This window comes from uncultured Algibacter sp., from assembly GCF_947495925.1.
Lineage (GTDB): Bacteria > Bacteroidota > Bacteroidia > Flavobacteriales > Flavobacteriaceae > Algibacter_E.
The window spans coordinates 1-42,799 of record NZ_CANMAU010000008.1; the positions used below are offsets into that span (position 1 = coordinate 1).

A 42,799-nucleotide genomic window follows, 5' to 3' on the forward strand; every position below is an offset into this window, starting at 1 on the left:
CTTGTTTGCTTGCATCTGATTTTCCTTCGGAAAATCCTCGCACTCAAACTACGCACTATTCTTATACGTAACCGTTGTATGCCATTAAAAAAACGAAAAACACTTAATCAAAATAAAATTATGAAAAAAAACAAACCTTTTTTAAGTACACTAGCAATGATGATTCTAATATCAGTTTCATCAAATGCACAAGATTTAAATCGGGAAATTCTCCCAATAGTTGAACCAGAGGCTAAAAGATACACCGAACTTGATGCTCGGAACACCACACCACCCGAGCGGTTTCAAGTGAACGCTCCTAAAGATGCTCCTAATGTTGTAATCGTTTTAATAGATGATTTAGGTATGGGAGCAACTTCTGCATTTGGTGGCCCAATTAAAACTCCAACTATGGATAAGTTATCTAATAGTGGGTTACGTTACAATAATTTTAACACCACTTCTTTATGTTCACCTACAAGAATGTCAATTAAAACGGGTAGAAATCACCACACTTGTAATACAGGTTCAATTATGGAAACTTCTACAGCATATCCGGGTAACACTGGGGCTTTGCCTGCTAGTGTTGCTCCTTTGGCCGAAACGATGAGATTAAACGGATATAGTACCGCTGCATTTGGTAAGTGGCACGAAACTGCAGCTTGGGAAACAAGTGTTTCTGGACCATTCGACCGATGGCCAACACGTCAAGGATTTGATAAATTTTATGGATTTATTGGAGGCGAGACTGACCAATGGGCACCACTTATTTTTGATGGTGTAAAAAAAGTGAATCCTCCAAAAGATGAAAATTATCACTTTACAACAGATATGACCAATCAGGCAATCAACTGGGTAAAAGCACAACAGTCTATGACACCTGATAAACCATTTTTTGTTTACTTCTCAACAGGTGCTGTTCACGCCCCTCACCATGTATCTAAAGAATGGTCAGACAAATACAAAGGTCAATTTGACAAAGGTTGGGATGCCGTTAGAGAAGAAACGGTTAAAAAAATGAAGGCGAATGGTATCATTCCTCAAAACACGAACCTTGGACCAAAACCAGATGCTATTAAAGATTGGGACAAATTATCAGATGATGAAAGAAAATTATTCGCTCGCCAAGCAGAAGTGTTTTCAGGATTTGTAGAAATGACGGATTATGAAATTGGTAGACTAGTAGATGCCATTGATGAAATTGGAGAATTAGATAATACGATGATTGTTTTTGTTGCTGGTGATAACGGTACCAGTGCAGAAGGTGGAATGGTAGGAATGTATAACGAGATGACCTATTTCAATTTTGTAGAAGAAAAAGTAGAAGACCTTATTCCATTGATGGATGACTGGGGTTTACCAAACACATTCCCACACATGGCAGCAGGTTGGGCAGTTGCATTTGATGCACCATTTACTTGGACTAAACAAATTGCTTCAGATTTTGGCGGAACACGTACGGGTATGATTGTTCACTATCCTGATCAAGTAAAAAAAGGAAAAGGAATTAGAGGCCAGTTTACGCATGCTATTGATATTGCGCCAACTATTTTAGAAGTGGCAGGATTGCCAGAACCAAAAGTTGTAAATGGTGTGCCGCAAACCCCTATTGAAGGAACCAGTTTTGCTTATTCTTTTAATGATGCAGATGCCGCAGAAAGACATACAATACAATATTTTGAGTTGTTTGGAAACAGAGCTCTTTATTACGATGGTTGGTTTGCAAGAACGCTTCACAGGGCTCCTTGGGAAATGGGGGATTTCTCTCCATTAGAAGATGATGTCTGGGATTTATACAATGTTAGAGAAGATTTTAGTTTGACTAAAAATTTAGCATCCAAGTACCCTGAAAGATTAAAAATGATGCAAGACTTGTTTATGGCCGAAGCTGAAAAGTACCATGTTCTACCTATTGACGATCGTGTGGTAGAGCGTACAAACCCTGCTATTGCGGGAAGACCTGACATTATGAATGGAAGAACATCTTTAAGTCTTTACGAAGGCATGGAAGGCATGATGGAAAATACTTTTATCAATATCAAAAACCGTTCATTTACCATAGAAGCAGAGATAGAATTATCTAAGGAGAATACTACCGGAGTAATTCTATCTCAAGGAGGCCGATTTGGCGGATGGAGCTTATATATGAAAGAAGGTGTTCCTATGTTTACTTACAACTTCTTAGGATTAGAACGTTATGTAATTACCACAGAATCCAATCTTACACCTGGAAAATACACTTTGAATTTCACTTTTGATTACGATGGTGGTGGAAATGGAAAAGGTGGAGATGCCCAACTTAAAGTTTCAAACGGCACATCAGGAAAGGGAAGAATTGAAAAAACGCAACCCAATATGTTTTCAGCAGATGAAACAGCAGATGTTGGCTTAGACAATCAAACACCTGTAGCCGAAGGAATTGGTTACGGACCTGAAGAAACTAAGTTTACAGGAAAAATTAATTTGGTTGTTGTCGAAATAAAATAACGACATACAACACGGTATATAGTGCATAGCCACCCTTCGGGATGGCTACGCACCATATACTAACCGTTGCCCACAATATGAAAAAACTGCTTCAAATAGTATTAATCGGACTTTTAACGTTGAGTTGTAACTCAAAAAAGAAAACTGAACCGAAAACTTTTGAGGAAGCGGAATTGGAATTAGCAAATTATAGTGAAGAAGACCGAATGAAAGAATTGGAATATTTAAAAGCTAATGTGTTCAAGGGACTTGAAAATCTTAATGATGGATTCGACTCTGAATCGATTTATTATTTCTCGGAATCTGACTTTGAAATTGTACTTGACCGAGTAGAAAAAAATGGACTTGGAATTTACGGAATTGAACCTTGGATTGATGGAGATTTTTATGGCGTTCTGATTGTTGAAGACTTTGATACTATTGCAACTGACCCAAAATGGTACAGAAAAGCATTTACGGAATTTAAAGCAAGTGGAAAGGAATTGTTATATGCAGCGAGTTATGAAGTTCCAAAAAAACTTTTAAAATAATGCGAGAATATTTTCCGATAATATTGACAATTATAGTAATCGGAATTCTAGCTTATCGATATAGAAATAGTGGCGGAGGAGAATCAGATTTTGACGATTATGATTTCGATTAAAAAAATACTGTGGGCAACAATGTATACCGCAATTACGGCGGATTCGACTACGTCCGAATCCACTCGGAATTGCTAAGGCTTGTGCCAAACCGAAAATTAACGCATATTAACCCGTAACTGACGGTTATACGAGACCGTTGGCCTTAATTAACAAATGACCCCAAGAAGTCTAAAAATATTTGAAAAGAAAAAAGGAATCTATATTTCTCCAGAAAACATTATTGCCATTTCTTGGACAATTCTAATTTTTATAATCCATTATTTAAAGCATTCTTTTGATTTTTATTTTGATGGTTGGGAGACTATCATATTATTTTTTTGGCCTGTTTATATAATTGGATTACTAATAAGCACCTTTTTTCGATACCAAAGAGAAATTGGCAAGTATAATGGTAAATTAATATTCCAACAAGATCAAATACAATTGAATGATGTAGTTTATAATGTTTCCGAAATTGCTAAATTGGATTTTATACACGCCTATGACATTCGAGGAATGTTTGTTAATTATCTCATCGAATTTGCACCACACCTATCGAATGGACTTGACAATGAATTATTTTTAGTTCTTAAAAATGGAAAAAAAATAAAATGCAATTTTTTACAAACTGAATCGGAAAGGCTTAAACATTTTAAAGAAGTATTAACGCACTACCACAGACAAGGTATTATTGATTGGTTACAGCTTTTGAACCTGTTAGAAATAGAGGATTATGACAAAATACAGGAGTTTAAAAAAGAAATAACTAAGGCCAACACCGTGTAAAAAACATTGCCTATTTTAGTTCAACCGTTTGGTCATTGCTTTGTTTGCTAGCTTCTGATTTTCCTTCGGAAAATCAGAAGCTAGCAAACACGCAACGTTCCTTACACATAAACGTTGTGTGCAATTTGACGAAAATTTTGCTATAATACCAATTTTTGGTATATTTGAGTAAAATTATGTCAAATGAACAAAAACACATCAATATCACTCGGAAATTATTTTGACCAATTCGTTCAAAGCCGAATAAGTGAAGGAAGGTTTAAGAACGTTAGTGAAGTCATACGTGCAGGACTAAGACTTTTAGAGGAAGAGGAAAGTAAAGTTATTGCTCTAAAAAATGCAATTCAAGAAGGAATCGACAGCGGAATTGCTCACGATTTTGACCCAAAAAAACATTTGAAATCCTTGAAAGCGAAAAAGCACTCGAATGGCTGAATATAAACTGACCAATAAAGCTGTCGAGGATTTATCGAAGATTTGGGATTATACATTTGAGGTTTGGTCTGAAAAACAAGCTGACAAATATTACGATGGACTGATTTCTAACTGTGAGGAAATTGCGGAAAACCCAGATTTAGGAAAAAACTACGAAGGAATATCTAAGCAACTTCTCGGAATAAAAGCAAATCGACACATAATATTCTACAGAACATTGGATAATAATTATGTAGAAATTACAAGAATATTGCACGAAAGAATGGATTTAAAGAAAAGAATAACCGAATAAAAACTGCACACAACAATGGCTATAAGTAATTGCTTGTTCTCGCCTACTTCTGAAAATCCTCGCGGATTTTCAGCTTGGTGTGTACTTGCAAAGTTATATGCTAAACCACGCAACTACTCATAGCCTAGACCGTTGTAAAACATTTTGACCCGTCCTGAATAAAGGCTACATAATTTCAAACATTATGTACAGAAATGACAAAGTAATCAGACGGTATTCAGAACCTTTTAAACTGAAAATTTTAGACGAACTTACAACCGGAAAACACACAAAGAGCGAACTTTGTAAACTCTACTCTATTGCACCTACAACCGTTAATGAGTGGATTAAAAAGTATAATCGTAAAGACTTAATGAACACCAGAGTAAAAGTGGAAACAAAAGACGAAATATCCAGAATCAAAGCCCTTCAAAAAGAAATTGAACAGCTTAAAAAACTACTTCTTAAAAAGGATCTTGATGCATTGGTATTAGATTCCTATCTAGAAGTAGCTGCCGAAGATCTTGGCTATAAATCTGTGGCGGAACTAAAAAAAAAGCTAAGTATAAAGCCTTAATCAAAGCTAAAGTAAACGCTAAGGGATTTGCTTCTTTACAAACTATAACCCATTGTTTTGGGCTTAAACGCGATGCGTATTATAAATACAAATCTAGAGCTGATATGCGTTTAAAACTTGAACAACAGATTATAAACATAGTCAGTGAAAAACGTAAATCCCTTCCTAGAGAAGGCGTACGGAAACTTGTTAAGTCTCTCGATAATGAGTTCAACAAAGCAAACCTTAAAATTGGTAGAGATACCCTATTTAAAGTCCTTAGAAAACATAATATGCTTACACTGAGAAAGAAAACCAGTGCCAGAACAACCAATTCGTATCATCGCTTTTATAAGTATAATAATATGATAAAAGATATGGAAGTCAATAGATCAAACCAAGTTTGGGTATCTGACATAACCTACATCAGAACCGTTAAAAGCTTTTGTTACCTGGCTTTAATAACTGATATGCATTCCAGAAAAATCGTTGGTTATGATCTTAGTGATAGCTTAGAACTTAAAGGATGCGTAAGAGCCCTTAATAAGGCCATTTACCAAGCTAAAAACATTAAGGGACTCGTACATCATTCGGACAGAGGTATACAGTATTGTAGCAATGTATACACACAAATTCTTAAAAGGAATAAGATTAACATTAGTATGACTGAAGAAAATCATTGCTATGAAAATGCAATGGCTGAACGCGTAAACGGCATCTTAAAAGATGAATTTTATCTCGACCAAACCTTTGATAGTGTGGAAGAGGCCAAAAGAGCAACCAAAAATGCTATTAAATTATATAACTCTAAAAGATTACATTTATCTTTAGACTATAAAATACCTAATAACGTGCACCTAAATGCAGCCTAGTTTTAATCAATAACCTGTAGACGTATTTTAGGACGAGACATTAAAAATATAAAGATGAGAAAAATAACATTTATACTATTGCTACCTGTTTTGTTCCTATCCTGTAATAGTAAAAATGAAATCTCAGATTTAAGGCCAAACATAGTGTTAATTATGGCAGATGACTTGGGCTATGGAGACATCGCATGCTATGGTAATACTACAGTCAAAACACGGAATATAGATTTGTTAGCAGCTGAAGGGGTTAAATTCATGGATTTTCATTCAAATGGTGCCGTCTGTAGTCCAACAAGGGCAGCCTTAATGACGGGTAAATATCAGCAGCGAACTGGTGTAGGAGGAGTTATCACTGCTAAAAACCATAGAGAAGTTGGTTTAAGCCTTAATGAAATTACCATCGCAGAGGAGTTGAAAAAACATGAATATAATACTGGCATTTTTGGGAAGTGGCATTTGGGATATTCAAAAGAATTCAACCCTACAATACAAGGATTCGATGAGTATACTGGGTTTGTTTCTGGAATGATTGATTATCATGCTCATATAGATCCTATGGGCTATCTTGATTGGTGGAAAGGCACTAAAATTGAAAATGAAGAGGGCTACTCAACTGATTTGATAACTAAATATGGAGTAAAATTCATAGAAGAAAACAATCCCAAAAAAACAGGCAAACCGTTCTTTCTTTATATTCCACATGAAGCCCCACATAGCCCTTATCAAAGACGTATAGATAAAGCACTTAGAAAGGTTGGGGTCGCGGGCACAGAACCTGTCCACAGTGATAGTATTTCGTCAATCTACAAAGAAATGGTCGAAGTAATGGATGAAGGCATAGGAAAAATAATGCAAGTGCTTAAAGAAACAGGACAGTATAAAAATACAATCGTTATTTTTCTATCAGATAACGGAGCTAATCGTAATGGTAATAATGGAGACCTAAGAGGATACAAAGCTGGTGTTTATGAGGGAGGAACACGAGTACCTGCTATTATACGCTATCCTAATAAAATTAAAAAAGGGACACTTAATAACCAAACTGTTCTTACGATGGATGTCTTGCCAACATTATTGGATTTTATAGGTCAAAAACCCAGTTCAGAATCCATAGATGGAATAAGTATAAAAGACAATTTAATACACAGGACAAATTTACCCAGCAGAGATGTGTTTTTTGCTTTTGGCAATAAAAGTTTCATAAGAAGTGGAGACTGGAAGTTGGTTCGAATAAAAAGTAAGAGCGGAGATAAAATCGAACTTTATAATTTGTCTAATGATTTACAAGAAAGTAATAACCTTAGTTCATATAATCCTGATTTGATATATAAACTGATTGGTAAACTTAAAATATGGGAAAAAGAGGTTCAAGAAGGAGTTGAACTGATATCTAAATAGTTAAGTTTTTATAAAAACAATTGCTAACAAAGAACTGAGTTAAAAAATAGCAGTTAAGAGCTAAATCTAAAGTTTGGTTCTTTTCTGCTATCTTTGCTTCTAACTGAAAAATAGTGCTTAAAAATCTGCTACTTTTCATATACAAAACCGTTGTGTAGAATTGAAATTCGTGTGCTAAATCAAAATAATTATGAAAATTTTAAAAAGGGTAATCTTATTTGGAGTGATTAGTATTTCTTCTCTTTCATTTTCACAAGAATCAACTCATCAATTTGATTATGCTCCTAAAACAGAATTCAACGATGCAATTGTGGATAGTAAAATTCTTGATTACAATGGCTGTACATTCGAAAAAATAGTCATAGATGGATTTGATTCTAAAGTTCCGTTCTATCTAATAACACCTAAAAAGCAAAAGAATAACAAATATATTTTTATTCTTCATGGTGGTACAAGCAGTAAGGAGGATTTGATTTATCCTACAAATAACTTGTCCATTTTAAAGGACTCGTTGCTTCTCAAGGGGTACTCTATTATTATACCCGATGCAAAATATCACGGAGAAAGAAGTTATCAAGGTAATTTTAGGTCACCGTTAAAATTCTTTTCATCACAAGATTATGAAACAGTAAATGACTTTTTATTTTCTACAGTGAAGGATTTAAGAATTCTAATGGACTACTTACAATCTAAACCCGAACATTCTTTAGCAATTTTTGAAGTATTAGGTTATAGTATGGGTGGACATATAGCCATCCTATTAAATTCAGTTGACGACAGATTAAACCATGTTGTTGCTTGCATAGCCCCTCTAGATTTATTTAAGTTGTCTATAAAATTGGGAATGAATGAGGAAAATGCTAAAAAAGTAGAGAGCCTATCAGCTAAAAACAACGCATTATTACAAAAGGCACCTATTACTATGTTTATGGGAACTGAAGATGAATTCTATTCTGAAGAAGAAGTACAAGCATTTTTTAACGATATAAAAATCAAAGACAAAAAATTGAAATTCTATAATACTGGACATTTTTTACCAGATGAATTTAATTCTGATGCAATTAAATATATACTAAGAGAATAAAAAACTCTACACAACAATGGCTAGAAGTAATTGCTAGTTCTTACCTACTACGGAAAATCCTTCTCTCGAAAACGCAACTATTCTTATACAAATCCCTTGTAGCCAATACAGAAAAATGAATAGACTAACACGAATCACATCAATCTTAATTCATTTACAATCTAAAAAAGTAGTAACTGCAAAAGAAATTGCAAATAGATTTGAAATTAGTTTACGAACTGTTTATAGAGATATTAAAACGCTACAAGAATCTGGAGTTCCAATAGGTTCAGAAAATGGTACAGGATATTTTATTGTTGAAGGATATTCATTACCACCAATAATGATTACTCAAGAAGAAGCAAATGCTCTAATTGTTTCAGAAAAATTAATTCTAAACCAAGGAGACACTTCCTTGATTAAAGATTTCAATTCCTTACTAATTAAAATAAAATCGACTCTTAGGGCTTTTGAAAAAGAAGGAATTTCAAAACTCGAGAATAGAATAGAGCCTTCAACGAAAAACGAAAAAAACAGAAGTAATTGGCTGTCTTCAATTCAAAAGTCAATTACCAATTCGAATGTTCTTAAAATCAATTACTTCTCAATTTACAAGGATGAACATACAACTCGTGAAATTGAACCTCTTGCCATTTATTTCACTGACAGTTCTTGGGTTTTAGTCGCATTCTGTCGCTTACGAAACAACCTACGTGAATTTAGATTAGATAGAATCTCAACACTCTTTATTACTTCTGAAACATTTGATTATCAGCAAGATTTCTCATTAAATGATTATTTCAAGAAATTTATTGAAGTATAGTTGACATAGGGTTGTCACTCCTCCCATTTACATTTGTCTCATAAACTACAATATATCAAATGAAGCATTTATTAATTGGTATTATAGTTATCGTATTGATTAGCTGTAATACTCAGAACAAAACAAATATGAGCAAACAAAGTAAAAAAGTAGGAACAATAGAATTGGTTATTTTTGATACCTATCCTCAATATTCCAAAGCAGAAGTGATAGCAGCAGCAAAAGCCGTGAATCCTGTAACAGAAAAAATTGATGGCTACATTGGAAGGAAGCTAGCAGTGGACAAAAACGGTAAATGGACTGATATTGTTTATTGGACAGACCTTAAATCAGCTGAACATGCTGCACAAGAAATTTTGAAAAGCGAAACTTGTCAAAAATTCTTTGGAATGATAAATCAAGAAACTATGCAATTTATGCATCTTGAACCTGTAATTGATGTCAAATAAAAAGGTATGACTAAAAACGACATAATTGAAAGGGTTCAGGAAAAATTTGACGGCCTTGTCCTAAATAAAAATTGGGGAGAAGTTGGACTATTTTACAATCCAGAAAACAAACTAAGTAAGGGAGTCTATCTGTTGACTTTCAAGGAAAAAGATAGTTTAAATGACAAAGCATCAAATACTGATAGAAATGGTATATTTAGATTGAACATTGGAATATCAAAAGATACCTTTTTTAGGTTATTTGGAGAAAGACCCAAAAGGCCAAAGGCAGGCCAAATAATTGATATGCCTTATGACTTTTCAGAACTTAATAAAATAATGCCTCATCCAATTTATGGTTGGATGAGTTGGATTTGTATTTTAAATCCAACAAAGGGAACTTTTGATAAATTATTCCCGTTAATCGAAGAAGGATACTATTTAGCGTTAAAAAAATATGAAAAGAAAATAAAAGGGCATAACAACGTATCCTATAAAAAATAGCGGTTTAAGTGTTTAAACGAAAGATAAAATATAAAATTAAGTTCAGTTATAAACGGAAAAGTTAGTGCGTGAAATCCCACTACTTTTCAAATACAAAACCATTGTGTTTCATTAAAAAACTTCTTAGACAAACCTAAATAAAGTTTCCTCCTTAAGTTTGCACTATTATGGAAGTAAAAACAATAGAGCTATTCGGTAAACCATTGTTCAATCTAGTCACAATGTCCGACCCCATCAAAATGGCCACATCAATGCCTGAAGATGAAGCGGGATTCGTATATATTTTGAAAGGTGGATGCATTAATTATTCAGAAACGGAAGAGCTACGTCTTAGTCAGAAACAGGCGGTACTCGCAAAAAGTGGAAATAGTACGTTTAGCACAATAACAGTAGAAGGGAAAACAGAATATCAAGCTATAGTGGTTAAGTTTCATAAAGACATACTCGAGGAGCTTTATAATAATTCTTCTTCGCCATTCACAAGAGCATCAAGCCATGAGCTTACCATAAATTCAGCTAAGATTGAGACCAGTATATTATTGGAACAGTACATCAATAGTCTAGTAACGCTCTTTGATAATCCAGAATTGGCTTCTGAAGAGCTGCTTAAACTTAAATTAAAGGAACTAATAATCCATTTACTCAATGCTGAGAACAGTCCGCAAGTATTGGGTATTATGACAAACCTTTACAAAAAGAAAATATTCGACTTCAAAGAAATTATAAATGCTCATATCTGTTCTTCGCTCGGAATTGAAGAACTGGCTCAACTGACAAATCAGAGTTTATCTACCTTCAAAAAGACATTTAAACAGATATACAACGATACGCCAAACAACTACTTAATTGGCAAACGAATCGAAAAGGTAGCCGATTTACTTCATCTTTCTAATGACTCAATCAGCAACATTGCCTATGATTGCGAATTCAAAACACTGGCTCATATGTCACGAGTTTTTAAAGCCAAATATGGAATTTCTCCCTCGGAGTATAGATTAAACTTCTCAGACAAAAGATAAAACTTTCTAGACAAGTTGATGCCTGCTTGGTCGCATACTTTTGTTTTATCAAAAAATAAAAACATGAAAATAAAGCGACTAAACATTTTAATGTTAATCACATTATCAATTGCAACAATTAATTTGAAAGTTATGGCACAGAATGGAGAGAAATATACTGAGATAAAAACAGTAAGAACAAGTGAAATAATAGATGTATCGGCCGATTCACTTTGGGAAATAATCAACCAGCCTGACATCTCTGTTTGGAGTACATTGCTAGACAGTACGAAGTTTTTTGGAACAGAAAAATTTGAAGGTATTCTATGGAGTAAGAGAGTTAGCATTGTGAACTATAAAGGTCATCATGAATCACATGAAGACTTGATTTTTTATGATCCTGTTAATAGGATTATAAAATTTGCTTCCACCAAATTCCCTAGGTTTATTATTTCTAACCAAACACATTATGAGGTTGTTGATCACGGACATCACAAGTCAGCACTTAAAACGACAACTCTGATGAATATGAAAAAATTTCAGGCCTTTTTCTTAAAAAAACCTATGTTAAAAGCAATAAATAAAAATGGTGATGGACTGGCATATGACATAAAATATTACGCCGAAAATGGAGATGTTTCACCCTCAAAAAAGGATAGAATTAAAGAACTTGAAAAAGATGAGGCCAATCAAAAACCAAAATACAAGATTGTTGAGAAGACACTAAAGAGTGAAATTATAAATATTTCAGCGGACTCACTTTGGGCAATTTGTAGAGAATTCGACAAAACTGCAGAGTGGACATCTACATTAAAGCACTCATATGGCACAGGTGAATCTCAATTTGAAGGTGCCACTTGTTCTTCAAGAATCTGTGAAACAGATTTTGGAAAGGGAAAAGTGATTGAAGAACTCGTTATGTTTAGTGATGAAAATAAGGAACTCTCTTATAACCTTACCGAAGGAGCTCCTGGATTTATAACACTTGCTAATAACCATTGGAGAGTGACAAAAATAGGTAATAATCAATCTAAAATTGAAATGAATGTAACCATGTATATGAAAAAATTTGCAGGTTTCTTCTTGAGTGGGCTTATAAAAAACCAAATGATAAAGCAAGTAGGTATTGTATTGGAAGAATTAAAGATTTATGCAGAAACTGGTGAAATATCAGAGGCTAAGAAAAAGCAAATTGAAAAACAGAAAAAGAAATAACGGAAACACACCACTATATAAAGTTCATATTTACTCGTTCCTCACAAATATGTAACTTTATACCAAACGTTGGCAACAATTAACATAATCAAGAAAAACAGACCGACACGAATTAATTTCTGATAAAGAAATCTATTATCAAAAATAACCTGACAACATTTTTCCCTGTAAAGTTTGTGTGTTTCTAAATTTAAACACTATATTTGTACTGATTAGTACAATCATATGAAGCATAACCTTAATAACATACTACAAACAGGAACAGACCTTTTTCAGAAAAAAGGCTATACAGGAACTGGAACTGATGAAATACTGAAATCCGGTAACTATCCTAGAAGTAGTTTTTATTATCATTTCAAAAATAAAGAAGGTTTTGCGATTAAGGTTTTAGAGAGATACGGTGAAAATTCACAGCATTTCTATTCATCCATTTTATTGAATAAACAAGGTGGTAATTCGGCAGAAAGACTTGAAAAATTTGTTTCAATAATAGCTGATTCATCAGAAAATAAAAATTTCGAAAGCGAATGTTTGATACAAAAGTTTGCAACTGAATGCGCTGGAATTAATACTAATCTTAAAGACACTACTAAAGTCCAATTGGATAAATTACTTTCTATTACTAGTGAATGTATTCAACAAGGGCAAAACGAAGGTTTTTTTCATAAAAAAGCAACTAGTATAGATCTTGCTAAGAAATTTCAGGCCATATTATATGGATCCTTTATACAAGCAAGGTTAAACAATAGTGCGGATATAATGATTCAACTTCTAAATGACGAAATACAAAAATTAAAAGCATAAAAAAATTTACAAAAATTATGTATAGATTAGTACATACAAAACGAAAAAACATGAAAAACACACACATTTTATTAATTATAGCAACACTCCTTTTAAGTAGTTGTAAAATAGCTGATATGAGAACCAATTCAATAAAAGATAATGGTATATCAACAGAAGCTTATAATAAAGGAAAGAAAATTCTTGACGAGACTTGGTATAAACATGGATTCAACAAGTTTAGTGAACATAAAACATATTCATTCAATGGTTCCGATACTTGGAAAGGATTAATGGGGAAAATGGGAAAACCTTGGCCTGAGGCTAAATCAAATATGAATTTCAAATACGAAGTCGGCTCATTCGACAGTCAAGTTACCTATCTTGATGGAAAGCGAGAAGGTATTACTGCTGGCTTACAAAGTTGGAATTACTATGAAATGGTGAGCCCAAGAGAAATTGATCAACTTAAAATGAATAAAAAAGTTAGGTTTGGGCTTTCTGCATATCACTATTTCTTTGAAATGTTAGACCGCTTAAAAGATGTTCCAATTATTCAATATGGTGGAGAGATTACATTCAATGGAAATGACTATAATATTGTATTCGCAACTTGGAATAAAGTTGAACCTCACAAAGAAAACGATCAGTACAAATTACTAATCAATAAAAAAACTGGACTACTAGATTATGCCATTTATTCTTTACGCGAGAATTACTTGAAATTCCCTGGTTCTGGATCTTTTTATGGATCAATAAAATATGATGATTACAAAGAAGTTGATGGAATATTAATTCCTCACAAGCAAACAGTCTTTCTCAACTCTCCGAAGGAGAATATAAAGAAACATGCACATCAGTTAATAGTTACCGATTTTAAATTTGACGGCTTTGACTCTTCTCTCCTCAAACCTCTTTCTGATATTAACCCAACGGGAGATAGTAAAATAAAAGGATAGGCATGAAATATATCAACCCAAAATCATCAAAAAAAGGAGACCAACTTCTCAAAGAAGTTTATCAAGAAATTAAATCCTCTCTTCCAGGGCCAATTGCACCACCTTACAAAATACACTCTATAGATTCTAAGCTTTTATCTATCTATTGGGATATAAATAAATTTACATATTTCAGTGGTGATTTAAGTCGAACACTAAAAGATGTCGTTGCGGCTGGAGTTTCTGATGCAAACGAATGTCCTTTCTGCTATGAATCACATACTGAACTACTTCAGTTTGAAAATAAAGAATTAAAACAAGCTTTCAGAACGAAAAACCTTGACCTAATAAAAGATCCGTATACAAAAAAACTTGCGAAGTACTCCCTGAATATATACAATCCTAATATATTGAAAAATGAGAGCTTAGGATACAATCAGGAAGATAAGACCGAAATAATAGGAACCGTACTAATGTTTACCTATACAAACATTCTTACCAACATATTTCTATACGAATCTGTAATTCCCTTACCAAATAGATTTGGCTTAAGAAACTTAATGTGGAAAATGGCTACTCCAATGATGAAGAAAGCTTTCAATATAAAATTGGAACGTGTTGATAAAGAAGAATACAACGAACTTCCAAATACACTAGAATGGGCTGACCAAGACCTATTAATTGGCAACTCCTTTAACAATTTGTACGAGTATCTAGAGAAAGAGAGCTCTTTTTTAAGCGATTCAACAAAAGAAATAGCTTTACAAAAAATTAACAGCTGGAATGGAGAATCACTTGGTCTACAATTAAACGCTACTATTGCACAATGGTTAAAAGAATGTGAAACCAAAGACAAAGACGTGTTAAATATAATATACAAATCTTGTTTTGCTTCCTACACAATGGGGGAGAAAGATATAAACTCTTTTTTGTCCAACCACAATGAAAGTCAACTTCTTATTGTAGTTTCTTGGTCTGCTGCTCAAATATGCCAGAGAATTAGTTCTTGGCTATAATTAGAATTATCAAAAAACTATTGCCAACAATGGCTATAAAAAATTGCTTAATTCATTAAAATAGAATGTTTCTAACCAACAAAATAACTAAATTTAAAAATCAGAAAATTACGTTTTCAAAAACGCAACTTTCTATAGGCTAAACCGTTGGCAACAAGCTAAAAAAACATTGAACTTCAAGCAAAAACACGAATTCACTTTCACATATCGAGATTTATCAATATGTTTGTTGTATGAATTTAAAAAAAGCAACTGAAATAGGAAAATGTTTATCAAACCAAACAAGGTTTCAGGTTTTAGAATGGCTAAAAGAACCAGAAAAACATTTTCCACCACACGAGACATTAAAACATTTTAATGATGGTGTTTGCGTTACCTATATTCAAGAAAAATCAGGGTTATCACAATCAACAATTTCAACATATTTGACAAATATGGAAAAATGCGGTCTTTTAATATCAACAAGACACGGTAAATGGTCTTACTTAAAAAGAAACGAAAAGACAATTAAACAGTTTACGGATTTTCTAACATAAAAAAATTTTGATTACTCATATTGACATTTCGCAATATAACAAACTATGAAATTATTATTTGACATTTTAGGTTGGTCAGGTTCAGGATTAATAATCCTTGCCTATGCCCTAACCCTTATTGAAAACAAAAAGTATTTAGATTATGGCAAGTATTTAAACTTACTCGGAGGTCTTTTAATAGCTATAAATTGTTATTACTATAATGCAATTCCACCATTTGTAACTAATTTACTTTGGAGTGTGATTGCAACATTAACGATTTATAAGTCAAGAAATAAAAACGAGAAATGTAATAAACTAAATGTTTAACTTAAAAATTAAAACAATGAAAATATTAATAATTGGAGGAAACGGAACAATAGGAAAAACTGTTGTTTCACATTTTAAGCATAAGAATGAAATTTTAATCGTTGGACGAACAAAGGGAGGCGTGACTGTTGACATTGCTGATAGTATTTCGATAACGTCAATGTTTGAAAAGATTGGAAAAGTGGACGCTATAATTTGTGTCGCTGGAGAAGCAAAATGGGACGATTTCAATAAACTTTCTGAAGCAGACTATTACATTGGATTAAAAAGTAAATTAATGGGACAAGTCAACCTTGTGCGCATTGGTCAGAATTATTTAAACCCAAATGGTTCAATTACTTTATCAACAGGAATTTTGGCAGACGACCCGGTTGTAAAAACTACAAGTGCTGCAATGGTAAATGGTGGAATACATAGTTTTGTAAAAGCGGTTGCACTTGAAATTGAAAATGGAATTAGAGTTAATGCTGTTTCTTCCGGAATGGTAGAAGATGCTTACGGAAAGTATAAAGACTATTTTCCTGGACATAATCCGATACCAATGAAAAAAGTAGTCAACGGATATGTAAGAAGTGTAAACGGAAAAGGAAATGGCGAAATAATTAGAATCTACGACTGAAAAAAGTAATATAGATTGCTAGCTTAAGACGTATATAGCAATTAACTGCACGTAAAACCAACGAAAATGCCAAGACCTAAGTCAAAAAAAGAACTATTAGAATTAAGCCAAGCTAATTATGAAAAATTATTGAAGCTTTTAGGCTCTTATTCAAACATGGAACTAGAAAAAGAATTTCCTCCAGAAACTCTAAATAGAAACGCGAAAGATGTTTTAGCTCATTTACACGAGTGGCATTTAATGATGCTAGATTGGTACAAGATAGGAATGAAAGGAGAAAAACCTGATATACCAGCTAAAGGCTATACTTGGAGAACGCTTCCTGAATTAAATCGAAAAATTTGGGAAAAACATAAAGATGTTAAATTCCAAACAGCCAAAAATTTATTCGATGATTCATATAAACAAGTCCAACGTGTCATTAAAGAACATACAGACGAAGAGCTCTTTGAAAAGAAAAGATATAAATGGACCGGTTCGACCTCGCTCGGTGCATATTTGATTTCAAACACTTCCAGTCATTACGATTGGGCAATTAAACTAATTAAAAAAGCAATGAAATAATTTCGCGCATGTGTTCCATCAGCCTGTAAACTTTAAACCACTCAAACCTTTGAAAAATCATCTTCAAAGGTTGAAATAAAATCATCAGACAACTTAAATGAGTTTAGTGCCCATTTGGGCATGCAGATTATTCCCATATTTGCATCGACCATTTCTAAAGCAACTTCGGTAAGGAGAATAGCGGAAATCTTAAGAGGAGTAATTTTATTAGATTTTAAAAATTAGTCATATACCGAGACCGTTTTAAGCGCTTTGAAAAAATCTATAGCCATCTAAATCAAACCTTGACGACAAAGTAAACCTCATCTTCATAAACGAATAAATTAAAATCTATGCAAAAAACGCAAAAACTATTAATACTTATTTTTTTATCAATATCGCTTAGTGGGTTTTTGTCAATAGGAACACAATCAAATAGAACAGCATCAATTAACCCTAGCTGATGTCTACAAAGATGGAGATTTAGATGCGCTTGTAGCTAATGGAAGACATTGGGCTGAACAAAATTATATTTTCTACAATGATGGGAAGGGAGGTTTTAAATTAGTCCAACCTATTGGGAAATTCCTTGACGCTTCTTATGCTGTAAAAAGTGCAGATTTCAATAAAGACGGATTTATGAATATTGCTGTAGCCAATGACAAAATTCCAAACAAAATATATTTTGGCTCCATCAATCAAAACTTTGAAAAAGAAATTTCTTTCGGTTCAATATCACCATCACGAAATCTTGAAATAGCAGATATGGACCATGACGGAGATTTTGACCTAATACTTTCTAACAGAAAAGCCGAAAATGAAATCTGTTTGAACGATGGACAAGGTAATTTTAAAAAAATAATCACTTTTGGAATGCATTCAGACCAAACCATCCAAACAAAAATAGTAGATATAAATAAGGATGGTTTTTTAGACTTAATTACAGCTGAAAGACAAAGTAAGAATAAAATATATTTGAATGATGGAAAGCAAAATTTTTCAAAAGTAATAGAATTTGGTAACGAAGAAGATGAATCCCGTTCTGTTGACTTTGGAGATTTTTACAAGGATGGATTTTTGGATATTGTAGTAGGAAATTTAGACTCTAAAAACAATATTTATTTTGGTGAAAAAAGTTTGAATTTTAAACGGGTTTTTAATTTTAAAACCGAATATTCAACTTCATCCGTTAAGGTAGCAGACTTAAACAATGACGGATATTTAGACATTGTTGAAGGAAATTCGGAACAACGAAATTACGTTCATTCAGGGCAAAAGAATGGAACATTTATAGAAATTGGCTTGAGAGAGGACTTAAAAGATGATACTTATAACATAGAAATTGGTGATTTAAATAACGATGGACTGTTAGATATTGTGGAATCGAATTCAGGAAGCTGGAATTTGTATTATAAAACCCTAAAGAAATAACTGTGGGCAACAAAACATATAATTAATTACCTAATTATCAACCGTATATAAAACCTCATGGCCCTTTATCTGTTATCAACCCGGAATTAAGGTTACATTATTTTAAGCATGACGTGCAAGAATAACAAAATGATCAACTGGTATCATGAACCTTATAATATTTTCAAACTTACTATTTTACTATTACTTTAGAGTATATTTGTGAGAATATCAAATATGTTTTAAAAAATGAAATTAAAATTATTTACACTAGCCACTTTCTTATTAACAGCAACTGTTATGTTTTCACAAACAAAAAGCGCAGCTACTTTAAGGCTAGAAGGATATAAATCAAGTGGAAATTGTAACGTCGATATTCCAACGGATAATCCAGAATGGAATTTAGAATTTAAAGTAAATAATTTGACTGGAGATTTAGCTCCTAATGATTATTACACAAGACGAGATCCAAGTTCGGTGTTAAAAGTAAATGGTAAATATTACGTCTGGTACTCCTATAGTTTAAGTAACGGTGCAGGAAAAGTATCGCCATGGGATTTAAACGATTTGTATTATGCTACATCAACAGATGGGTATCATTGGACGGAACAAGGTGTAGCGATTGCACGTGGACCAGAAGGCTCATACGACCATAGATCTGCTTTTACTACTGAAGTTTTTCACCACAATAATATGTTTTATTTAGTCTATCAAGCTTCTGATACAGTAACAAACCTAAATAGCAATAATACCATTGCAATGGCTTATTCAAGTTCGGCAGATGGACCTTGGACTAAATTAGAAGACCCTATACTTTACCCATCATCTGGACAATCTGTTGCATTCGATAAAAATGCTGTCCACGACCCATGTATTGTTTATTTTAACAATAAATTTTATATGTATTTTAAAGGAGAAGGTAATGAATCGCCCATTTGTAGTTATGATACTCAAATTTGGGGGACAAGCTATAAACAAGTAAAATGGGGTGTTGCTATTGCTGATAATGTCACAGGACCCTATGTTAAGTCTGAATATAATCCTATTACAAATACGGGGCATGAAGTTTGTGTGTGGCACTCTGGAGAGGGGTTAGGTATTATGTTACACCAAGATGGACCTGAATATGGAACAACTCAATACTCTTCAGATGGTTTAAATTTTGAAATTATGGGACAAGTTGATTTTCCTTTAAAGCAACCATGGAACTCTACCTATCCTGAAGCGGCTGGTTTATATAGATCTGAATCATCTAATAGTTCTCCTGTATCGGGAGTTTCTTGGGGGTTAAGCCATGTTTTAAATTGGAGAGGTACTTATGGTTCATGGATGTACATAAGACGCTTTGACCTTGAAGGGTATACTGCTGGTTTAAAAGATATTAAAAAATTATACGGCGTAAATATATATCCTAACCCGGTTAGTGACATTATTAATATAGATGATTTTGACAGTGGGAAAGTTATATTATATAATGCCAATGGCATAATTTTAAAAGAACTTAATGCTTCTCAAATAAATAATGGTATTGATGTAAGTGCTTATGCCTCAGGAATATATTATTTGATGTTTAAGACAGAGAAGGGAACCTACGGAACTAAGGTTGTAAAAAATTGATAAATATAATTATTGCCTTAATAGAAAAATACTTTAGCAGGACTACAGAATTAAATGAAAATACGAGACAGAGCGATAATATGTCGACAAGTGAAAGGCTTTTAAGAATCAAATTCTCAAAGCCTTTCCTAAATATACCAGCTTATAACCTGCTTCAATCTTTTCAATAGCTTTGTTTTTTGATGATATAATTTCCAAAACCCCTTTCTTATCTTTAACCAACAACGGGATAATATCAACATCATTATTAGTCTTTTCAATTAAAGTTTCGAAGTGCTCTCTACTCTTTAATGCTATTTCGTGTATTTTAGGATATTTTCTTGCTACTTCGGTTAACGAATTATAATCATCGGTTTGAGAAAACAGGCCTTCGGCAGGGCTATTAGGGTCGTCAATTTCATCTGGTGTTATCAACCTATAATACCCACTTTCTCCAAATTGGCCTCTAAACTTATCAATAGCATAAGCATTGATATCCGCACTTCCAGTTAAAGCCATTAAAAAGCCCACATCATTAAGTTCAATATTATCATTTAAAGTTTCAGAATAAATATCGGTGTCAATAGCTTCTAAACCTTCTTCTTGTGCCAACTGAATATTGGTCTGATTACTATCAATAAGTACCACGTGCCTACCATTATCTTCTAAATACTTTCCAATAAGTCTCGATACATGAGAAGCTCCAACAATTAAAACACCTTCAGATCTCTTAAGAAATACACCGACCATTTTGGCAAACAATCGTGCTGTGGTGGCATTCAATAAAACTGTGCCTAAAACAATCATAAACACGAGGGGTGTAATATACTCCGCTCCTTCTACCCCTTGCTTAATAAGCTTGCTTCCAAAAAGCGAAGCAATTCCTGCTGCTACAATACCTCTTGGGCCAACCCAACTAATAAACAGTTTGTCATTAAACTTTAATTTAGACCCTTGTGTACTTAAAAACACTCCTAAAGGTCTAATAACAAGTACAACTGAAAAAAACAAAATAGCTGTTTTCCAGGTGTAGAGCAGCATCAAATCTTCAAAATCAATATTTGCTGCCAGTAGAATAAATAAAATAGAAATAAGCAAAACACTGAGCGATTCCTTGAAATAAAGCAGTTCTTTGATGTTTTTCAATTTACCATTACCCAAAACCATTCCCATAACAACCACTGCGAGTAAGCCTGATTCATGAGCGAAAACCTCAGACTCTACAAAAACAAGCAGTACGGTTGATAACGATACTACATTTAACAAGTAATGCGGAATGAGTTTCTTATTAATTCCAAAGGCTAAAGCATGAGCAAAGGTGAAACCAAAAGTGGTTCCAAATAATAAAATTTTACCAAACTCAACTAAAGCTGTTTTAGTAAATCCGCTATCGCCTTCAACACTAATAAATTCAAAAACTAATACAGCTACCAAAGCCCCTATAGGGTCTATTAAAATACCTTCCCATTTTAACACCGTAGAAATGTCCTTTTTTAGCGGAATATTCCTAAGAATAGGAGTAATTACAGTAGGTCCGGTAACAATTATAAGTCCAGAAAACAAAAAAGACAACTCCCAACTTAAATTAAAAACGAATCGTGCTAATATACCAGCACCAAAAAAAGTAATCGTCGTTCCTAGTGTAATGAGTTTAGAAATAACAGGACCTAAAGACTTTATTTCGGCACGCTTAAGAGTTAACCCGCCTTCAAACAAAATAATACTAATAGCCAATGATACAAAGTAATACAAACCATCTCCTGGAAAAAAACCTTTTTTTCCATCCCAAACTGGTTCTATCCATTTAGAGCCATCTTCACTCAAAAACTCGGCAGCAATAGGGCCAACCAATAAGCCTATTAAAATTAAAGGAAGTATTGCGGGTATTTTAAATTTCCAAGCTACCCATTGGGCTAAAATTCCTAAAATTATAATCCCTGCTAGTTCTAACATAGTATCAAATCAATATTAAAAAACACTAATTTAATTAAAACAGACGACTCTGTTTTACATTATTTAGTTTTAAGTTTTTAAAAAAATGCTATCTTTCAACTTTTTGCAAAAATCCATAGAAGTATTGTCTTTAAAGCCTTTTAAAAGTATTGGAATTGGAGTGGCTTATTCACCTAACTTAAAAGCAAACCTTTTTGAGGCGGCAAGGCTATCTGTTTTTTTTAAAGCAAAACTGATTTTAATTCATGTTGGTGAAGCCTCAGAAGAAAAATCCAATATGTTAAGTATCATTTTAAAAAGCTTTGAAAAAGACAAACTAGACTATGAAGTGGTGTTTAGACCGGGACAACCTGTTGATGTTATTTTGTCTACCTGTGCGGAAAAGAAAATTGACTTACTTATTTTGGGGGCTGTACAACGGGAACGCTTGCTAAAATATTATGTGGGCTCTATTGCCAGAAAGATTACACGTCAAACTAAATGTTCTATCTTATTGCTTATAAAACCATCTGTTAATCGTATACCTTGTGAACACATTGTAGTTAACGGACTAAAAGACCCAAAAACGGAACAAACAATTACTTCGGCCTTTTATGTTGCAAAACATTTGAAATCGAACAAAGTTACCATTGTAGAGGAAATTAATGAAAGTCAGGTTCCTGTTAAAGTTGATGATGATAAATCATTGAGACGGGCTAACATAATGAAGGAACGTATTAAGCTAAGAGAGCACTCTCGAGTTAATGAAATAATTAGTCATATTCCTGAAAATTATACTAAAGGCAAGACCATAAAGCTACAGCCTATTTTTGGAACGAAGGGCTATTCTATTGGGCATTATGCTCAAATATCGCGAGCCGATTTATTAGTAATGAACGCCCCTTCAAAAATGAATTTTTGGGATAGACTATTTCCACATGACATTGAGCACATTTTAACCGAATTACCAACCGATGTCCTAATCTTACAATGAGTACAAAAAAAGATTCCATAACCTACTTTTTTAAAGCCTTACCTAAAAATATTTTTTCGGGTTTTGTAGTAAGTCTTATAGCCTTACCACTTGGTCTAGGACTGGCAATGGCAAGTGATGCTCCTCCTATCGCAGGAGTTATAGCGGCCATAGTTGGTGGAGTTGTGGTTTCTATATTTGGAGGAAGTCATGTTACCATTTCAGGCCCTGGAAATGGCTTAGTAGGTGTGCTTCTTGTAACCATAGCAAGTTTAGGTATTGAAAACGCATATGTTGCCATTATGTTTTCTGGTGTTCTCTTAATTCTTTTAGGGTTTTTTAGAATGGGAGCTTTGGCCGATTTTTTTCCTTCAGCAGCTATTCAAGGTATGCTGGCCGCCATAGGCTTAATTATACTGGGAAAACAATTTCATATTATGCTAGCCCACAAAATAAAGCGGGAAGATACGATTGACTACCTTGTAGAAATTCCATATACCATTAATGATGCCGTGCATTATGGGAATAAAAGCTTAATATATGCGGCATTGGCCGGCGTAATTAGTTTAGCTATTATGCTATTCTATTCAAAAGTCAGAAATAAATACCTGCAATTGATTCCTGCACCCATGTGGATAGTTATTTTATCAATCGCCTTTAGCTATTACTTTGAAATAGGTTTACATGAACCCAATCCAATTGCTCAAGAATATATGATTTCAGGAATTCCCGAAATTCAAACCATTATAGCAGATTTGCCCAGTCCAAGTTTTAATGGAATTTGGAGTTTTTCCTTTTGGGGGAGTGTATTAGCCTTAACTTTAATATCAAGTATAGAGTCCTTGCTTAGTATAAAAGCTGTTGATAAGCTAGATTCTGAAAAAAGACGATCAAACGTAAACAGGGATTTAAAAGCATTAGGCCTTGCTACTATAGGTAGCGGTCTTTTAGGAGGTTTAAATGTCGTAACAGTAATTGCCAGAAGCTCCGTTAACGTAAACAATGGTGCTAGCAATAGGTCGTCTAATTTTTTTCATGCCTTATTTTTAGTCATTTTTATTGTATTTTTTAGCACGCAACTCACCAGAATTCCCCTTCCGGCATTAATGGCTATTTTGGTATATACAGGTTATAAACTGGCCTCTCCTAACGTTATTACCAAAATGTTTTCTATTGGGAAGGAGCAGCTTGCTATCTTTTTCGTAACCTTAATAATGACTCTAAAAATAGGTTTAATCACCGGGATTTTGGCTGGAGTTTTAGCCACATTAATTATACATATTATCACCAATAAAAGTTTTGGTTTGTTTTTTAGAAACGTATTAAAACCAAATGTACTCATGTTTAAAGAGCAAGATGATAAAGAGAATTATTATATAAGTGTCAAGCATTTTTGTAGTTTTTTGAATTACTTCAGACTTAAACATCACCTTGACGAAATACCAGAAGATCAAGATGTTATTATAGATTTTTCATTATGTGACTTTGTTGATGATACGGTTATGGAAAACATTAGTAATTATCAAGAGTTATTTGCAAAACGAGGAGGTCATTTTGATGTTATTGGCTTAGATATGCATGATACAGATTCGAAACACCCATTTGCCTCTAGACGTTTGCTACCTGTTCCAAAAATCATTAAAAACAGCCTTACTAGACGCCAAACAAGCATGGAAGCCTTAGCCAAGGACTATGAGTATAACTACGACTCAAAGCGAGAAAAGAATGTGTCTTTTTTAAATAATTTTCAATTTTTTAACACCAAACACATTAATCATATTTATAATAAATTAGCATATATAGGTAGTGCTATTAGTCTATTTGATATTGAGTTTTCTGAAGGCGAATTTATTGCAAAAGAGGTCGTAAGAACCACCATGCTTCATATAGACTTAAGCCATCCTATTCCAGAATTTACTTTAGATCGAGAAGGTTTTCTAGAAAAAGTATCTGCCTTTGCAGGCTTTAAAGATATACCTATTGAGAATCATGATGATTTCTCTAAACGTTTTTATTTACAAGGTGATAATGAAGTAGGAATTGCCAAATTTTTTGATGATGATGTGACTCATTTTTTTGAAAGTAATCCCTATTACCATGTAGAATCTAATGGAGAATCTTTACTAATATTTGGAAGAGAACGACTAGCGAGTGTAAAAGAAATTAAGGCACTCTTCGATTTTGGCAAGCGTTTAAAGCAAGTTATTTCATAGGCGTAAACATCTATTGTATAGTTAGATGTGATTTTTAAGCCGTATCTGTGGTTCGTGGTAAACAAGTACAGATCATTTCTTAATATATTCATAACAATCCAAGGGAATGTCATTAGATTTATTAATTTTACAACTCTATGAACCTATACCCCATAAATGCTGGAAATTTAAAGCTCGATGGAGGCGCTATGTTTGGTGTTGTTCCCAAATCTTTATGGGAACGTACTAATCCTGCAGATGCCAATAATATGATTGAATTAAGTATGCGATGCCTACTTATTGAAGATGGTAATCGCCTTATATTGATTGATAATGGCATGGGGGATAAACAATCCTCAAAATTTTTTGGATACTACCATCTTTGGGGAAACTTTAGCTTGGATAGTTCTCTAAAAAAACACGGGTTTCATAGAGATGATATTACCGATGTTTTTCTAACTCATTTACATTTTGATCATTGTGGGGGTAGCATCCAATGGAATAAGGAAAAAACGGGCTATGAACCTGCTTTCAAAAATGCACATTACTGGAGCAACAAAGACCATTGGTTATGGGCTACAAAACCTAATAAAAGAGAAAAAGCTTCTTTTTTAAAAGAAAATATAATACCCATAGAAGAAAGTGGACAGCTAAAATTCACCTCGCTCCCAAATAATAATCTATTTAAAAATTCAGAATTAGGCTTTGATATATTTTTCGCAAATGGACATACAGATAAACAAATGCTCCCGTTAATTCAGTATAAGGATAAGACCATTGCGTTTATGGCTGATTTACTACCTACTATTGGGCATATACCCTTACCCTATGTTATGGGTTATGATACGAGGCCGCTATTAACACTTGATGAAAAGGCAGAATTTCTTAATATGGCTGCCGAAAAAAACTTCTACCTGTTTTTAGAACATGATGCGCATAATGAAATCATCACAGTTCAAAAAACGGAAAAAGGAGTTCGACTACAGAACATTTTTAAAACTGAAGATATATTTAAATAAAAGATAAATTTACGATTACCTATGAAAACAATTAAAACAATAATAACATTGGCTTGCGCAGCTGTATTGATTTCTGGATGCGGAGGAACTGCAAACATTTTATCAACTCCAATTGAAAATATTGATACATCGCCTTTAAAAGTATCTGAACTAACCGAAGCTGAAAAGCACAATTGGGGGCATTTAGATCTGGTGAAAGACACCATTCCAGGAATGAGTGTAGATAAGGCTTATGCTGAGTTAATAAAAAAGAGAAAAGGTAAAAAGGTACTTGTTGCAGTTATTGATTCTGGAATTGATATTGATCATGAAGATTTAGATGACGTGATTTGGACAAACAAAGATGAAATTCCAAATAATAATATTGATGATGACAAAAACGGTTACGTTGATGATATTCATGGATGGAATTTTCTTGGAAAAGGATATGATGAACAATTAGAATTAGTAAGAATTTTAGTAAAAGGTGATAAAAACAGCCCTGATTATGAACGGGCCAAAGCCGAATATGATGAGGAGTATACTAAGTGGCTTGATAGAAAAACGCAATACGATCAAATTTATGAGCAAATTAAAAACGCCGATGCCACTCTTGCAAAACACTTAGGCAAAAAAGATTATACTAAAGAAGAAGTGAATGCCATTAAAACTGAAGATGAAGTTTTAAGTAGATCCATTCAAATTGCGCAATATATGTTTAGCAACGATATGGATTCCATGGCTGACGCATTGAAAGAAATTGGTAGTAGTCTAGAGAGTATCAACGACCGCTTAAACTCTAATTTAAATAAAGAACTTAAAGGACGCGTAACAGGTGATGATCCAGATGATATGTCAACAAAATATTATGGCGACGGTAATGTAAAACCTGTTAAGAAAAGTGAAAGCCACGGTACTCACGTTGCAGGAATTATAGCTGCAGAACGTAACAATGGATTAGGAGCAAATGGAGTTGCTAATAATGTTGAAATTATGAGTATAAGAACAGTTCCTAACGGAGATGAGTATGACAAAGATGTGGCTTTAGCAATTCGCTATGCTGTTGACAATGGAGCAAAGGTAATAAACGGAAGTTTCGGAAAAAGCTATTCACCTCATAGCGACTGGGTGCGCGATGCTATTAGTTATGCCTCTGAAAAAGATGTCCTTTTTGTTCATGCTGCAGGAAACGATAGCAAAGATGTAGATACCGAGCCTAATTTCCCAGATGATAATATAAATGGAAAAGAGATTTCTGATACGTATATTAGAGTAGGAGCTTTAGGGCCTAAATATGGATCAAATATGGTGGCAAGCTTCTCTAACTACGGTAAGCAAAATGTTGATGTTTTTGCTCCAGGTGCAAGTGTATACTCTACAACACCAGAAAACGAATACGACACTAAAGGAGGTACTTCAATGGCAGCTCCAGGAGTCGCAGGTGTTGCAGCTCTAATTCGTTCGTATTACCCAACTTTATCTGCTGCCCAAGTAAAACAAGTTATTATGAAATCTGGTTTAGCCATTAACAGAAAGGTTATTGTTGGTGGAGATACTGAAGATGTTAGACCTTTTGCCGATTTAACAAAATCTTCAAGAATGGTAAATGCATATAACGCATTAATTATGGCAGCAAAAATAGCTGCTAAATAATATTAAAAAACTTTTAAAGGTTGTTGGGCATATCCATTGCCTAACAATCTTTTTTAATTTTCACGTTTATGAATCGTTTATTTATTTATTTGTTCTGCGTAGCATTAATTTTTTCTTGTGGTAGTTCTAAAACCGCTATAGTTTCGAATACCTCTCAAACTTCTAATTCAACATATTGGCAGCAACATGTAGATTATAAAATGGAGATTGATATGGATGTAAACACCTATCAATATAAAGGTAAACAAACCTTAGTATATACAAATAACTCGCCAGATGTTCTAAATAAAGTATTTTATCATTTATACTTTAATGCCTTTCAACCAGATAGTGAAATGGATGTACGTTCTCGCACTATCGCAGATCCTGATGCTCGTGTAGGAGATAGAATAAGTAAATTAAAACCAAATGAGATAGGATATATAAAAGTCAATACTCTAAAACAAAACGGAACAGTACTTAAACACAAAACAGTTGGTACTGTATTAGAGGTCAATTTGGCAAATCCTATACAGCCTGGTGAAAGCGTTACTTTTAATATGATTTTTGATGCTCAGGTACCTGTACAAATTCGTCGTTCTGGTAGAAATAATAAAGAAGGGGTCGCCTTGTCAATGGCGCAATGGTATCCAAAATTAGCTGAATATGATTTTGAAGGTTGGCATACCGACCCTTATATTGGTCGCGAATTTCATGGTGTTTGGGGGAATTTTGATGTGAAACTTACTCTAGATAAAAATTATACCGTTGGAGGTACAGGCTATTTACAAAACCCAAATGAAATTGGCCATGGTTATGAAACTGGAATATTAAACCGCTCTGATTCTGATAAATTAACTTGGCATTTTAAAGCACCTAATGTGCACGACTTTACTTGGGCTGCAGATCCAGAGTACACGCACGACACCTTACAAGTTCCAAACGGGCCTTTGTTACATTTTTTATATAAAAGTACCATGCCATCTGAAAAGTTGGTCAATTGGAAAAATTTGCAACCTAAAGCGTCTGAGCTGATGCAATTTTTTAGCGCAAATATTGGGCAATACCCTTATAAGCAATACTCTATAATTCAAGGAGGTGATGGTGGTATGGAGTACGGTATGTGTACTCTTATTGTTGGAGAAGGTGAATTTGATGGACTCTTTGGAGTTACTGCTCATGAAATGGCTCACTCTTGGTTTCAATTTTTACTAGCCACTAATGAACTTACAAACTATTGGATGGATGAGGGGTTTACTGAGTACTTTGGTGAGTTAGCAGGATCACACGTTTTTAAAACCTCTTTTGAAAAACCAACAAGACAGGTTTATGATGTGTACAATTATTATGTGCAATCAGGAACTGAACAACCTCAAACCACACATGCAGATCGTTTCAATTTTAATAGATCATCTTCTATATCAGCTTACTATAAAGGTTATATTTTTCTCAATCAATTAGCTTATGTTATTGGCCAAGAGAATCAAAAAGAAACAATTAAAGAATATTTTAAAGCCTGGTCTTTCAAACACCCAACTCCAAATGATTTTATTAGGATAGCCGAAAAAGTATCAGGGTTAGAACTTGACTGGTATTTAAATGATTGGACACGAACCATAAACACTATTGATTATGGCGTAAAATCGGTAGAAAATGAATCTATTACTCTAGAGCGTATTGGTTTAATGCCAATGCCCATAGATTTGACTGTAACTTATGTTGACGGTACTACTGAAGATTTCTACATTCCGTTACAAATGATGCGCGGTGAAAAACCAACCTCAGCTACCATTATAGACGACTGGGCTTGGGCTTATCCAACCTATACCTTTGAAACTTCAAAAGCAGTACAATCTGTTGAAATTGATGCGTTGAATATGATGGCGGATATTAACAAGGAAAACAATAAAAAGTAAAATGTCTTTTAAATATTTCAATGCATTAAATTGCTAGGTTTCTACTATGTTTTAAGTCAATTTACCTCCCTAATTGAACTCATAATAATGTTTTCTTTAAAAGTTTAATTCACCTTATACTCAAGGTATCTACCTATTTTACCAGTAAAGGGTAAAACTAGAATAGTTATCAACAAATTAAAAATTAAGTGCGCATAAGCCACTTTAAATGTTATATCCACATTTATCATGTTTATGAGATTATAAAAAGGTTTAGAAAGAGGCAAATATATAAACACCCCAATAAGATTAAATATTAAATTAGCTAATGCCGTTCGTTTTGCCACAACATCCAGTTTCATAGCAGCAATGAAAGCAGTTGATGTAGTTCCAACATTTGACCCAACCATAATTGCAATAGCACTTTCCAAATCTAAAAACCCTTGCCCACAAAGTATTATACTTAAACCAATTGTAACTGAACTAGATTGACAAAACGCGGTAATTAATGCCCCCAATAAAACACCAAGAACAGGGTAAGAAGCATAGGTTAAATAATGAATTAAATTCTCACTATCTTTTATTGGACCCAATTGTTCTCCTATAAAGTCTAAACTAAAAAGAATAAGGCCCAGATAGAATATAGGTCTACTTATTAAATGCAATCGACCTTTAAAATAACCTAAAACAAAACCTAATGCTAACAAACCAATACCAACAGATTCTATTTTAAAGGATACTATCCAGGCCGTTATTGTAGTTCCTAAATTCGAACCCAATAATATCGGCAATGAGTTATGAAAAAGGATAACTCCAGAATCAACAAAGGAAATTACAATGGCAACAACAGCACTACTAGATTGAATAACTGCTGTTGCAGTAAAACCAACAAATAAAGCCTTTAACTTTGAGTTAGTAAAATTACCTAATAATTGTTTTAATTTTGAATCTGTTTGGTCACGAAGATTATTTGAAAAACTCTCAAGGCTGTGAGAAAACAATCCTATAGCTGCTATAATCGAAATAATTAATTTCCAAGTTCCCATGGGTTTTAATAAAGTATCAAACAAAAATAAGAAAGTATACGTATTCCTGTAAGTACATTAAATTTATTAAAATGTAAATACTTAATTATTCAATACCATGCTTCTTTTTTATAAGCAGCCGTTTTTGCAACTCGTTCTCTATTATTTAATCTTATACTAGTATCTGTAATTTGCCTATTTCTATAACCTAAGAGATGAAATAATGATTTTGCAAAATACTTAGCAACAGTTAAATTAACTTGAAGAATACCCTTGTCTTTATTTAACCATGAAACCCCTGGTAAAAAAGCCAAAATACGATCTGTTTTAATACGCCTTAAGGCTGATGATAATTTTAAGAAAAATGGTTTTATTGGTTTAATAATAAAAAAACCTTCAGCACCCTTTTTTTGATATAATGGCATGAAAATACTGCCGTTGAAGGGTGCTACGAGTTCTTTACTATCGCTTAAAGCTAGTTTTGTACCTTTTCTTATTGGTTCAAAACTTCGAAAACCATTGAGCATTATAAAATCCTCGTTCTTTTTAATTTGATGTAAATAAACAACCTCAAAAACATCAAATGTATAGCATGCAAACTCTTTTAATTGTTCATAATAATTATTAAAACCAGCTACTCTTTTTTTAGCTAAAACACCCGAATAGACTAAGGTTAAATACACGAAAGCTATACTATTATCAATTGACGATAAATCGTCATGCTGACCAGACTCAAAACCCAAAGACACATAGCCTAATTGATTAATATAACTTAATAATGGGCCGCTTAAATATTCTTCTATTCCCAATACTACGGGTACAGGAAACTGCTCAGAAAACTTACGATTTATTAAAGCATCGTTTATGGTTATAAATGGTATTGTTTTACTAGAGGTGGTATGTAAATCAATAAAATAAAAAGGCGGTGAATGCCTATTTAGAATATCATTTAAAACGCCTAATAATGTTAGGAGCTCAGTCTCATCATCATTTAAATCTGTTTTATTCTTAATAAGTTCAATATGTTCTTTGGTCCATAGTCTATTTAAATCTTCCTCTACAAATCGTTGGTGTTTATTTAAGGCACTTAAATTTCCTGCAACCCCATATATTGTTCCGTTAACATCTAATTTATTTAATTTGCCAAATACCTCATTTATGGCAAAAACACCTGAAGTTTCATTACCATGTATACCTCCAAAAAAAACAACCGTAGGGCCAGAACTGGTTCCTTCAATTCTTCCTAATATTCGATTTACCTTGATCGTATCGTTTACCGCTTTGTTATAAACATCAACCATGTATTAGCTTTTAATTATCAGAGATCATTTTTAGTCATTAAACCTATCAACTTGCCCTTTTTTATTACAGGAAGACTACCTATACCATGCTTATTCATTAGCTCGATGGCCGTCTTAAGCGAAGCATATTGATCTATCGTAATAATCTTAGTATTCATTAATTTAGAAACACTATTATGCTTGTTTTCAGAGTGACCTAAATACACTTCAACATCAGTCCAACTTATTAAGCCTATTAATTCTCTATCATTGTTTATTACTGGCATATGATGAATGTTTTTCCACTTCATCATATTTAAAACCAAGTCTACACTATCTTTTTTTCCAACCGAAAAAATATCTGTACTCATAACGTGTTTGACCATTTTTTTGGGTGTAAAAAACCTTTGATCTGAATGATGGACCGTGCCCCAAGAGGATACAGGATATCCTTTTTCTTGTTTTGAATACATAGTCGCAGTTAGTATTTGCATCGCATCAAAACGTTTATGTGTTTTAAGTAAGCTTCTATAGTTTCTTATCAACCACTCCGATCCGTTATGCCCTCGTACCCTATTAAGTATGATTTTTAAGTAGTATTCGGCATCTTTGGGTGCTACCCCATTTCTATATAATCCTTTATATGCCATTGGTAACAATTCATCTATAATAAGTTGATGACTCGACATATATTTACCATTCCAATAAAACTGTGTTGCCATACCATAACGGGCTGCATTAAAAAAGTTGTTTTTTACATCTTTGAAATCCCATTGCTCATGAATATTTTCATATTTTTTGGGCTTACCAAGCATCACACCTACCCAAAACATCATATTAGCAATTTCATCATCAGTGGTAGGGCCTGAAGGAATATATCTGTTTTCAATCCTTAAACTCGCCTTATTATTTAAAACACCATAACATACCCGATTCCATGGATATACTGTACCATTATGTAACTGTAGGGCTCGTAACCTAGGTGTTTCATTATTTTCAATCATTTTTATACTATCACGTGTGAAATTTGTAGTTAAAAAACTCCTGAACCTAGTAATATTATCTTTAAAAATATCGGTTATCGTTCCTGTTTGCCAATTACTACCAAAACTCACTCTGGATTGCTTTTCGTTTAACAAGTATGAATTTGCTCTGGTATCGACGCTTTGCGTAAACAAGGCTATTCTTGTTTCACTCCATAATTCTTTTCCAAATAACAATGGCGAATTAGTACAAACACCCAATACAGGACCTGCAATGGCTTGCGCCCAATTGTAATTATCTACAAAACCCTTAGGGCTTAATTGTAAATGCATCTGAAAACTGGTGTTACAGCCCTCAAGCATTACTGAATCATGTAGCAAATTAAGCTCATCAACACCTTTAATATGAATATCAAAACTTTTTCTTCGGCTTCGTTTTATGGCATCATTTAATACTGAATACCTATCCACCTCAGTCATGCTACTTTCATCAACATTACTAACAGATAAAGAAGGCAAAATACCTGCAAGAATAATTTTTATATTTTTTTTAACAGCGGCAGATTTTGCTTTATTCAATAACGCTTCCAGTTGCTCATGTAACTTTGAAAAACATTCACCACCCAACTCTACGGCGTCTAAATTTATTTCCAAATTATAATTACCTATTTCTGTTGTGAAATGGTCATCAGCAATATCTTCTAAAATTTCCAGCGACCTGCTTTCGGGCAAAAATTGATCATTTACCATGCAAAACTCTTGCTCTGCTCCAATACGTAAGGGGCCATCTTCAATTAAACCTCTTTCTATTAAAATATCTAACGCCTTAATATCATTTAATAAATGATATATGTAGTTGGCCTTATCTTTTTTTGTGTTGAGCAAAGCCACATTCAAATCTCCCATACCTTTAGTTTTGTTAGGTTGCAAAGGTTAAAATTACTCTAAATCAGCTATTTTAAATATGATTTTTATCATGGAGTCCTATAGGCACGCACAGTCTTAATTGTTATTGCTATTTTTGTACATACAAAAGCACTTATGTCTTTAACCTATTCCAAAAAAGAAAAACTTAAAAGCAAAAAACGTATTGACCAGTTGTTTGCAGAAGGACAATCTGTTTCTGTTTTTCCTTTAAGAATGGTTTATCTCCCAACTACTTTTGAAGAACCTATTGGAGCAAAAACCGGTGTTTCAGTAAGTAAGCGTAATTTTAAAACAGCTGTTGATAGAAATCGCATAAAACGCTTATTAAGAGAGTCTTATAGATTAAATAAGACTAGATATTTTAACAATTTAACAACACAGTACACCATAATGATTTTGTACATTGGCAAAGACGTTCCAACGTACAATCAAGTAGAAAATAAAATGAACCTTTTGTTTCAAAAGTTTTCAAACAAAGTTTCCAAAGCATAATACACCTTTTATGAAAGCATTATTTAAAAAGAAATTCATTCTTCCTTTTTTAGCCGGTCTTGTCTTTTTATCGACAACAGCCTTCAAAAATGATTTTTTCGAAATTGCTAAGCAAATTGAAATATTCACAACATTGTTTAAAGAAATTAATATGAATTATGTTGATGAAACAAACCCTGCCGAATTAATGGATACGGCCATAAAAAGCATGTTAGCAGATCTCGACCCGTATACTAATTTTATGAATGAACAAGATGTGGAAGGTGCGAGAATTAACAATACTGGAGACTATACGGGTATTGGAGCTAAAATAAAAACGCTAAAAGATAAACTTGTTGTTATTGAACCCTATAAAGATTATCCTGCCGATAAAGCTGGCTTAAAAGCTGGCGACGAAATTACTCAGGTTGGAAATACATTGATTTCAGATTATGACTCCAATGCTGGTGATTTACTCAAGGGTGCTCCAGATTCATCTGTTGATGTTACTTTTAAACGTCAAGGAAAAACAAAAAAAGCAACAATAAAAAGAGCAGAAGTTGAAATTAAAGCGGTTCCCTATTTTTCAATGATTGATGAAAAAACCGGATATATCGTTTTAAGTCAATTTAGCAGAAAAGCCTATGCAGAAACGAACTATGCTTTAAGAGATTTAAAAGCCCAAGGAGCAGAAAAAATGATATTGGATTTACGAGGAAACCCTGGAGGATTAGTTAATGAAGCCATAAAAATTGTAAATTTATTTGTTCCTAAAGGACAGCTAGTGGTTACTACAAAATCTAAGGTTAAAAAATATAACCGCACTTATATTACCAAAAATGAGCCTATAGATGCAGATATTCCTTTAGTTATTTTAATTGATGGCTCTAGCGCCTCGGCTAGTGAAATTGTATCCGGAGCTCTTCAAGATTTAGATAGAGCGGTTATTGTGGGTTCTAGAAGTTTTGGAAAAGGTTTGGTACAACGACCAAAAGAGCTTACTTATGGAACACAAATAAAAATAACGATTTCAAGATATTATACACCTTCTGGTAGATGTATTCAGTCTTTAGATTATTGGAACAGAAATGAAAAAGGAGAAGCTGTAAGAGTAAAACAGGAAAATTATAACGCTTTTAAAACTAAAAATGGACGAAAAGTATTTGATGGTGGTGGTGTTTTTCCAGATGAAATTATAGGTGCACCAAAAAATTCAACCATTACTAATTCCATTATGCATAGCGATCTAATTTTTGATTATGCTACACAGTATTATTATAACCATTCTTTTACTGATATCAACACTTTAAAACTTACAGAACAGGATTTTTCAAATTTTAAAACGTTTTTAAAAACCAATAACTTTTCTTTTGAAACTGACACAGAAAAAGCATTAAAAAAGGCATTTGAAACCTCAAAAGAAGAAGAATTAAACGATAATATTTCACAGGATTATAATACGCTTTTAGCTAATTTAAACGAATCTAAGACGGTGGTTATAAATGAGAATAAAGACTTTTTATTGAAACGTTTAACAGAAGACATTGTTAAGCGTTATGTGTATAGAGAGGGATTATATGATTATTATAAAGTTCATGATTCTACTATCAAAAAGTCGTTAGAAATTCTTGGAAACTCTTCAACATATCAAAGCTATTTGAAATAAAAAACTGCTTATTAAATTAGTATTTGCCTTTCAAAATAATATTATTTTGAACCATATTATTTACTTCAACCCTTTACATATAGGCTTATAGCATGGTTTTTCGATTAAAAATAGTATATTTATGCCAGTACTATTACCCTACCTATGAACAAATTATTGGTGTTAATATTAATAACCTTTCAATGTGCGTTTTTGTTTTCTCAAAACCAATTGACGCATGAAGTGTATTTTGAAACCGACAAATATGAAGTTCCTAATACAGAAGAAAACCGATTACTTCTTTTTATTTCCGAGTTGTCAGATATTGAAATTGAATCCATTTCAATATTTGGATTTTGTGATGATAGAGGAGCTGACTCTTATAACCTAAAACTATCTCAGCAACGTGCAGATGCTATAAAGGCCATATTTTCTAATAATGAAATTAGTGAAGGTTTAATAAATAATGTAGATGGTAAAGGAGAAATACTCCTTATCATTGTAGAAGAAGAAGAAGACGTTTTTAAAATAAGAGGTTTAAACCGAAAAGTTGAAATAATAGTTAAACCTAAGCTCCCCAAACCTAAGCCACAAGCTAAAACACCTCCGCCTCCAAAAGAAAAGGATGTTGTTACTTTAATTAACGAAGGATCAAAAGGTGATAAAATAATATTTAAAAATATCTTATTTAAAACAGGTTACGCTACAGTTACGCCAGCCTCGAAACAAACCCTTACTGATATTGCAAAGGCGCTTGCAGAACGTGAAGACATCTATTTTACCATTCAAGGTCATGTATGCTGCACACAATATACAAGAGACGCAGTTGATAGAAAAACCAAAAAACGAAACCTCTCTGAGGCTAGAGCAAAATATGTGTATGATTATTTTGCCAAAAAAGGTATTGACAAAAAACGTATGCGTCATTTAGGAATGCGCCGTAAATTTCCATTAGGTGGAGATCCTAAATTTGATAGACGTGTTGAAATTCTTATTACCCATACTGCAGAGGACGATGCAAATTAAATGCCTATGTTTAAAACTTGGTTGTTTTTAATTGGTATTATTCTTATTTCTTCAAAAACGTTTTGTCAAAATACGGCTATACCTGACAGTAATTTTGAACAAGCATTAATTGATGAAGGTTTAGATACACCTCCATTAAATGGTCAAGTTCCTACGAGTAATATAAGTGGTATCACAGATTTAGATGTAAAAGGTAAAAGTATTCAAGACCTGACTGGTATTGAAGATTTTTTAGCGTTACAAAATCTAGATTGCTCTGAAAACCAAATAACTAGTCTCACGACCTCAACACTTTCCAACCTAAGAATCTTATGGTGTTTTAACAACCGGATAACAAACCTCAATATAGAAGCTAATACTGAGTTAACAGCCTTACGTTGCGAAAATAATACGATATCAAGCTTGAACCTTCTTAATAATACCAACTTAGTCGATTTAACTTGCGAAAATAATAGTATTACAAATTTAAATGTAACCAGTAATTTAAGTCTTAGTCGATTTCAATGTGATAATAATTTACTTTCAAGTTTAGACGTTTCTTATAACTCAAACTTATCTTATTTATCCTGTTCAGGTAATCAAATACAAAATCTAAATGTTATAAATAATATAAGCTTAAAGGTTTTATTATGTTCAAATAACCAAATTAGCACGTTAAACATAAGTCAAAACTCCACATTAACAGATTTAAATTGCAGTTCTAACATTTTATGTCAATTATTGATTAATAATGGAAATAATAACAACATGACCGATTTAGATTTTAGTAATAATGCGGATTTAAATTGTGTGGTTGTAGATGATGCCAATGGAAATCACAGTACGTGGTTACCTTCAGGGTTTTCTAATTATGTAAATTCGAATGAAGACTGTAGCACCTTTATTCCAGTGGATGTTTTAGATGATTTTATAGGTAGAACTTACATATTGCCTATTATTAGTCATGGCCATTATTATACAGAACCTAAAGGTAATGGTACTCAATTAAACATTGGAGAAACTATTACAAACTCTCAAACTATTTATATATATAATGAAATAAATTGCTACAGTAACGAATCTAATTTTAATGTAATAATTACGGATAACGATTATTTTATTCCTAAATTTTTTACTCCAAATAATGATGGGTTTAATGATGCTTGGGTTGTATTTGATTACGATCATAGTATAAACAACGTAAGCATATTTAATAGAAATGGAAAACTACTCAAATTTTTATCGGGCGCTTCATTAAAATGGGATGGAACTTATAATGGTGCACAAATGAATACAGATACCTATTGGTACGAAATAGTTTTAAATACAGGAGAAGTATTAAGAGGTTATTTTGCTTTAAAAAGGTAATAAGGCATTATTCTTTTACCATAGCTATATGTGGAATGCCATCTTCAAGATACTCCTCGCCTATGGCTTTAAAACCTACATTATTGTAAAACTGCTTTAAATAACACTGCGCCGATATTTTTATGGTGGTTTGATTATAATGGCTTTTAAGAGCTTTTATAGAGGCCTCCATAAGCTTATAACCATATTTATGCTGCCGTTCATTTTTAGCTACTACCACCCTTCCAATACTAGATTCTTTAAAATATAGTCCTGGTTTAAATACACGTGTATATCCAACTACTATATTATTTTTAAAACCTAAAACGTGTAGTGCTTTTTGATCTTTAGCATCCATATCTTGATAAACACAATCTTGTTCTACTACAAATACTTCACTACGAAGTTTAAGAATATCATACAATTCTTGATTTGTAAGTTCTTCAAATGATTTCACTTTAACATCCAACATAACTTAATCTTGAACAATAACATCTTTAGCATCATCCTTCCCATACTCCGGTTGAATATTCACATGATTAATATCGTATTTACTAAATACCAAATCTTCAATATCATGTAATACTTCATTAAACTGAGACAGGGTAATATCTTCATTAAAATCAATATGTGCTTCTAAATGTATTTCATCTTCATTTAACTGCCATATATGTACATGGTGCACATTTTTTATACTATCAAAAGCATTTATCTCTTTAACAATTTTATTCACAGGAATCGCATCTGGCGTAAAAAGCATCAATACCTTAGTAGAATCTTTTAATAAATCAAAACCCATCCAAATTAAGTATATAGCAATAGCAAAAGTAAGTATACTATCTACCCAAAAGAGTTGATAATACTTCATTAATAATCCACCCAACAAAACGGCTACACTTGCCATCATATCGGTAAATAAGTGCAAGTAGGCACTTTTCATATTCATATTTGCTTCAGAATCCTTCTTGAGCAATAGTACACTAAACCCATTTCCTAAAATAGCAACTATCGATAACCATATCACTAAATTAGATTCAATAATCTGAGGGTTTTGAAAACGCTCTATAGCCTCTATAATTAGTAACACGGCCACCACAATTAAAGCAGATGCATTAATAAATGCAGCTAAAATTTCGGCACGTTTATAACCAAATGTTTTTTGAAAAGAAGCTCTTTTTTTTGTTAATTTATTAGCTATATAACTAATAATAAGAGAAATAACATCACTAAAATTATGTAATGCATCACTTAATAAAGCTAAACTTCCTGAAATTAATCCACCAACTACTTGGGCTGCTGTAATAAGAATGTTTAATAAAATAGATATAACAAGATTCCGACCTTTTAAATCGGAATGATCATGAGAATGATTATGCCCATGATGATGACTCATTTAACAAGATAATGGAATTTTATCTATTCTACCTTGGTGCCTCCCTCCTTCAAATTCTGTATTTAAAAAAGTCTCTACCATTTGCAAAGCTTGGGGTATGGCCGTATATCGCGCCGGTATACAAAGTATATTAGCATTATTATGAAACCTAATTAATTTAACAATTTCTTTTGTCCAACATAAACCAGCACGAACTTGTTGATATTTATTAGCTGTCATTGCTACACCATTTCCACTACCACATATTAAAATACCAAAATCTACTTTTTTGTTTTCTACATCTTGTGCAACCGGATGTACAAAATCTGGATAATCTACACTATCACAAGTATCAGTCCCATAATTATTAACTGTAAAACCTTTTGATTCAAGAAGTTCCTTTATTGCAAATTTATAATCAGCACCGGCATGATCATTACCTATTGAAATTGTCATTATATTATGTATTATTAAATATAAGTACAAAGGTAGCAATTATTAACATTGTGAATGGTAGTATTAATTACTTGTTAATAACTGTTCATTAGTTTGTAAAATTATATTTAGGAGAATTCAATTTTTTTTGCAATCCGTAACATTTAGGTAACATCCAAATTAGTTAATGTAAACTTTTGGTTAAGTTATTAGTATAAAAATGTATAGTTGTTCATCATGTTAATAGTATTACTTATTAAAAAAATCTGTTCATAGTAGTTTCTAACAATTGTTAATATAAATTTTAAATCGCTTCAAATTAAATGAGTTAAGTTTTAATAAGCTGTTCATTTCGTATCAACAACATTCAATAAAATACATTTCAAACAAAAGCTTAAAAAAGTTATACCACATATTAACACGCTATAATAACCATCATTTTATTTTTTAAATTTTAAGAGAAAAGTAATTATATAATATATAATGTGGATAACTCCTGTTTTCTTACATTAGTAGGAAATTTTTACAAGTTAATTATGAAAAAACTATTCTTTTTTATTCTATATCCAGTTGTAGTTTTTGGGCAAGTACAAATAGGTGATAATATAGATGGAGAATATGGTGATATTCAAGATAAGTTTGGAGACAGTGTTAGTATGTCTTCGGATGGCTCTATAATAGCTATTGGTGCTTCACGGCGTGTTGGTGTAAATGGTGTTAATTCTGGAAGTGTAAGCATTTACAAAACTATTAATGGTATTTGGACTCAAATAGGTGAAAGTATAGATGGTGAGGCTATTGATGACTATTCTGGAGGTTTTATTAGTTTATCTGCTGATGGAAATGTTGTGGCTATAGGAGCTCCTAATAATGATGGAAATGGTTTTAGAGCTGGTCATGTAAGAATTTATAAGAATATTAATGATAGTTGGACTCAGATAGGAGAAGATATAGATGGAGAAAAAGCAGGTGATTTTTTTGGTAGAGGAGTTAGCTTATCTTCAGATGGAAATATTATTGCTATAGGAGCTCCTCTTAATGATGGAAATGGTTCAGGTCGTGTAAGAATTTATGAAAATATTAATGATAGTTGGACCCAGATAGGAGAAAATATTAATGGTGATATAAATAATTTATTAGGTTGGAGTATTAGTTTATCTTCAAATGGGGCTGTTGTAGCTATTGGTTCAATAGGGGGTGGCTTTAATGATCATGGGGATGTACGGGTTTATGAAAACCAAAGCGGTACTTGGACTCAGGTTGGTTCTAATATTATTGGAGAATTAAAAGATGATTATTCAGGTTATAGTGTTAGTTTATCGGCTGATGGTAGTATAGTTGCTGTTGGATCTATTGAAAATGACGGAAATGGTGATAACTCAGGTCATGTACGCGTTTATAAAAATATAAATAGTACTTGGTCTCAAGTAGGGGGCGATATTGACGGAGAGGCGCCGGGTGATCAATCAGGCGGTAGTATTAGTTTATCTTCTGATGGCAATATATTAGCTGTTGGAGCGCTTGGTAATCAAGGAAATGGATATCGTTCTGGACATGTCCGTGTTTATAAAAATGTAGATGATTCTTGGAGTCAGTTAGGAGGTGATATTGATGGCGAAGCTCGTTTTAATTATTTTGGAGATAGTGTTTGTTTATCTTCAGATGGTAGTTCGTTAATTGTTGGTGCACCTTTAAATCATAATAATGGTGGGAATTCTGGTTATGCAAGAGTATATGAAAACGTGAGTAGTACTTGGATACAAAAAGGAGATGATATAGAAGGAGAAAAAGGAGTTTCAGGAGATATTTTTGGTATTAGTACTAGTTTATCATCTACAGGAAAAATTTTAGCAATTGGAGCATCTGGATTTAAGGCGAATACTGGTAGAGTGAAAATTTATGAAAATGAAAATGGTATATGGATACAAATAGGTGAAGATATAGAAGGAGAAGCAGCTTATGATTATTCAGGAAGAAATATGAAATTGTGCTCAGATGGTAATATAGTGGCTATTGGAGCTATAAATAATGATGGAATTAATGGTAGTTTAAGCGGTCATGTACGAATTTACGAGAATATAAATGGTATATGGACTCAAATAGGTTCAGATATTGATGGAGAAGCAGCTTTTGATTATTCAGGTGGAAGTATAGGTTTATCATCAGATGGTAATATTATTGCTATCGGAGCGCACGGTAATGATGGATTAAATGGTGAAAATTCAGGTCATGTGCGTATTTATAAAAATACAGGAGGTGTTTGGACTCAAATAGGTTCAGATATTGATGGAGAGGCACCAGGTGGTTTTTATGGAATAAGTGTGAGTTTATCAGGTGATGGAAGTATAGTTGCTATTGGAGCGCCTGATAATAATGGAAATGGTGAAAATTCAGGTCATGTGCGTATTTATAAAAATACAGGAGGTGTTTGGACTCAAATAGGTTCAGATATAGATGGAGAAACTCAAGGTGATGCCTCGGGAAGTAGTGTAAGTTTATCCT

At 33.0% G+C, this 42,799-nt stretch carries 40 protein-coding genes; 33 read left to right on the top strand and 7 right to left on the bottom strand.

Annotated features, from left to right (window positions below; translation table 11 throughout):
- The first annotated feature begins 120 nt into the window (after positions 1-120).
- The 23 genes from Q0857_RS16020 to Q0857_RS16130 all read left to right on the top strand — a co-directional run bounded on the left by Q0857_RS16020 (position 121) and on the right by Q0857_RS16130 (position 20,206).
- Positions 121-2,466, top strand: a complete 2,346-nt coding sequence (locus tag Q0857_RS16020; RefSeq protein WP_298537644.1) for an arylsulfatase — start codon at positions 121-123, stop codon at positions 2,464-2,466.
- A gap of 77 nt (positions 2,467-2,543) precedes the next feature.
- Positions 2,544-2,996: a hypothetical protein gene (locus Q0857_RS16025; protein ID WP_298537647.1), complete on the top strand. Its 453-nt coding sequence runs from the start codon at positions 2,544-2,546 to the stop codon at positions 2,994-2,996.
- A 267-nt stretch (positions 2,997-3,263) separates the two neighbouring features.
- Positions 3,264-3,875: a hypothetical protein gene (locus tag Q0857_RS16030; RefSeq protein ID WP_298537650.1), complete on the top strand. Its 612-nt coding sequence runs from the start codon at positions 3,264-3,266 to the stop codon at positions 3,873-3,875.
- A 183-nt stretch (positions 3,876-4,058) separates the two neighbouring features.
- The gene (locus tag Q0857_RS16035; protein ID WP_189362855.1) at positions 4,059-4,310 is read left to right on the top strand and encodes a type II toxin-antitoxin system ParD family antitoxin; all 252 of its coding nucleotides are present in this window, start codon (positions 4,059-4,061) and stop codon (positions 4,308-4,310) included.
- Positions 4,303-4,602 carry a type II toxin-antitoxin system RelE/ParE family toxin gene (locus Q0857_RS16040; protein WP_298537657.1) on the top strand — a complete coding sequence of 100 codons (300 nt, stop codon included), beginning with the start codon at positions 4,303-4,305 and terminating at the stop codon, positions 4,600-4,602. Before Q0857_RS16035 ends, Q0857_RS16040 begins: the two co-directional genes overlap by 8 nt.
- A gap of 184 nt (positions 4,603-4,786) precedes the next feature.
- Positions 4,787-5,158 (top strand): transposase, encoded by a 372-nt coding sequence (locus tag Q0857_RS16045; protein WP_298537660.1) that lies wholly within the window; start codon positions 4,787-4,789, stop codon positions 5,156-5,158.
- Positions 5,158-6,009: an IS3 family transposase gene (locus Q0857_RS16050; protein ID WP_298537753.1), complete on the top strand. Its 852-nt coding sequence runs from the start codon at positions 5,158-5,160 to the stop codon at positions 6,007-6,009. Before Q0857_RS16045 ends, Q0857_RS16050 begins: the two co-directional genes overlap by 1 nt.
- Positions 6,010-6,063: 54 nt before the next feature.
- Positions 6,064-7,404 carry a sulfatase-like hydrolase/transferase gene (locus tag Q0857_RS16055; RefSeq protein WP_298537663.1) on the top strand — a complete coding sequence of 447 codons (1,341 nt, stop codon included), beginning with the start codon at positions 6,064-6,066 and terminating at the stop codon, positions 7,402-7,404.
- Positions 7,405-7,594: 190 nt separating this feature from the next.
- Positions 7,595-8,488, top strand: coding sequence for a dienelactone hydrolase family protein (locus tag Q0857_RS16060; protein ID WP_298537666.1), 894 nt, complete (start codon positions 7,595-7,597; stop codon positions 8,486-8,488).
- Between the two features lie 115 nt (positions 8,489-8,603).
- Positions 8,604-9,290, top strand: a complete 687-nt coding sequence (locus Q0857_RS16065) for a YafY family protein (protein ID WP_298537668.1) — start codon at positions 8,604-8,606, stop codon at positions 9,288-9,290.
- A 59-nt stretch (positions 9,291-9,349) separates the two neighbouring features.
- On the top strand, positions 9,350-9,739 hold the full coding sequence (locus tag Q0857_RS16070) for a hypothetical protein (protein WP_298537670.1): 390 nt from the start codon (positions 9,350-9,352) through the stop codon (positions 9,737-9,739).
- A 6-nt stretch (positions 9,740-9,745) separates the two neighbouring features.
- Complete coding sequence (locus Q0857_RS16075; protein ID WP_298537673.1) at positions 9,746-10,222, top strand: DUF6194 family protein; 477 nt, start codon at positions 9,746-9,748, stop codon at positions 10,220-10,222.
- Between the two features lie 221 nt (positions 10,223-10,443).
- Positions 10,444-11,241 carry an AraC family transcriptional regulator gene (locus tag Q0857_RS16080; RefSeq protein WP_298537676.1) on the top strand — a complete coding sequence of 266 codons (798 nt, stop codon included), beginning with the start codon at positions 10,444-10,446 and terminating at the stop codon, positions 11,239-11,241.
- Between the two features lie 63 nt (positions 11,242-11,304).
- Positions 11,305-12,435, top strand: coding sequence for an SRPBCC family protein (locus Q0857_RS16085; protein WP_298537679.1), 1,131 nt, complete (start codon positions 11,305-11,307; stop codon positions 12,433-12,435).
- Between the two features lie 225 nt (positions 12,436-12,660).
- On the top strand, positions 12,661-13,239 hold the full coding sequence (locus tag Q0857_RS16090; RefSeq protein WP_298537682.1) for a TetR/AcrR family transcriptional regulator: 579 nt from the start codon (positions 12,661-12,663) through the stop codon (positions 13,237-13,239).
- A 50-nt stretch (positions 13,240-13,289) separates the two neighbouring features.
- Positions 13,290-14,177 carry a hypothetical protein gene (locus Q0857_RS16095; RefSeq protein ID WP_298537685.1) on the top strand — a complete coding sequence of 296 codons (888 nt, stop codon included), beginning with the start codon at positions 13,290-13,292 and terminating at the stop codon, positions 14,175-14,177.
- Between the two features lie 2 nt (positions 14,178-14,179).
- The gene (locus Q0857_RS16100; RefSeq protein ID WP_298537688.1) at positions 14,180-15,172 is read left to right on the top strand and encodes a hypothetical protein; all 993 of its coding nucleotides are present in this window, start codon (positions 14,180-14,182) and stop codon (positions 15,170-15,172) included.
- Positions 15,173-15,405: 233 nt separating this feature from the next.
- Positions 15,406-15,708, top strand: coding sequence for a helix-turn-helix transcriptional regulator (locus Q0857_RS16105; protein ID WP_298537690.1), 303 nt, complete (start codon positions 15,406-15,408; stop codon positions 15,706-15,708).
- 45 nt (positions 15,709-15,753) lie between these two features.
- Positions 15,754-16,017: a hypothetical protein gene (locus tag Q0857_RS16110; RefSeq protein WP_298537692.1), complete on the top strand. Its 264-nt coding sequence runs from the start codon at positions 15,754-15,756 to the stop codon at positions 16,015-16,017.
- Positions 16,018-16,033: 16 nt separating this feature from the next.
- Positions 16,034-16,636 carry a short chain dehydrogenase gene (locus tag Q0857_RS16115; protein WP_298537694.1) on the top strand — a complete coding sequence of 201 codons (603 nt, stop codon included), beginning with the start codon at positions 16,034-16,036 and terminating at the stop codon, positions 16,634-16,636.
- A 66-nt stretch (positions 16,637-16,702) separates the two neighbouring features.
- Positions 16,703-17,200, top strand: a complete 498-nt coding sequence (locus Q0857_RS16120) for a ClbS/DfsB family four-helix bundle protein (RefSeq protein ID WP_298537696.1) — start codon at positions 16,703-16,705, stop codon at positions 17,198-17,200.
- Positions 17,201-17,614: 414 nt separating this feature from the next.
- The gene (locus Q0857_RS16125; protein WP_298537755.1) at positions 17,615-18,610 is read left to right on the top strand and encodes a VCBS repeat-containing protein; all 996 of its coding nucleotides are present in this window, start codon (positions 17,615-17,617) and stop codon (positions 18,608-18,610) included.
- 228 nt (positions 18,611-18,838) lie between these two features.
- A complete protein-coding gene (locus tag Q0857_RS16130; RefSeq protein ID WP_298537698.1) occupies positions 18,839-20,206 on the top strand; it encodes a T9SS type A sorting domain-containing protein in 1,368 nt (455 codons plus the stop codon).
- 108 nt (positions 20,207-20,314) lie between these two features.
- On the opposite strand, the gene Q0857_RS16135 is transcribed toward Q0857_RS16130, so the two are convergent.
- Entirely contained in the window at positions 20,315-22,138 is a 1,824-nt protein-coding gene (locus tag Q0857_RS16135; RefSeq protein ID WP_298537700.1) for a sodium:proton antiporter, read from the bottom strand.
- An 85-nt stretch (positions 22,139-22,223) separates the two neighbouring features.
- Between Q0857_RS16135 and Q0857_RS16140 the strand changes: the two genes are divergently transcribed.
- From Q0857_RS16140 to Q0857_RS16160, 5 genes are all read left to right on the top strand, one after another.
- On the top strand, positions 22,224-23,111 hold the full coding sequence (locus Q0857_RS16140; protein ID WP_298537703.1) for a universal stress protein: 888 nt from the start codon (positions 22,224-22,226) through the stop codon (positions 23,109-23,111).
- Complete coding sequence (locus Q0857_RS16145) at positions 23,108-25,303, top strand: SulP family inorganic anion transporter (RefSeq protein ID WP_298537707.1); 2,196 nt, start codon at positions 23,108-23,110, stop codon at positions 25,301-25,303. The genes Q0857_RS16140 and Q0857_RS16145 overlap by 4 nt, the downstream gene beginning before the upstream one ends.
- A 137-nt stretch (positions 25,304-25,440) precedes the next feature.
- The gene (locus Q0857_RS16150) at positions 25,441-26,301 is read left to right on the top strand and encodes an MBL fold metallo-hydrolase (RefSeq protein ID WP_298537710.1); all 861 of its coding nucleotides are present in this window, start codon (positions 25,441-25,443) and stop codon (positions 26,299-26,301) included.
- A 21-nt stretch (positions 26,302-26,322) separates the two neighbouring features.
- Positions 26,323-27,933: a S8 family serine peptidase gene (locus tag Q0857_RS16155; protein WP_298537713.1), complete on the top strand. Its 1,611-nt coding sequence runs from the start codon at positions 26,323-26,325 to the stop codon at positions 27,931-27,933.
- Positions 27,934-28,001: 68 nt separating this feature from the next.
- Positions 28,002-29,828 carry a M1 family metallopeptidase gene (locus tag Q0857_RS16160; protein ID WP_298537716.1) on the top strand — a complete coding sequence of 609 codons (1,827 nt, stop codon included), beginning with the start codon at positions 28,002-28,004 and terminating at the stop codon, positions 29,826-29,828.
- 104 nt (positions 29,829-29,932) lie between these two features.
- Here the strand turns inward: Q0857_RS16160 and Q0857_RS16165 are convergent, their stop codons facing one another.
- From Q0857_RS16165 to Q0857_RS16175, 3 genes are all read right to left on the bottom strand, one after another.
- Positions 29,933-30,853 carry a Na/Pi symporter gene (locus Q0857_RS16165; protein WP_298537719.1) on the bottom strand — a complete coding sequence of 307 codons (921 nt, stop codon included), beginning with the start codon at positions 30,851-30,853 and terminating at the stop codon, positions 29,933-29,935.
- An 89-nt stretch (positions 30,854-30,942) separates the two neighbouring features.
- Positions 30,943-32,133, bottom strand: a complete 1,191-nt coding sequence (locus tag Q0857_RS16170; RefSeq protein ID WP_298537722.1) for a succinylglutamate desuccinylase/aspartoacylase family protein — start codon at positions 32,131-32,133, stop codon at positions 30,943-30,945.
- 17 nt (positions 32,134-32,150) lie between these two features.
- On the bottom strand, positions 32,151-34,025 hold the full coding sequence (locus tag Q0857_RS16175) for a CBS domain-containing protein (RefSeq protein ID WP_298537726.1): 1,875 nt from the start codon (positions 34,023-34,025) through the stop codon (positions 32,151-32,153).
- 111 nt (positions 34,026-34,136) lie between these two features.
- Between Q0857_RS16175 and rnpA the strand changes: the two genes are divergently transcribed.
- The 4 genes from rnpA (at position 34,137) to Q0857_RS16195 (ending at position 38,511) form a co-directional block, all read left to right on the top strand.
- Positions 34,137-34,514 carry a ribonuclease P protein component gene (gene rnpA, locus Q0857_RS16180; RefSeq protein WP_298537729.1) on the top strand — a complete coding sequence of 126 codons (378 nt, stop codon included), beginning with the start codon at positions 34,137-34,139 and terminating at the stop codon, positions 34,512-34,514.
- 10 nt (positions 34,515-34,524) lie between these two features.
- Positions 34,525-36,159 carry a S41 family peptidase gene (locus tag Q0857_RS16185; RefSeq protein ID WP_298537732.1) on the top strand — a complete coding sequence of 545 codons (1,635 nt, stop codon included), beginning with the start codon at positions 34,525-34,527 and terminating at the stop codon, positions 36,157-36,159.
- Between the two features lie 144 nt (positions 36,160-36,303).
- Positions 36,304-37,164 (top strand): OmpA family protein, encoded by an 861-nt coding sequence (locus tag Q0857_RS16190; RefSeq protein ID WP_298537735.1) that lies wholly within the window; start codon positions 36,304-36,306, stop codon positions 37,162-37,164.
- A gap of 6 nt (positions 37,165-37,170) precedes the next feature.
- Positions 37,171-38,511: a T9SS type B sorting domain-containing protein gene (locus tag Q0857_RS16195; protein ID WP_298537738.1), complete on the top strand. Its 1,341-nt coding sequence runs from the start codon at positions 37,171-37,173 to the stop codon at positions 38,509-38,511.
- A 7-nt stretch (positions 38,512-38,518) separates the two neighbouring features.
- On the opposite strand, the gene Q0857_RS16200 is transcribed toward Q0857_RS16195, so the two are convergent.
- From Q0857_RS16200 to rpiB, 3 genes are read right to left on the bottom strand one after another with little or no spacing between them, the layout of a single operon-like run.
- Positions 38,519-38,962 (bottom strand): GNAT family N-acetyltransferase, encoded by a 444-nt coding sequence (locus Q0857_RS16200; RefSeq protein WP_298537741.1) that lies wholly within the window; start codon positions 38,960-38,962, stop codon positions 38,519-38,521.
- Between the two features lie 3 nt (positions 38,963-38,965).
- On the bottom strand, positions 38,966-39,883 hold the full coding sequence (locus Q0857_RS16205) for a cation diffusion facilitator family transporter (protein WP_298537744.1): 918 nt from the start codon (positions 39,881-39,883) through the stop codon (positions 38,966-38,968).
- On the bottom strand, positions 39,884-40,318 hold the full coding sequence (gene rpiB, locus Q0857_RS16210) for a ribose 5-phosphate isomerase B (RefSeq protein ID WP_298537747.1): 435 nt from the start codon (positions 40,316-40,318) through the stop codon (positions 39,884-39,886).
- A gap of 515 nt (positions 40,319-40,833) precedes the next feature.
- Between rpiB and Q0857_RS16215 the strand changes: the two genes are divergently transcribed.
- Positions 40,834-42,799: hypothetical protein (locus Q0857_RS16215; protein WP_298537750.1), on the top strand; the 1,966-nt coding region annotated here is incomplete at its 3' end.

Excerpts from the sequence above, each read along its gene's own strand:
- Q0857_RS16020 (WP_298537644.1), top strand. The coding sequence starts at position 121 with ATGAAAAAAAACAAACCTTTTTTAAGTACACTAGCAATGATGATTCTA.
- Q0857_RS16025 (WP_298537647.1), top strand. The coding sequence starts at position 2,544 with ATGAAAAAACTGCTTCAAATAGTATTAATCGGACTTTTAACGTTGAGT.
- Q0857_RS16030 (WP_298537650.1), top strand. The coding sequence starts at position 3,264 with ATGACCCCAAGAAGTCTAAAAATATTTGAAAAGAAAAAAGGAATCTAT.
- Q0857_RS16035 (WP_189362855.1), top strand. The coding sequence starts at position 4,059 with ATGAACAAAAACACATCAATATCACTCGGAAATTATTTTGACCAATTC.
- Q0857_RS16040 (WP_298537657.1), top strand. The coding sequence starts at position 4,303 with ATGGCTGAATATAAACTGACCAATAAAGCTGTCGAGGATTTATCGAAG.
- Q0857_RS16045 (WP_298537660.1), top strand. The coding sequence starts at position 4,787 with ATGTACAGAAATGACAAAGTAATCAGACGGTATTCAGAACCTTTTAAA.
- Q0857_RS16055 (WP_298537663.1), top strand. The coding sequence starts at position 6,064 with ATGAGAAAAATAACATTTATACTATTGCTACCTGTTTTGTTCCTATCC.
- Q0857_RS16060 (WP_298537666.1), top strand. The coding sequence starts at position 7,595 with ATGAAAATTTTAAAAAGGGTAATCTTATTTGGAGTGATTAGTATTTCT.
- Q0857_RS16065 (WP_298537668.1), top strand. The coding sequence starts at position 8,604 with ATGAATAGACTAACACGAATCACATCAATCTTAATTCATTTACAATCT.
- Q0857_RS16070 (WP_298537670.1), top strand. The coding sequence starts at position 9,350 with ATGAAGCATTTATTAATTGGTATTATAGTTATCGTATTGATTAGCTGT.
- Q0857_RS16075 (WP_298537673.1), top strand. The coding sequence starts at position 9,746 with ATGACTAAAAACGACATAATTGAAAGGGTTCAGGAAAAATTTGACGGC.
- Q0857_RS16080 (WP_298537676.1), top strand. The coding sequence starts at position 10,444 with ATGTCCGACCCCATCAAAATGGCCACATCAATGCCTGAAGATGAAGCG.
- Q0857_RS16085 (WP_298537679.1), top strand. The coding sequence starts at position 11,305 with ATGAAAATAAAGCGACTAAACATTTTAATGTTAATCACATTATCAATT.
- Q0857_RS16090 (WP_298537682.1), top strand. The coding sequence starts at position 12,661 with ATGAAGCATAACCTTAATAACATACTACAAACAGGAACAGACCTTTTT.
- Q0857_RS16095 (WP_298537685.1), top strand. The coding sequence starts at position 13,290 with ATGAAAAACACACACATTTTATTAATTATAGCAACACTCCTTTTAAGT.
- Q0857_RS16100 (WP_298537688.1), top strand. The coding sequence starts at position 14,180 with ATGAAATATATCAACCCAAAATCATCAAAAAAAGGAGACCAACTTCTC.
- Q0857_RS16105 (WP_298537690.1), top strand. The coding sequence starts at position 15,406 with ATGAATTTAAAAAAAGCAACTGAAATAGGAAAATGTTTATCAAACCAA.
- Q0857_RS16110 (WP_298537692.1), top strand. The coding sequence starts at position 15,754 with ATGAAATTATTATTTGACATTTTAGGTTGGTCAGGTTCAGGATTAATA.
- Q0857_RS16115 (WP_298537694.1), top strand. The coding sequence starts at position 16,034 with ATGAAAATATTAATAATTGGAGGAAACGGAACAATAGGAAAAACTGTT.
- Q0857_RS16120 (WP_298537696.1), top strand. The coding sequence starts at position 16,703 with ATGCCAAGACCTAAGTCAAAAAAAGAACTATTAGAATTAAGCCAAGCT.
- Q0857_RS16130 (WP_298537698.1), top strand. The coding sequence starts at position 18,839 with ATGAAATTAAAATTATTTACACTAGCCACTTTCTTATTAACAGCAACT.
- Q0857_RS16135 (WP_298537700.1), bottom strand. The coding sequence starts at position 22,138 with ATGTTAGAACTAGCAGGGATTATAATTTTAGGAATTTTAGCCCAATGG.
- Q0857_RS16140 (WP_298537703.1), top strand. The coding sequence starts at position 22,224 with ATGCTATCTTTCAACTTTTTGCAAAAATCCATAGAAGTATTGTCTTTA.
- Q0857_RS16145 (WP_298537707.1), top strand. The coding sequence starts at position 23,108 with ATGAGTACAAAAAAAGATTCCATAACCTACTTTTTTAAAGCCTTACCT.
- Q0857_RS16150 (WP_298537710.1), top strand. The coding sequence starts at position 25,441 with ATGAACCTATACCCCATAAATGCTGGAAATTTAAAGCTCGATGGAGGC.
- Q0857_RS16155 (WP_298537713.1), top strand. The coding sequence starts at position 26,323 with ATGAAAACAATTAAAACAATAATAACATTGGCTTGCGCAGCTGTATTG.
- Q0857_RS16160 (WP_298537716.1), top strand. The coding sequence starts at position 28,002 with ATGAATCGTTTATTTATTTATTTGTTCTGCGTAGCATTAATTTTTTCT.
- Q0857_RS16165 (WP_298537719.1), bottom strand. The coding sequence starts at position 30,853 with ATGGGAACTTGGAAATTAATTATTTCGATTATAGCAGCTATAGGATTG.
- Q0857_RS16170 (WP_298537722.1), bottom strand. The coding sequence starts at position 32,133 with ATGGTTGATGTTTATAACAAAGCGGTAAACGATACGATCAAGGTAAAT.
- rnpA (WP_298537729.1), top strand. The coding sequence starts at position 34,137 with ATGTCTTTAACCTATTCCAAAAAAGAAAAACTTAAAAGCAAAAAACGT.
- Q0857_RS16185 (WP_298537732.1), top strand. The coding sequence starts at position 34,525 with ATGAAAGCATTATTTAAAAAGAAATTCATTCTTCCTTTTTTAGCCGGT.
- Q0857_RS16190 (WP_298537735.1), top strand. The coding sequence starts at position 36,304 with ATGAACAAATTATTGGTGTTAATATTAATAACCTTTCAATGTGCGTTT.
- Q0857_RS16195 (WP_298537738.1), top strand. The coding sequence starts at position 37,171 with ATGTTTAAAACTTGGTTGTTTTTAATTGGTATTATTCTTATTTCTTCA.
- Q0857_RS16200 (WP_298537741.1), bottom strand. The coding sequence starts at position 38,962 with ATGTTGGATGTTAAAGTGAAATCATTTGAAGAACTTACAAATCAAGAA.
- Q0857_RS16205 (WP_298537744.1), bottom strand. The coding sequence starts at position 39,883 with ATGAGTCATCATCATGGGCATAATCATTCTCATGATCATTCCGATTTA.
- rpiB (WP_298537747.1), bottom strand. The coding sequence starts at position 40,318 with ATGACAATTTCAATAGGTAATGATCATGCCGGTGCTGATTATAAATTT.